Below are 57,671 nucleotides of genomic sequence, written 5' to 3'. Positions count from 1 at the left end.
CCGGCCATGACGATGCCGACGTCACGAGCTTCCCCCTCCAGGGAATCACCCAGGATGATCGGGGTGATGCCGGCCTTGCGGGCAACCGCGGCCGCTGCCAGCAGCGATTGCTGCGGCGAGGCGATCAGATGGATCTCGCCGCGGGCGAGGCGCCGATCGCCGGGCTTGAGTGTCTCCTCCTGGGCCGCTTCGAGATGAGCGATCACCGGTGCTGGCCCATCGATGCCGTAGCGGGCAAGGATGGCCCTGGCGTCGGCAAAGGTGGTGGGATCGGCCACGGTGGGGCCGGAGGCGATGGCGGCGAGATCGTCGCCCGGCACGTCCGAGATCACCAGGCTGACGACACGTGCCGGGAAGGCGGCGGCGGCCAGCCGCCCGCCCTTGATGGCGGACAGATGCTTGCGCACGCAGTTCATCTCGTCGATCGGCGCGCCCGATTTGAGCAACGCCTTGTTGATCGCCTGCTTGTCGGAAAGCAGCAATCCTTCCGCCGGCAGGCTGAGCAGGGCCGAGCCGCCGCCGGAGATCAGCGCGATCACGAGATCGTCCTCGCCAGCCCCTTCCACCAGGGCGAGCATGCGTGCCGCCGCCCTGACACCGTTGAGGTCCGGTACGGGATGGGCGGCTTCGATCACCGCGATACGCTGACACGGCACGGCATGGCCGTAGCGCGTCACTACCAGGCCCTCGAGTGGGCCGGGCCATGACTCTTCCAGCGCCTTGGCCATGGCGGCGGCGGCCTTGCCGGCCCCGACCACGATGGTCCGCCCCTGCGGCGGCCGCGGCAGGAAGGCCGGCATGCAGGCAGAAGGTGTCGCCGCAGCCACTGCTGCCTCGAACATCGATGTCAACAATGCCCGTTCAGGCATGGCGAACCTTTCTGTGCCAAAGCGTTTTGTGATCAGACGGAAGCGTCTGGAATCGCAAAGATACGTCGAAACGAGGAGCTGGAGCACCGGAACCGGCGGTCTTCCCCACCCATGAGCGGGAAAGACCGATGGCTGGCGTCAGCCCTTGACCGGTGCGCCGATCTCGTGATTGGCCATGATCTCCAGCGCCCGGACCAGGCCGGAATGATCCCAGGCCGCGCCGCCATGCGAGACGCAAGCATTGAACAATTCCTGGGCGGTGGCGGTGTTGGGCAGGGAGAGGCCGAGCTGGCGGGCCGTGGTCAAGGCGAGATTGAGGTCCTTCTGGTGCAGGGCGATGCGGAAGCCCGGATCGAAGGTGCGCTTGACCATGCGCTCGCCATGCACTTCCAGGATACGCGAGGCGGCAAAGCCGCCCATCAGGGCCTGGCGCACCTTGGCCGGGTCGGCACCGGCGCGCGAAGCGAACAGCAGGGCCTCGCCGACGGCCTCGATATTGAGGGCGACGATGATCTGGTTGGCGACCTTGGTGGTCTGGCCATCGCCATTGCCACCGACCAAAGTGATGTTCTTGCCCATCTTCTCGAACAGCGGCATGGCGCGCTCGAAGGCGGCTTCCGGGCCACCGACCATGATGGTGAGGGAGGCGGCCTTGGCGCCGACCTCGCCGCCCGAGACCGGCGCGTCGAGATAGTCGACGCCGAGCTCGTTGATGCGCTTGGCGAACTTCTTGGTCTCGACCGGGGAGATCGAGCTCATGTCGATGACGAGCTTGCCGGCGGAGAGGCCCTCGGCGACGCCGCCCTTGCCGAACAGCACGGTCTCCACGTCCGGGGTGTCGGGCACCATGGTGATGATGATGTCGGCCTTGCGGGCGACATCGGCGGCGCTCGCCTCGGCCTTGCCGCCGGCCTTGATCAGGTCCTCGGGCACATTGCCGAGCGTGTTGAGGAAGAGGGTGTGGCCGGCCGCAATCAGGTGTCCCGCCATCGGGGCACCCATGATGCCAAGTCCGACAAAGCCGATATTCATGATGAAGATCCTTGTTCCTTAGGCGCAAGCGCCAGCCAGTCGCCTTCTCCCCTTGCGGGAGAAGGTGCCCCGATAGGGGCGGATAAGGGGTGAACCACCGCACCGGCATGGGATCGCAAGACCCCTCATCCCCCTGCCGGGTCCTTCTCCCGCGAGGGGAGAAGGGGATTTATGGGACGGGCTCAGCGAGCCTGCTTGAACCAGCCCAGGCCCGCTTCAGTCTCGCCCTTGGGCTTGTATTCGCAGCCGATCCAGCCGGCGTAGCCGAGCTGGTCGAGCCATTGGTAGAGGAAGGGGTAGTTGATCTCGCCGGTGCCCGGTTCGTTGCGGCCGGGATTGTCGGCCAGCTGCACGTGCCAGATCTCAGGCAGGTGCTTTTCGATGGTGCGGGCCAGATCCCCTTCCATGATCTGCATGTGGTAGATGTCGTATTGCAGACCGACATTGTCCGAGCCCACCTCGGCAATGATCTCGGCCGCCTGGCGGGTGTTGGTCAGGTAGAAGCCGGGAATGTCGCGCGTGTTGATCGCCTCGATCACCAGGCGGATGCCGGCCTTCTTTAACTCGCTTGCGGCGTAGCCGATGTTTTCGACGAAGGTGGCCCTTGCCTGCCCCGCATCGACGGAGGCAGGCGCGATGCCGGCCAGGCAGTTGACCAGCTTGCAGTCCAGCGCCTTGGCATAGGTGATGGCCTCTGCAACGCCTTCACGGAACTCCGCCTTGCGATCGGGCAGCACGGCGATGCCGCGCTCCCCGCCCGCCCAGTCGCCGGCCGGCAGATTGTGCAGGACCTGGGTGAGCTTGTGCTCCTTCAGGGCGGCAGCCAGATCGGACGCCGGGAAGGGATAGGGGAACAGATATTCCACGCCCGCAAAGCCGTTGCGGGCGGCTGCCGCGAAGCGCTCCATGAACGGCACTTCATTGAACAGCATGGTCAGATTGGCGGCAAATTTAGGCATGGCGGTTCCCGGTGACTTACCCTCCCCTCGAGGGGGAGGGTCGACGCGTAGCGTCGGGGTGGGGTGATGGCTCGACCGTCGGAGAACGAGCTCTCATTCAATCACATTGGCCAGGGGCAGCGGTTCTCACCCCACCCCGGCCTATTGGCCGACCCTCCCCCTCCAGGGGAGGGTAAAAACTCAGTCCAGCAGCGCGATCGCGGTGGGCGCGTCGGAGGCGTCGAGGGCGAGATCCTCGAACTCCGTGACCTTGTCGAGATCGGTGCCCATGGCGACGTTGGTGACGCGCTCCAGCATCACCTCGACCACCACCGGCACGCGCAGTTCGGCGGCCAGGCGCTTGGCCTCCTGGAAGGCGTCATAGAGCTTCTCGGGATCGGTGACGCGGATGGCGCGGCAACCCAGGCCCTCGACCACCTTGAGATGGTCCACACCATAGACGCCCAGTTCCGGCGTGTTGATGTTCTCGAAGGAGAGCTGGACCTGGAAGTCCATGTTGAAGCCGCGCTGGGACTGGCGGATCAGGCCGAGATAGGCGTTGTTCACCAGGACATGCACGTAAGGCAGGTTGAACTGGGCGCCGACGGCCAGCTCCTCGATCAGGAACTGGAAATCGTAGTCGCCCGAGATCGCCACCACCGAAGCGCTGCGATCGGCAGCGCAGACGCCGAGCGCCGCCGGCAGCGTCCAGCCGAGCGGACCGGCCTGGCCGCAATTGATCCAGCCCCTGGGCTTGTAGACATGCAGGAACTGGGCGGCCGCGATCTGCGACAGGCCGATGGTCGAGACATAGGTGGTGTCGCGGCCGAAAGCCTTGTTCATCTCCTCATAGACGCGTTGCGGCTTGATCGGCGTCTCACTGAAATGGGTGCGGCGGAGCAGGGTTTTCTTGCGCTCGCGGCATTCCTCCAGCCACGTGGAGCGATCCCTGAGCTTGCCCTGCGCCTTCAGTTCCCGGGCGGCTTCGATGAAGACATCGAGGGCCAGGCCCGCATCCGAGGCGATGCCGTAATCGGGCGCGAAGACCCGGCCGATCTGGGTCGGCTCGATGTCGACATGCACGAATTTGCGGTCCTTGGTGTAGACCTCCATTGTGCCGGTGTGCCGGTTGGCCCAGCGATTGCCGATGCCGAGCACGAAGTCGGAAGCGAGCAGCGTGGCATTGCCGTAGCGGTGGCTGGTCTGCAGGCCGGCCATGCCCACCATCAAGGGGTGGTCGTCGGGGATGGTGCCCCAGCCCATCAGGGTCGGGATCACAGGCACGCCGGTCAGTTCGGCGAAGGCGACGAGCTTGTCGGAAGCATCGGCATTGATGATGCCGCCGCCGGCCACGATCAGCGGGCGCTCGGCCGCCTGGAGGAGGGCGATGGCCTTGTCGATCTGGGCGCGGGTGGCCTTGGGCTTGTAGACGGGCAGCGGCTCATAGGTTTCCGGATCGAACTCAATCTCGGCCGTCTGCACGTCGAAGGGCAGGTCGATCAGCACGGGGCCGGGGCGGCCCGAGCGCATCAGATGGAAGGCCTGCTGGAAGGTGCCGGGCACCTGGGCGGGCTCCATCACGGTGACGGCCATCTTGGTGACGGACTTGGCGATCGCGGCGATGTCGACGGCCTGGAAGTCCTCCTTGTGCAGACGGGCGCGCGGCGCCTGGCCGGTGATGCACAGAATTGGAATGGAATCGGCCGCCGCCGAGTAGAGACCCGTGATCATGTCGGTGCCGGCCGGGCCGGAGGTGCCGATGCAAATGCCGATATTGCCGGCCTTGGCACGCGTATAGCCTTCGGCCATGTGGGACGCCGCCTCGACATGGCGGGCCAGGACATGCTTGATCTGGTTACGCGGGCGCAGCGCGGCATAGAGCGGGTTGATTGCAGCACCGGGGACGCCGAAAGCACACTGGGCGCCTTCCTTCTCCATGATGTGCACAGCAGCTTCCGCCGCGGTCATGCGGGCCATGAGCGTTTCTCCTCAAGCATTCTTCGATCCGCGGATCGGAATTTGCGTCGGTTTCATAGCGCTTTCCGATCCGACTGGATCGGAAAGACGCGTCTATCTTTTTGAAATCATGAACGATATTCGATTCAACGGGATTGAATATCGTTCTTGAAAATCGCGCCTCGCATGCGACCGACGGGATCGAATCCAAGGCGGTATGAATTGTTCGACGGAGCGGTCTTTCCCGCTCATTGCTGCCTGAAGATTGCAGGGGAACGACTATTAGTCCAATATATGGTTCGGTATAATCAATAGCTAAAAGATATGGATCGGTGGCTGCCATGGAACTGCGCCATCTGCGCTACTTCATCGCCCTGGCGGAGGAACTCAGCTTCACGGCCGCCGCGCAGCGCCTGCACATCTCGCAGCCCCCGCTGAGCCAGCAAATCCGCGACCTCGAGCATGAGCTCGGCGCCGTGCTGTTCCTGCGTACCAGCCGCAAGGTGATGCTCACCGAAGCCGGCACGGCCTTTCTCGCCCATGCGCGCAGCATCATCGCCAGCGCCGAACTTGCCGCGACGCAGGTCAAGGCGATCGGCCAGGGCATGACGGGCGCACTCAACGTGGCGGCAACCGGCTCCATGCTGCTCGGCCCGCTCGCCGCCCTGATGGCGGACTACCGGCGCCGCTTTCCGGGCGTGGTGATCGGCCTGCACGAAATGGCCCCCGAAGCCCAGCTCAATGCGCTCTCGACCCGGGCCGTCGACGTCAGCTTCCTGCGCATGCCGCCCGAGGATGCCGAACTCGTCCGCGAGACCGCCTGGCGCGAGCCTGTCGGCGTCTTCCTGCCATCAGGCCATCGCCTCGCCGAGCGCGGCTCCATCGCTCTCGCCGAACTCCACGAGGACGAGCATGTCTTCCTGCGCCTGCGTGATTCCAGCTTTGCGGTCTATCTGCGCCAATGCTGCGTAGAGGCCGGCTTCATTCCCCGCATCAGCCAACAGGTGATCGAATCCTATTCACTCACCAGCCTGGTCGCGGCGGGCTTCGGCATCGCCCTTGCCCCGCGCAGCGTCAGCGCCCTGTCGCGGCCCGAAGTTATTTACCGCGACCTCGTGCCACCGACCCCCACTGCCGACGTCAGCATGGTCTATCAGCGCGAGCCCAGCCCGGTGCTGGCACGCTTCCTGGGCTTCGCGCGCCGCTTCCTGGCCGATTGGCGGGCCCGGCCGGGCCGCCAATAAACGTTTCCGCCGCTCAGGAGACCGGGACGGCAGCCAGTTCCCGGCGCAGGACCTTCAGGGCCGTCGACATCCAGATCCAGACCCGGGCCGACTCGGCCTGCTCCTGGGCCAAGGTCACCTTTGTCCTGCCGAAATGCTTGTAGGCGTCATAGGCCTCCAGGGCGCCATAGGCTCCCGGTGCCATATATTTCAGGATTTCGCGGGTCGTCCGGTCGCCGGCCAGCCGCTCCGCCGCCGAAACGGACGGACGCCGCGCCCCGCCGGCGCCGGGCGGCAGATAATCGTTGGATTCGTTGATAATGCCGTCCGGGTCGGCGACGCCCCAGGGTGTGCCACCCATGCCGCCATGGGTACGGAAGAAATATTGCTGCTTGTAAATGGTGGGCGCGCCCGGCATGCGCCGTGTCGCATAGCTGCCGAACAGCGACCGTGAACCCGTCTTCGGATCCCGGCGGGCATGGAAGCACACCCGGACATTGGGTGGAATGAAGAGCGGCGCATTGAAGGGCTGCCTGTCGACCGCATCGAACAGGAATAGGCCGTCGACGGCAATCCCCTCCAGCGCGAGCAGCGAAGCGGTATAGACCACTGCCGCACCGCCACGACTATAGCCGGCTAAGAAGATACGTTTGGGTCCGGACGCTTTGTGCCGATAGCGCTCCCGCACAGAGCGATAGGCGCCGATCCCCAGGGCCGGCGTCGAGACGCCGTCGAGGCTCGGGCCGCGCCGGTAATATCGCGCTTCGTTGCCCCAGCTCCGATGCAGGCGCTGTACGAAACTATCGCCGAACTCCGCCTCATAGGCCCGGTCGGAATAGGGGCCGGTGCCGTCGATGCCGGCATAGATATCGAGCGCGGCATTGGCCGCTGCGATCTCGGCACCGCGCCTTTGCCGCTCCTCGTGCCGCGCGACCTCCATGGTGTAAAGCGCCGACATGTCGTGACTGTCGAAAGGAAAGGCGCCGTTCCAATTCATTGCCCACCCCGAATGAACTGCGAAGTATATAACACAGTCTATACAGGCACCTCCATATCTCTCAAGAAGTATTATTTGACAATTATGTAAAGCGTCGGACGGTAGATACCTACCGCTTGAGAAAAATTCGACACATTGTGCGTCCCACGAGAGATTTATTATGAGAATGAGGAACTGTTCTCCGGCTTTGAATGAAAAAAACCTGCGGCATGTCCCCGGCCATCTCGTTCGCATTCGCCTCAAGATTTCAACACGCAGGGTGGAGGCTTCGTGCTCGGCACACTGGATAGCGCGGACTGAGAAGGTTGCCGCCGCCTTTCGTTTGAAGACTTCTGCGGCGGCTTGACGAATTGCCACCGTATCGACATCTTCAATGTTGGCGTGACCGACGCCCAACCTCCCAAGGCCTTCCCCAGCATGGCCTTAAACGGAGGCAAAGGGACTTCTGTCTCGGGTCGTTGTCGTGGTCCGATCGTTTCGGGCGTGGTTGCTGGGGAACTTGCGTCCGGGGCGTGAAAGGCCTGACAATGACGCAGAATGGCAATCTCAAGCGCCGTGTCCGTGCGCGCGCAGCCAAAACGGGCGAGTCCTATACCGCCGCTCTCAGACATATTCGCCAGACATCGGGACATGATCCGTCGCCGAGCCATACCGACACGCAATCGCTACGGCTGGCGGTCGCGCAAACCTCGCTCTTCAACGATCCCCGCGATAGTTCCGGGTTCCGCGCCACTGGCGAGGAAATGCGGCGCTTGATGCGTGAGGCTCATAAGGAAGGCGCGCGGCTCATCCATTTCCCGGAGGGCGCAACCTGCTCCCCCAACAAGCGCATCATGTCGCAGAACGGCCCTGGGGATATCGGCCCTTCCGACTGGACTCGATTCGACTGGGCGGTTCTGCGCGAGCAACTGGACATGATCAGCACGCTCGCGCGGGAACTCGGGCTCTGGACAGTGTTCGGGTCGGTCCATCGCCTCACGCCGCCGCACCGGCCGCACAACAGCCTCTATGTCGTGTCCGATCGCGGCGACCTCGTCACCCGCTATGACGAGCGCCTGCTCTCGAACACCAAGATCTCCTTCATGTATTCGCCGGGGAAAAGCCCGGTGACCTTCGAGGTCGACGATCTCCGTTTCGGTTGTGCGCTCGGTATGGAGGCGCACTATCCGGAGATATTCACCGAGTATGAGAGTCTGGATGTCGATTGCGTTCTGTTCTCGACGACGGGAGAGACCCCATCGGCCGCGCCGCCTTTCGCGGCGGAGGCATTGGGACATGCCGCCAGCAATGCCTATTGGGTCAGTTACGCCGCCCATGCGCCGCAAAGCGTGACGATCCCCGCTGGAATAGCCGCGCCGGACGGCCGATGGAAAGCCCAATGCCCGTCAGACGGCACGCCGGCCCTCCTCGTCTCCGACATCTCGGCCGATCGCGAGCATCCCGCGCGGCCATGGCGACGAACCGCCCGCTCCGATCTTTACGAGGCGCATAAGATAGACGGCGATCCCAGAAGCGACGCCTGCACTTCGTTCTGATCGGCAAAAGAGACCCAAAGGCCAATGCCGTTCACTTAAGCGTCTTCGAGTTTGCACGACCTTTGTCATTGCCGGGCTTGACCCGGCAATGACAAATCGGAGCGTTTCCTCCTTATGTGAACTGCATTGCCCCCGGGCCCCTTTGGTCACTGTCGCCGCATCATTGCTGCGCAAAAGGGGTGTCCACCTTTCGGCACGAAGGCCACGGCAAACACCAGCTGGCATGCTCCTTGCTTGAATTTCCTGAGCGAGCCTGACGCGCGCCGTCGGCGACGCGGGGGTGGGCTCGTCGTCACCCCAGGCGCAGGACGTGCCGGCCGGTTGCGGGGCAACCACCGACCGCTGCCCCTTCGGACAGGACTATTCCGATGACCATGGATGCCATCACGGCCCCGGCCGGCCGAAAACCACTCATCAATTCCCTCTTCCTCCAGGTTCTCGTCGCCCTCGCGCTCGGCGTCGTGCTCGGCATGACCGCGCCGGGCTTCTCCGTTCAGTTGAAGGTCCTGAGCGACGGTTTCCTCAAGCTGATCTCGATGATCGTGGCGCCGATCGTCTTCTGCGTGGTGGTGCACGGCATCGCCGGCGCCGGGGACCTGCGCAAGGTGGGGCGCGTCGGCGTCAAGGCGCTGATCTATTTCGAAGTGGTGACCACGGTGGCCCTCGCCCTCGGCCTGCTGCTGGCCCTCGTCGCCGGCCCCGGCCACGGCATGAATGTCGATGCCACCAAGCTCGATGCCGGCGCTATGGGCAGCTATGCCGACAATGCGCACAAGATGCAGGGCGCCGGCGTCGGCAGTTTCATCCTCAACATCATCCCGACCACCTCGATCGATGCCCTCGCGCGCAATGACGTGCTGCAAGTCCTGTTCTTCGCCATCGTTTTCGGTATCAGCCTCGCGCTCGTGGGCGGCGAGAAGGCGGAAAGGATCTCCTCCTTCGTGGATGCCGTGGCGACGATCCTGTTCAAGGCCATGTCGCTCATCGTGCGCCTCGCGCCCCTGGGCGTCCTCGGCGCCGTGGCCTACACGGTCGGCAAATACGGCGTCGGATCGCTGCAGCAACTCGTCTCGCTGGTCGGCCTGTACTATGTCGCCGTCGCCGCCTTCGTCATCGTGGTGCTGGGCAGCATCATGTGGATGACCGGCCTGAACATCTTCCGGTTCCTGGCCTATCTGCGCGCGGAACTCGCCATCGTCCTGGCGACCGCCTCTTCAGACGCCGTCCTGCCGCAGGTGATGCGCAAGCTGGAGCATCTGGGCGTGCGCAAATCGGTGGTCGGCCTCGTCATTCCCACCGGCTATTCCTTCAATCTCGATGCCTTCTCGATCTATCTCACGCTGGCTGTCGTCTTCATCGCCCAGGCCACCAACACGCCGCTGTCGCTCGGGGATCTGCTTCTGGTGCTGGGGGTCTCGCTGCTGACCTCGAAGGGGGCCCACGGCGTACCGGGCTCGGCCATCGTGATCCTGGCGGCCACGCTCAACACGATCCCCTCCATCCCTGCAATCGGCCTCGTGCTCGTCCTCTCGGTCGACTGGTTCATCGGCATGGCCCGCGCCGTCGGCAACCTCGTCGGAAACTGCGTCGCCACCGTGGTCATCGCCGCCTGGGAAGGGGACCTCGACCGGGCAAGAGCCGCCAAGGTGCTCGGAGAGAATGGCGACATGGCGGACTGACAAAGAAGGCCACTCTCCCCACTTGGAGTCGGGGATGGGAACATCGCCCCAGCTTCGTACGGAACGAGGGAGCAGCGGCGGCGCATCTCCCTCGCCCGAGTACCTTTTACGCGTTTGCCCCCGACACCTTCACGCCCGGCGCCAGCGAACGCAGCACATAGTAGATGACGCCCGCGATGGCGACGCCGAAGAACCAGCCATAGATGCCCCACCAGGCCGGCAGCCAATTGGTCAGGTTGGGCAGGATGGAGGAGAACAGCGCGCCGATGCCGGCTGCGATCAGCGCCTTGACATGCCAGCCGCCCTGGAAGCGGAACTCGCCATCCTCGCGATAGAGCGCCTCGACATCGATCTCGCCCTTGCGGATGAGATAATAATCGACCAGCATCACCCCGAGGATCGGCCCCATGGTGGAGCCGATGACGCCGACGAAGCTGGCGGCGCTGCCTTCCCAGGGTGCGAAGGGATAGAGCACCAAGGCGATCAGCGCTGCAATATAGCCACCCTTCTTGAAGTCGATGCGGCGCGGGAAGACATTGGCGAAGTCGAAGGCCGGCGAGACGAAGTTCGCCACGACATTGATGCCCAGCGTCGCCACCGCGAAGGTCAGCGCGGCGAGGAGAGCCAGGAACCAGCTGTCGAATTTCGCCGAGATCTGGTCGGGATGCAGCAGCACCTCGCCATAGACGTCATAGGCCGCGATGGTGGTGACGCCAGCCACCATGGAGAACAGTACCAGATTGACCGGCAGACCCCAGAGATTGCCCGTGCGCACCGCGGCCTTGTCGGGCGCGTAACGGCTGAAATCGCAGAAATTCAGATAGAGCGCTGAGAAATAGGTCACCCAGATCGCCGCGACCGCAAACAGCGAGGTCCAGGAGCCGGGCGTGCCGGGCACGCCGGCATCCTTGGTCTTCTCCAGGAGAACCTCGAGGGGAATATCGCTGGAAAAGGCGAAGCTGCCGGATTTGACGCAGAGATAGATCGCCAGGATCAGCATCATCACCCACACCGCCGGGCCGGCCCAATCCTGGAAGCGACGCACCGTCTCCATGCCCTTCTGGATGATCAGGAGCTGAAGGGCCCAGATCACCACGAAGCAGATTACTTCGAGCCCGGAATGGCCGAGGAAATGCACGTCGCGATGAAACTGGGCCAAGCTCTCCGAGCGGATCAGCAGCGCGACGATGGCCCCCGAGGCGGCCGATGTCTGGGCGCCATACCAGAAGCAGGCAACCACGGCCCGCACCAGAGCCGGCAGGTTCGCGCCCCAGATGCCGAAGGAGGCCCGGGCGAGCACCGGATAGGGCACGCCGGTCTTCACGCCGGCATAACCCACCAGGTTCATCAGCGCGTAGATGACCAGCGAGCCGATGCCGATGGCCACGATGAAATTGACGAAGCCACCGCAGAACAGGAACAGGCTGGCCGCAAGATAATAACCCCACAGGCTGTGCACGTCCGATGTCCAGACGTTGAAGATGCTGAACGGCCCCCAATTGCGGACTTTTGCCGGTGCCAGATCCTCGTTGTAGAGGTCGGGCGATGCCCCCTTGATCTCCATTTATCGACTCTCCTGCCCTGCCCGCCGGAGATCATGGCATGACGTCTGGTAATGTCCGGCGGCAATTCCATTCGTCATGGCTGAGCCGAATCTTGGCCCTGCATGTCGCAGTCAGAGCCCTCTCAAGAGACAAGTCAATCAACATCAAAACAATAAGAACCGATATTTTATCTGTACTGACCTCTCTCGATCGCCAGCTCAGCCAATACTACTCGAATGAGAAGCAACCTGCACAGCCGCAAACCATGGGCGCGCGCAAAGTCGCAGCAGGCCGGCAATAAAAAGTCCACCGTCGCCAATCCGCGACGGTGGGCGAACTCAGGCCAGATACTCCGTCTCAGCTGCGCTTGCGCGGCTTCTTCGGCTCGCCCATGACATAGGTCTCCTCCACCGCGCGGTCATCACCGAGCGTGATCAGCACGAAGAGCTCCTCGGCCAGGGTGGTCACCGTCTCCATGCGATGTGCCATGGCCGGCGTCGCCTTGGCGTCGAGCACGACGGCATCACATTCATGGCCCGGTTCGAAACTGCCGATCAGATCTTCGAGGCCGATGGCAATGGCATTGCCGCGCGTCATGGCATGGAACAGCGCCAGCGAATCCAGGCGCTGGCCCTGCAATTGCAGCACCTTGTAGGCCTCGTTCATGGTCTGGAGCATGGAATAGGAGGTACCGCCGCCGATATCGGTGGCGACGCCGATGCGCACCGGCCTGGCAGGATCGCGCATCGCCTTCCAGTCGAACAGGCCCGAACCGAGGAAGAGGTTGGAGGTCGGACAGAACACCGCCACCGCATCGGCATCCGCATAACGCTGGCGCTCGCTCTCGGACAGATGGATCGAGTGCCCCATCAGCGACTTCGGGCCGAGCAGCCCGTATTTCTCGTAGATCGCGGTATAGTCGGCGCAGTCGGGATAGAGCCGCTTGGCGGTGGCGACTTCTTCCAGATTTTCGGAGATATGGGTCTCGACCAGGCAGTCCGGATGTTCGCGCGACAACGTGGCGGCAGCTTCGAGCTGCTCGGGCGTGGAGGTGATGGCAAAGCGTGGCGCGATGGCATAGAGCTGCCGGCCTCGGCCGTGCCAGCGTCCGATCAGGGCCTTGCTCTCGTCATAGCCGGACTTGGCGGTGTCGGTGAGAGCATCGGGCGCATAGCGGTCCATCATCACCTTGCCGGCGGCCATACGGGTGTTGCGCCGCTCGGATTCGGCGAAGAAGGCTTCCGCCGAAGTGGAATGTACCGAGCAGAAGGCGACCGCCGTGGTGGTGCCGTTGGAAAGCAGTTCGTCGAAGAAGAAGGCGGCGCCGCGGGCCGCATGGGCCGGATCGCCATATTTCTGCTCCTCGACGAAAGTGTAGGTATTGAGCCAGTCAAGCAGCTGGGCTGCCCAGGACGCCACCACCTGCGTCTGCGGCAAATGGATATGCGGATCGATGAAGCCGGGCGTGATCAGCTTGCCCGAATGATCGTGAACAACCGCGCCGGCGGGAAGCTGGGGACGCAGAACGGACGTCTCGCCGACCGCCAGGATCTTGCCGCCGGCCAGGACCAGCAGACCGTCCTCGATATAACGCACGGCGCTCGCGCCGTGCTCCTCCGGGCGCTCTACGAACCACAACAGGCGGCCGCGCAGGGCCGTATCCGCCCGCGAGATATCCTTCGTCGTCACAACGTCACTTCCTTCTGGCTGGCGCACAGGGCGCGCGACTAGAGCGCTTTTCTCCGGTGAAGACGCCGTGCCTTCAATGCGGGCACCAGCGTGGGACCTGCGACTGCGTCAGGATCCCATGGCATGGCTCACCGATCATGCCAGTCATCATAACCATATCCCTTTCAGGCGATTGTCACATTTTATTGGGAAGTCCTTCATGCGAGGCCTGTCTACCGCTGCGACGCCCCACGAGAAATTATAAGTGCTACAAAGAGGCCAGGAACGAGCCCGGTTGAAATCTTGGGAGGAGGCGCCGGCGCAGGGAGGCCGGATCGACACCCCCAAACATAGTCCGATCCCGTTGTGGATCGGCCGGGCTCCAGCCCTCCGGCATGTTCGTCGCCGCGCACCCACTCTCGGGTCGCCAGTCGCCGGGCATGCATTGGTATGTTCGGGGCCGGGCATTTTCGCCTGGCTCGCTTCAGTGCCTTCATCGACTATGCTGCAGGGTTGGCTACACCGGGAAACTGGTCAACAGTCCTCGCCAAAACCACATGGATGATCATGCGCCGGACCGTACGATTCCTACTGAACGATCGCCAGTTCTCGCTCGAGGGCTTCGACCCCACGCTGACGCTGCTGGACTGGCTGCGCAACGAGCGCCGGCTCATCGGCACCAAGGAAGGCTGCGCCGAGGGCGATTGCGGCGCCTGCACCGTGCTGGTCGGACGGCTGCGCCAAGAGGGCGGCGGCAAGACCGAACTGCGCTATGAGGCGATCAATGCCTGCATCCGCTTCCTGGCGACTCTCGACGGTTGCCACATCGTCACCGTCGAGCATCTGAAGAAGGCTGGTGGAGGCCTGCACCCCGTCCAGCAGGCGATGGTGGAGCTGCACGGCTCGCAATGCGGCTTCTGCACGCCGGGCATCGTGATGTCGCTGACCGCCCTGTGGCTGGGCGCCGCCGAAGCGCCCTCGCGCGAGCGCATCGAGGAGGCTCTTGCCGGCAATCTGTGCCGCTGCACCGGTTATGGCCCGATCGTATCGGCGCTCGACCGGGCCTATGAGATCGAGGCCTCCAGCACCGACTCGCTGAATGTCGGCCGCGCCGAGATCGCCCGCAAGCTGGCCGGTCTTGCCGACCGGGAGGTCATCGAGATTTCCGAAGGCGGGCGCAGGCTGTTCGCTCCCGCCACCTCGGACCAGCTCGCCGAACTCACGGCCGCCCATCCCGATGCCACCCTGGTGGCCGGTGCCACCGATGTCGGCCTGTGGATCACCAAGATGCTGTTGCGCCCGGCCACAGTGATCACGCTCGGCCGCGTCGGTGAACTCGACCGCATCGAAGACAAGGGCGACCACCTCGTCATCGGCGCCCTGGTCTCGGTCAGCGACGCGCGCGCCGCGCTGGGCGCACTCGACCCGCAGATCGACGAACTCATCCGCCGCTTCGGCTCGGAGCAGGTGCGCAATGCCGGCACCATCGGCGGCAATGTCGCCAACGGCTCGCCTATCGGCGATTCCCCCCCGCTCCTGATCGCCCTCGGCGCCAGCGTGACGCTGCGGCGCGGCGGTGAGCGGCGCACCGTGCCGCTCGAGCAGTTCTTCATCGCCTACAAGAAGCAGGACCGTCAGCCTGGCGATTTCGTCGAGGCCCTGATCGTGCCCAAGCCCAGGCCGGGCACGCTGTTCCACGTCTCCAAGATCTCCAAGCGTTTCGACGAGGACATTTCGGCCGTGTGTGCCGCCTTCCGCCTCGAGCTGGATGGGGCGGGCCTGACCACCAATGCCGTACTGGCCTTCGGCGGCATGGCCGCCACGCCCAAGCGCGCAGCCGCGGCCGAGGCGGCTCTCGCCGGCCGGGCCTTCAATGCCGAGGCCGCCGAAGCTGCGGCCCTCGCCTTGGCCAGTGATTTCAAGCCTCTCGACGACTGGCGCGCCAGCGCACGCTACCGCTCGACGGTAGCCGCCAATCTGATCCGCCGTTTCCAGGCCGAGACCACCACCGGTTCCGTCCACCGGGTTGCCGGCATCCTCCGGAGTGACGCCCATGCATAAGCCCGTCTTCGCTGCAAATCGCGATCAGGTCACCGGCGGCGTCTATCAATCCACCCGTCACGATTCCGGTCACAAGCACGTGGCCGGCGAGGCGCTCTACATCGACGACATGCCCGAACCGGCAGGCCTGCTGCATGCCGCTCTCGGCCTGTCACACTGTGCCCATGGCCTGATCAAGGAGATCGACCTCTCGGCGGTGAAGGACAGTCCCGGCGTCGAACTGGTGCTTACGGCGGCCGATGTTCCCGGCGTCAACGATGTCAGCCCCTCCAACCATCACGACGACCCGGTCTTCGCCGAGGGCAAGGTGATGTTCTACGGCCAGCCGATCTTCGCCGTGATCGCCCGCACCCGCAACGAGGCGCGCCTGGCTGTGGCCAAGGCCAAGATCACCTATGAGGAATTGCCTGCGGTTCTCGACATCGCCGCCGCCCGTAAGGACGGCCAGAAATCCGGTAGCTTGGACCTCGTCGCCGAACCGATGAGCCTCAACCGCGGCGATCTCGATGCGGCGATGGCTGCCGCCCCCCGGCGCATCAAGCGCTCGATGAATCTCGGCGGCCAGGAGCATTTCTATCTGGAAAGCCACATCGCCCTCGCCGTGCCGGGCGAGGACGGCGACGTCACCCTCTATTCCTCCACCCAGCATCCCAGCGAGATCCAGCATGCGGTGGCGCATGTACTGGATGTGCCGAGCAACGCCATCACCTGCGAGATCCGCCGCATGGGCGGCGGCTTCGGCGGCAAGGAGACCCAGGGCAACATCTTCGCCGCCATCGCTGCCCTGGCGGCAAGGCGCACCGGCCAGGCGGTCAAGCTCAGGCCCGATCGCGACGACGACATGGTCGCCACCGGCAAGCGCCACGATTTCGTGATCGACTACGAAGTCGGCTTCGACGATGAAGGCCATATCCTGGCTGTCGATATCCTGTTCGCCGCCCGCTGCGGCTTCTCGGCCGACCTGTCCGGCCCGGTGACCGACCGCGCACTCTTCCATGCGGACAACGCCTATTTCTATCCGGCCGTGCGCCTCAACGCCCAGCCCTTGCGGACCCATACCGTCTCCAACACCGCCTTCCGCGGTTTCGGTGGGCCGCAGGGTGCAATCGGCGCCGAGCGCCTGATCGAGGAAGTGGCCTATGCCACCGGCAAGGATCCGCTCGAAATCCGTAAGCTCAACTTCTATGGCGGGCCGGGCCGCGACCTCACCCCCTATCACCAGACGGTGGAGGCAGACCTCTCGGCCGAGATCATCGCCAAGCTCGAGGCATCGAGCGACTATCAGGCCCGACGCGCCGAAATCCGCGCCGAAAACGCCAGGCAGAATGCCCAGGGTGGCGTCTTCCGGCGCGGCATCGCGCTGACGCCGGTGAAGTTCGGCATCTCCTTCACCAATAGCTGGCAGAATCAGGCCGGCGCGCTGGTGAACGTCTATACCGATGGTTCGGTGAGCGTGAACCATGGCGGCACCGAGATGGGCCAGGGCCTCTACATCAAGGTCGCCCAGGTGGTGGCGCAGGCCTTTCAAATCGATCTCGACATGGTCAAGATCACGCCGACCACCACCGCCAAGGTACCCAACACCTCGCCGACAGCGGCCTCCTCCGGCACCGATCTCAACGGTATGGCGGCGCTGAACGCCTGCAACAACATCAAGGAGCGCATGGTCGCCTACGCCGTGGAGAAGCACGGTATTCCCGCCGACCAGGTCGAATTCCTGCCCGGCCGCGTGCGCGTCGGCAATCGCGAGATCGAATGGCCGGATTTCGTCAAGGAGGTCTATAGCAACCGCATCCAGCTCTCCTCCTCCGGCTTCTATCGCACCCCGGACATCTATTGGGACCGCAAGGCCGGCCGCGGGCGCGCCTTTTACTACTATTCTTACGGCGCCGCCGCCTCGGAAGTCACGATCGACACGCTCACCGGCGAATACCGGGTCGAGCGGGTCGACATCCTGCACGACGTCGGCGCTTCGCTGAATCCGGCCATCGACATCGGCCAGATCGAAGGTGGCTTCGTGCAGGGCATGGGCTGGCTGACCACCGAGGAATTGTGGTGGGACAATAAGGGGCGCCTGCGCACCCACGCGCCCTCCACCTACAAGATCCCGGTGGCTTCGGACCGTCCGCGCATCTTCAACATCGACCTCTTGAACAAGCCCAACCACATGCCTTCGATCCACCGCTCCAAGGCCGTGGGCGAGCCGCCGCTGGTGTTGCCGGTCTCCGTCCTGCACGCCTTGTCGGATGCGGTGGCCAGCATCGGCGACCACAAGATCTTCCCCGATCTCGATGCGCCCGCCACGCCCGAGCGCGTCCTCTTCGCCGTCGAGGCGATGCGCGCGAAGGTGCGGGAGAGGAGCGGGGGCCATGGTTGATCTCGAGATCGGCAAGCTCCTCGCCACGATCGAAGCCGATGGCCGCCAGGCCATTCTGGTCGAGATCGCGGCGGCGCTGGGCTCGACGCCGCGCGGCGTCGACGCGCTGATGCTGGTGACATCCCATGCGGTTGCCGGCACCATCGGCGGCGGCCATCTCGAATTCCATGCCATCGACGTGGCGCGGTCCATGATCGCCGAAGGCAAGGAAGGGCGCGGCCCCAAGGCACAGAGCATGGACCTGCCGCTTGGCCCGATGATGGGCCAGTGCTGCGGCGGCCATGTCACCCTGCGCTTCGAGCCGGTGACCACCAAGGTGGCCGCCTGGCTGGGCGACCATGAGGCCAAGCTCATGGATGCGCGGCCGCCGGTGCTGGTATTCGGGCTCGGCCATACCGGCCGGGCGCTCGCAGCCATGCTCTGCCTGCTGCCTTTCGCGGTGACGCTGGTGGACGATCGCGCCGAGATGCTCGCCGGCCTGCCCGAAAACTGCCGCGTGCGCCATCTGGAGGATCCGGCCGATGCCATCGCGGACGCCCCGGCCGGCGCCGCCTATATCATCCTCACCCACAGCCATGCGCTCGACTACCGGCTGACCGAGGCGGCCCTGGAACGCCGCGATGCCGCCTATGTCGGCATGATCGGCTCCAAGACCAAGCGCAAGCGGTTCGAAAGCCAGTTCCTGCGCAACAGCGGCACCCTGACCATGCTCGGTGAACTGACCTGCCCGATCGGCGGCGCCGATGTCGACGACAAGCGCCCCGAGATCATTGCCAGCCTGACGGCGGCCGAGCTGGTGCGATGCTTCGCCCAGCGCGCCGCCAGGCTGCAACGCCCCGCCTGGGCTCCGGCCAAGACGGGCATCGCAGCCTCGACCGGCTGATCGCCGGTCTCGTACCGGCCAGACTCCGGCCAGAACCTGACCTGAAGTACCGGCGCCCTTCTCCCGCTCGCGGCGAGGATCGCCTCTGCACGCCCATGCCACAGCAATAAGAATGCCGTCGACACCCTGCTGAGTCCGGTGCGATGGCCGCCAAACTCAGGAGGGAAGACGCCCGATGACAACGCTAACCCAGATCAGCGAGGCGTCCGGCACCGCCTCGGAGCGAACGGCGCGGGTGCACCCCGTCGATGAGGTCCTGCCTTTCGCCAAGCTGGCGACCTATGGCTTCCAGCACGTACTCGCCTTCTATGCGGGTGCGGTGCTGGTGCCGATCATCGTGGCGAGCGCGCTCAAGCTCAGCCCCGAGCAGTTGATCCACCTGATCAATGCCGACCTCTTCACCTGCGGCATCGCCTCGATCATCCAGGCGGTCGGCATCGGCAATATCGGCGTCCGGCTGCCGCTGCTCCAGGGCGTGACCTTCACCGCGGTGAGCCCGATGATCGCCATCGGCCTCGCCGTCGGCGGCGGCACCGAAGGCCTGCTTTCCATCTATGGCTCCGTGCTGGTGGCCGGCCTGTTCACCTTCGCCGTGGCCTCCTATTTCGCCAGGCTGACCCGCTTCTTCCCGCCGGTGGTGACGGGGTCGGTGATCCTGATCATCGGCGTGGCGCTGCTGCCCGTGGCCGCCAACGACATCGTGGTGGGCAAGGGGCCAAACGCGATGCAGGACCCGGTCTTGCTCAAGAACCTCGCCTACGCCTTCGGCACGCTGGCTCTGATCGTCGGCATCCAGCGCGTGTTCACCGGCTTCATGCAGACCGTCGCGGTGCTGATCGGCCTGGTCGCCGGCACGCTGGTAGCCTGGGCCCTGGGCGATGCCCATTTCAGCGAAGTCGCCAATGCCGGCTGGGTCGGCTATACCTCACCCTTCTATTTCGGCTGGCCGACCTTCTCGATCACCGCCATCCTGTCGATGATGGTGGTGATGATCATCACCATGGTCGAGACCACCGGCGACGTCTTCGCCACCGGCGAGATCGTCAAGAAGCGCATCGCTCCCGAGGACATCGGCCGCGCCATCCGGGCCGACGGCGTCGCCACCTTCATCGGCGGCGTGCTCAACTCCTTTCCCTATACCTGCTTTGCCGAGAATGTCGGCCTGGTCCGGCTTACCCAGGTCAAGAGCCGCTGGGTGATCGTTGCCGCCGGCGTGATCATGATCATCCTGGGCTCGCTGCCCAAGGCGGCTGCCATCGTGGCCGGCATCCCGCATCCCGTGCTCGGCGGCGCCGCGCTCGCCATGTTCGCGGCGGTGGCCGTGGTCGGTATCCAGACGCTCAGCAAGGTCGATTTCAACAATCACAACAACATCGTGATCGTCTCGACCAGCGTGGGCCTGGGCATGCTGGTGACGTCGCAACCCTTCGTGGCCAACGCCTTTCCGCAATGGGCCCAGATCATCTTCGGCTCGGGCATCACGCTGGGCGCCATTTCGGCCATTGCGCTCAACATCATCTTCAACCATGTCGGCAAGGTGCACAGCCCCGCCGTGGCCGGCCGCCCCGGCCATACGCTGGTCACCCTCGCCGACGTCAACAAGATGAGCAGCGCCGAATTCGCCAGGACCTTCGGCGGCCTGGTCGAGAATACGCCCTGGGTGCTGGAACGGGCCTATGCCTTGCGGCCCTTCGCCGACACCATCGCACTGCGCTCGGCCTTCCATGACGCCTTGCTCACCGGCTCGGCCGCGGAACAGCTGCAATTGCTGAACTCCTTCGCCGATCTCGGCAGCGAAGGCGACGCAGGCAGTACCTATCTGCTGGATCACGCCGATGCAGGCATCGACAATGAAGATCTGGCCGAGGTGAACAGGCTGGCCGTGGCCTATCGCAAGCATTTCGGCTTCCCGCTGATCATCTGCGCGCATGAAGTCGAGCGCTATGAGCGGGTGCTGGCGACCGGTTGGTCGCGCATGGCCAACTCGCCGACGGTCGAGCGTTCCACGGGCCTGATCGAAATCGCCAAGATCGCCAACCATCGCTTCGACAAGCTCGTCGCCAATGCCAATCCGATCGCCACCTCCCATCTGGTGCAATTGCAGGAGCGGTTCGTGTGAAGCGCCCGGGCGCTTGACGCCAGACGGATCGCGAAGAAAGCCCCCCGCATCGCCTGCCGGGGGCTTTCGGCGTTTGTAATCCTTGCCTCGCGCCGGTGCCGCCCGGGCAGGGTTGTTTGTGACACCCCGATGACGCATGGTCTGCCCGATTCACAATCGAAGGACCGACACGTGGGCGACACCAAGAAGAAAATTTATGAATATCTGATTGAAGGAGCGACGTCGGGTCTGATCGACGAAGAGCTCCATGCGTATATTGTAGGCCGAGTCTCCAAGGCGAACAGCAAACGTATCGCCCGGGCAGGTTTCCTCGCCCTCAGCGATCCGGAATTGACTGATCGGAACGTCCTGAACACGATCTATGCTTTGGCCATCAAGCATAGGCTCGCCGGTAGTGGCGCTGAGGAAGCCGAAGAAGCGTCGGAGGAAAGTTCCGGGAAGGCCAATGCCTCCGACTCCAAGGCGGCGAGCCTGCCCCTGCCGGAGAAGAAGCCCAAGAAATCCTGAGGGTTGGCACCGAGAGCCTACAGCCCTCGAACGTGCCGGGAACGGCAGGTTTGCTTGCTGGGTTCGCCCGATTCTGGGCTCGTGCTATCGTTCGTCGAGTTTCAGAGCCTGGCGCAGCGCCACCAGGCTCTGGGCGGCTCCCTTATCCTCATCCCAATAGCGGGTATGGGTGAAGATCCGCCCGATCAGGGGCACCCGCCCGCTTATTCTGACAGCGACATCCCTGACGCCTGTGCCGAAATTGCCGCGAACCGGCCCCGAGATGATATCGCCGAACAGGGCCAGCTTGCCCGGGTCGTAGATATTGGTCCAACGCACCAGCGAGAAGGGGGCCGCGTGGTGCAGCCGCATCGCTGCCGCCGTCGGATCGGGCACAGGATAGGCATAATCGCCCGAGGCTTCCGTGGCCGGCGGGGCACTCGGCAGCCGGCGTGCCTCGACATCCTGCTTCAGGGCCTTGAGATCGCGCGCAATCAGAAATTCAGCATGGGTGAGCGGGCAGCCGAGGGTGACGAGGTCGGAAATCAGCCAGCGTTTCCTCGGGTCTGAATGCGCCTCCCGGAGGCCTGCGAACAGCCCCTTTTGCGCGATTTGATAGGCATCGAGGAGACCGGCGTCGGAGGGTTTTGCATTGAGGTCCTCGCCCGCCTTTCTCACCGCCGCCAAGGCATCCGCCACCCTACCCGCCGGCGCGAATGTCCGTGCCGCATATTCTTCCGCCCACAGGAGCCGGACCAGGTCATAGGCGATGACGCTGCCCAGGCTGTGGCCGACCAGGATGATGCGGTCATACTCGCCGCTCCTCGAGAGTGTCTGCAAGAGTTCGAGGCCGCGTTTCCGAATCTCGCGGCGCGCCTGGATATTGGCAGGCTTGGCCCGAATGTAATGCGCTACATCGCCGAAATAGGCGACGGCGAAGCCGATGAAGATGGCGCTCAGGGCCGTGAAGACCCAGAGCAGCCCCTTCACCCAGCTATCCAGCTTCCAATCGAGGATTTGTGCCAGGCCCTGCAGAGAAAGGAGGCCGATCACCCCGATCGTGGCGATCCAGAGCGCCAGCCAGATGCCACGGACATCGCTGGGAACCCGGCCCGGCCGACGCAGGAGCAGCGACATGAACCAATCGCGCAACTGGGCCGTGGTGGTGCTCGTGGTGAGATCGGCCCAGTAGAATTCGAAGAAATCGACTCGCGGCGCGTCGCTTCCCTCGTGATGACCGCCTGACCGGGTGGTGATGCGATAAAGTTCGTAGGAGGCATTGCGTGTGTCCGGTTTCCACCAGACCGGGTTTCCACCCTTCGGCGGATCGTCCCGCCGGCGCCCGTCAATGTCAGGATTGTGAACCCAGACGGCTTCGGCGAAGCCCCGTAGGGTCGCCATGGGCATCTGCTCGCCCATGCCATGCGTGAGAATGACGGCACTCTTGCGACCCGGCATCGCATGTCCCCACAATCAAGGCCTGGCAGTGGAGCCAAGCCTTGCCCGGGGAACAGCAAACGACCGAAGTCGTGACGCCTTCGTGAACGGACCGGGTTTCAGGCCTGGTGGGTGATCCTGCCGTCGCAGATCGTCGCGACCGGACGCAGCGCCGCCAGTTCGGCCGCAGGCGTGGCCTCGATATCGCCGGAGAGGATCACGATATCGGCAAGGTAGCCGGGCTTGAGCCGGCCCTTGCGGTCTTCCATGAACTCGACCCAGGCTCCCTCGCTGGTATAGGCGGCAAGCGTTTCCGTCAGGCTCAGGCGTTGGTCGGGCATGCCGTCCTTCCAGGACTGACGGGTCATCGCATCCTGGATGCAGCTCAGCGGCGACAATGGCGAGACCGGCCAGTCTGTTGCAAAGACGATACGCGCGCCGGCATCCTTCAGGGTCCGCCAGGCGAAGGCGAGCGGCCAGCGCGCCTCGCCGATGCGGGTGAGATAGGGCTCCAGGGGCAGGCCTGCCGAGCCGGGCGGATGCGTGGGCTGCATGGACGCCACCGTGCCGAGCTCGGCGAAGCGCTTGACGTCGTCAGGATGGACGACCTCGACATGCTCGATGCGATGCCGGCTGTCGCGTGGCCCGTTGGCCTTGCGCGCGGCCTCATAACCGTCGAGCACGATGCGCACGGCGCCATCGCCGATGGCATGCACGGCCACCTGCAGGCCGAGCCTGTCGGCCTCGACCGCGACGCGCGCAAAATGCTCGCGCGTGAACAGTGGATCGCCCTTCCAGCCCGGTTCGTCGGCATAATCGTCCACCATCACGGCGGTGCCGGATTCGGTGACGCCATCGACGAAGACCTTGACGAAATCGCAGCGCAGCCTGTCGTTGTCGAAGCGCCGGCGCCAGTCTGCCGCCTTCGCCTCGATCATGCTCAGATCCATGAAGTTCTTCATGTGGAAGGGCATGCGCACGCGCACTGGCAAGCCATGCTCGCGCTCGATCTGCTCCAGGATTTCGAGCTGGTAGAGATTGCCGTCCATCGCCTGCACGCTGGTGAGGCCGAGTTCGGCGCAATAGGCGAGGCCCCGGCGGATCAGCGCCAGATCGGAAGCCCGCTCCTCGGGCGTGACATGATCGGGATCCCCGCCCGTGCCGATACCGAGATGGTCGCGCCCGGCGGTAACGCCCATCTCCGCTACCGGATCGATCGCATTGGTTTCCTTGAGCTCGCCGGTGGCCAGTCCATCCTCGCCCATCACGATCTCGTTGCCCACCCCGACGTCACGCCCCTCGAGGATGCCGGCCGCCTTCAGCGCAGCCGTGTTGGCCCATGCAGTGTGGCGGTCGGGCGCCAGCATCATGAAGGGCCGGTCCGGCAGGATGGCATCGAGATGGTGGCGGCTGACCTTCTCGGTGTCAGACAGGATGGTGTAGTCGGCCGACAGGCCGACGAGCAGGCGAAGATCGGGATTGGCGGCCGCATAGGCGGTGACGGCCTGCCTGAGGGCCTCGAACCCCTTCACGCCGAACAGGGAAAGCTGGGTGAGAGACACCGAGCCGCCGAAGATGTGCATATGGGCTTCGTTGAGGCCGGGCAGCACGGTGCCACCCCTGGCATCGATGCGCCTTGTGCCTTCCCCCGCCAGAGCCAGGATCTCGCTGTCGCTGCCCACGGCGAGCAGTCGGTTGCCGGCGACCGCCAGGGCCTGGGCGCGCGGGCGCTCCTCATCCATGGTGAGAATGCGGGCATTGTGGATGATGAGATCGGCCTGCGGCATGTGCCCCCCGGAAATCCTGCCGTTGCAATAAGGCGCGCAACAGAGCCTATTCCGGCAGGCCGGGCAAGCTATTGAGGCACCGCGGGCCTGCCGCGTTTTGGCGCATGCCTCCCCTGCATGCATCGGGACGCAGGATGGTTGAGCGCCATGGCCGATGTCTCTATTGCTAGGACTATTCGCGCCGCTTTCCCGCACCGGCTGCCCGTTGTTTTCCTCCATTTCGAAACGAACATTGTTTGACCGACAGATCCTTTGAGAAGCCGTTGCGGCCTTCCGCCGATCCTGAGGCACTGCATCCCCCACCGGGAGAGCCGCTGATCGATGTCGAGGAAGGGCCGGAACCCGGTGGAGCGAGCCTGACGGCGCGCGTCCTGCTCGGCGTCAGCCTGGTGCTGATCGCCGCCAATCTCAGGGCGGTGTTCTCGAGCCTGTCGACTGTCTTGCCGGAAATCGTGCGTGACACCGGCCTCAATTCCTTGTGGTCGAGCGTGTTGACCACGCTGCCGGTGGTCTGCCTCGGCATCTTTTCTTTCCCCGCCCCGAGCCTTGCCCGGCGTTTTTCGGCAGAACGCGTCATCCTCGCCTCCATGCTGACCATCGCGCTCGGCACGGGTTTGCGCGGCCTCGGCCAGGCCCCATTCCTCTTCGTCGGGTCCTTCCTGGCCGGCGCCGGCATCGCCATGATCAATGTGCTGCTGCCCGGGCTGGTCAAGCGCGACTTCCCCAAGCAGATCGCCCTGATGACGGGGCTCTACACCATGGCGCTGTGCGGCAGCGCGGCCGCTGCCGCGGCCTTTACCGTGCCGCTCGAAAAGGCACTGTCCGGCAGTTGGCCCGCCGCGCTGGCTTTGTGGGGGGTGCCGGCACTCGCCGCCGCCATGATCTGGGCACCCCAGGCTTTCAAGACGGGCCATGACCACGCTGCCGCCAAGCCGGCCGTCAAGGGGCTGTTCCGTGACAGGCTCGCCTGGAAAGTCACGCTGTTCATGGGCCTGCAATCGGCCATGGCCTATATCGTCTTCGGCTGGATGGCACCGATGCTGCGCGATCGCGGCATGGAAGGCACCAGTGCGGGGCTCCTGGTGTCGGGCTCCGTTGTCGTGCAGATGCTGGCCTGCCTGGCCACGCCGCCTTTGGCCATGCGCGGGCGCGACCAGCGCCTCGTCTGCCTTGTCCTGCTCGCCTGCGGCGCGGTCGGATTTGCCGGCTGCTACTGGCTGCCCCTGTCGCTCACCTGGATCGGCGCCATCTTCTGCGGCATCGGCCAGGGTGGCCTGATCGCGGTGGCGATGACGCTGATCATCCTGCGCTCGCCCGATGCACATGTCGCCGCCCGCCTGTCCGGCATGGCGCAGGGCTTCGGCTATATCATTGCCGGTTTCGGCCCGCTGCTTGCGGGGCTGCTGCGCGGCATCACCGGCAGCTTTGCGGCACCGACGCTGCTGTTCATTGCCTTCGCCCTCATCGCCGCCTGGAGTGCCCTGGAAGCGGGGCAGGACAAGATGGTGCAGGTGAAGGCTGAGTGAGGCGTAACGAGCCTTCTCCACGAAGTGAGGAAGGCTCGTCGCGGCCGGTTCTGGTCCGCCTCAAGTCCCTGTGTCCGCGATCAAGCCTGACAGTGGCCGGTTCTGGCGTTCCACCTGGGCCTTCAGCGCTTCCAGGGGCATGGCCTCGTCCTTGGCGAATTCGATGAACATCAGGTTGAGATTGTTGAAGAACATCTCGCCGGCTGCGGCCGCGTCTACATCCGCACGGACGGCGCCGCGCCTCTGCAAGGTCTGGACCAGGCTCGAGACCTGCCCACAGAGCCGCCGGTCGAGCTCGGTGTAGCGCCGGCTGAACGGGCTGTCGGGCTGCTGGATCGACAGCGCCATGGCAACCCGCCACATCTCCTTGGACAGATAGACCAGGGAATGGTCGTAATATTGCTCGATCAGTGCCTGCAGGGCCGCCGCGACGGTCGCAGGCGGATTGGCCACGATGCGGCGGCCCGCATCCAGCACCTCCTCTACCTCCATGGTGACGGCGGCGAGCAGGATGTCGCCCTTGTTCTGGTAGTAGTTGTAGAGCGTGCCGACCGATACTTCCGCGCGTTGGGCGATGTCCTCGATCCTGGCGCTATCATAGCCCACGTCCCGAAAGAGCCACGTGGCCGCCTCGAGGATGCGCCGGTTCCTGTCCGCCTTCTGCTTTGCGCGTAGCCCCGCCATATCACCTCCCTTGGCCGCGTCCTCTGAATGTGTTCTAAAATTGATATTGACTTAAAAAATGAACTCACTCAATTTCTTTATTAGAGCACCGTCAATGCGTGCCGCCAGCCAGAGGTTTGACATGACATTCGCAAGCCGCGCCCCTGCGCGCCGTCTCCTCCTCGCCACCATCCTCGCCAGCACGGCCGGCCTTTCGAGCATGGCAACCGCCCGTGCCGCCGACGAGCTCAATGCCCTGGTCTGGTGCGACCATACCGACCCGGCCCTGATCGAGCCCTTCGAGAAGGCCAACAACGTCAAGGTCAACCTCAAGACCTATGAAGGCACCGGCGCGGGCCTCTCCATCATCGCCCAGTCCCGGCCGGGCGATTGGGACGTGCTGGTGATCGACGCCATCGACGTCAAGCGCGCCGTCGACCAGAATCTGCTGGCCGAAATGCCCGCCGATGCCCTGCCGTTGGCCGACACGTTCCCGGAAGTGCGCATGGAGGCCCAGAACAGCAAGGACGGTAAGATCTACGCCGCCACCGAAAAGTTCGGCTACAACACAATTTCCTACGACAAGACCAAGGTCGACCCGAAGGACATGAAGGACCTGTCGGTGATGTGGTCCGACAAATACAAGGGCCGCATCGCCATCTATGACTATTACATGCCGGTGATGGGCCTGGTTCAGGTCGGCCTCGGCAAGAAGACGGCCGAGCTCTCGGACGCCGACCTGCCGGCCATCCAGGAAAAACTTGCCGCGATGAAGAAGGTCTCCAAGCAGGTCAGCGAGGTCACCGCCTCGCAGACCGCCCTGGCCACGGGCGAAGTCGACATCCTGGTCGGTGGCGGCGAATGGATCACCGCTGCGCTCTCGGCCGAAAAGCCCAATCTCGACTGGACCGTGCCGGATCAGGGCGCCGTGCGCTGGGCGCAGTCGATCGGGGTGATGAAGGATGCCGCCCACAAGGAGCTGGCCCTGAAATTCGTGCAATACATCCTCAGCCCGGAAGGCCAGGCGCGCCTCGCCACCTCCTCCTGCTATTGGGCGATGCCCGCCAACAGACGCGCCGGCGACAACCTGACCGATGCCCAGAAGACGGCCCTGCGCTGGAACGACCAGGCCGGCTATCTCGCCAAGGCTCAGCTCTATCCCGCGCCCAATGCCGATCTCGACAAGAAGATGCAGGACGCCTGGACCGACATGATGCAGCAGTGAGGTTGGAGCGCGGACTTCCAGTCCGCTCTTGAAAACGCGTCGCTTGCAGGATGGGAAGAGCGGACTGGAAGTCCGCGCTCCAAGGAGCCCTCATGACCGCATCCAGTCTCGAAGCAGCCGAGCACCGCAGGGCCTGGGGCTTCGTCCTGCCGGCGCTTGGCTGGACGCTGGCCTTCTTCATCGTGCCCTTCGGCTTCATGGCGGCGATGAGCCTGTGGTCGCTGCAGGGCGGGCAGATCGTCCAGAGCTGGAATCTGAACAACTACCTGGCTTTCATCCAGAAGGAGTCCCTTCTCAAGGGCCTCGTCAATTCGCTGGAAATCACGGCGATGGTGACGGTGCTTTCGGTGCTGCTCGCCTATCCCCTCGCCTGGATCATCGCCGAACGCGTGCCCAAGCGCTATCAGCGCCTCGCCCTCATCCTGGCCGTACTGCCGTTCTGGACCTCCTATGTGGTGCGTTCCTATGCCTGGCTGCTGGTGCTCTCCAAGGCCGGCGTGATCAACCAGGCCCTGCTGGCGCTCGGGGTGATCGGCGAGCCACTCGACCTCGCCTCGACACGCACCGCCACCGTGATCGGCTTCGTGCATTTCTTCGTGATGCTGCTAACGCTGACCATCTATGCCAATCTGATCCAGCTCTCGCCGAACTACCGGCGGGCCGCGGCCGATCTCGGCGCCAACGGCCTGCAGACCTTCTGGCATGTGGTGCTCCCCCTGACCCTGCCGGGCATCATGACGGGAGCGTTCCTCACCTTCGTGCTCTGCATCGGCGACTACGTCACCCCGCAGATCCTCGGCGGCAACAACGAGCTGGTTCTGCCGCAGATCATCATGCTCCAGCTCGGGCGCCGGGCCGACCTGCCCATGGCCGCCACCCTGTCGATCATCCTGATGGTAGTGGTGACGCTGGCCTATGTCGCCTGCGCGCGCTGGCTGAAGATCGAGAGGGCCTGAGCATGACGCGCAAGACCTTGCTCAACGCCCTCAGCGGTCTTTATGCCGTGGCGATCTTCGGCTTCATCTTCCTGCCGGTGGCGGTGCTGGTGCTGTTCTCCTTCCAGGACGGCCGCCTGCCGGTGCCGCCGTTCAACGGGGCCTCGCTGCAATGGTACCGGGCGGTGTTCGCCGACGGCAAGCTGATGGCGGCCATGCTCAATTCCCTCATGGTGGGCATCGGCTCTTCTGTCGTCGCCTGCCTGCTCGGCTTCCTCGCCGCTTATGCCCTGGCGCGCTACAAGCTGCCCGGCTCGGCGCTGCAACGCGGCCTTTTGATCGCGCCGATGACGGTGAGCTACCTCATCATCGCCCTCGGCCTGCTGACGGTGCTGAACGCCCTGCACCTGCCGCTCTCGCTGTGGACGGTGAGCATCGGCCATGTGGTGATCAACCTGCCGCTGTGCTTTGCCATCATCTATTCCTCGATGGGCGACCACCACATCAACATCGAGCGAGCCGCCCGCGATCTCGGCGCCAGCGACCTCAAGGTGATGGCGCTGGTCACCGCCCCGATGCTCACGCCCTCGATCCTCGCCGCCTTCTTCCTGTCCGTCACCTTCAGCTGGGACGAATTCATCATCGCCTTCCTGCTGTCCCGCTTCGACGTCACCCTGCCCGTCGAGATCTGGAATCTCCTGCGCTCGGGCCTCAACCCCAAGACCAACGCCATCGGCTCGCTGGTCTTCCTCATCTCCATCCTGGTGCTGGTCATCGTCGAACTCACCGTCTTCGGAAGGGCCAAGAAATCATGAGAGAACCGAAATCATGACCGCCTCGGTTTCCGTCCGCAATGCCAGCAAGACCTTCGGGGCCTTCACCGCCCTGGACGATGTCTCGCTCGAGATCGCGGCCGGCGAGTTCATCGTGCTGCTCGGCCCTTCCGGCTGCGGCAAGACCACCCTGCTCTCGATCCTGGGCGGCTTCCTGACGCCGAGCGCCGGGCAGGTGCTGATCGGCGGCAAGGACATGACGGACGTGCCGCCGGCGCGGCGGCCCACCACCACCATGTTCCAGGACTATGCCCTCTTCCCGCATATGCGCCTGATCGACAATGTCGGCTTCGGCCTGCGCATGCGCGGCATGGGGCGGACCGAGCGCGACGAGAAGGCGCTGAGCTACCTCGCACTGGTCGGCCTCGACAAGGCGGCCGCCAAGAAGCCGCATGAATTGTCGGGAGGCCAGCGCCAGCGCGTCGCCCTTGCCCGCGCTTTGGCTGTCGATCCCGACGTGCTGCTGCTCGACGAGCCGCTCGGCGCGCTCGACCTCAAGCTGCGTCGCCAGATGCAGGACGAGCTGAAGGCGATCCAGAAGCGGGTCGGCACCACCTTCGTGCATGTCACCCACGACCAGGAGGAGGCGATGGCCATCGCCGATCGCATCGTGGTGATGAATGCAGGCCATATCGAGGATTTCGGGCCGCCGTCCCAGGTCTATATGCGGCCGCGCTCGCTGTTCTCCGCCGGCTTCATGGGCGAGGCCAATTTCATTGCCGGTGAGGTCGCCGATCTCTCGGGCGATCAGACCCGCATCGATACCGCCCTGGGCAGTGTCGTGCTGCCCTGCGCCGGCTTCACCACGGGCGAGCCTCGCAGGAACGAGGCGGTGACGCTCTGCATCCGGCCCGAGCATTTCCGCCCGACGGCGGGCGAGGAAGGGCCGATGGTTTCACTGGGCGAGGCCATAGTCACGGGCGGGGCTTTCTTCGGCACGCATTACCGCTGCCATCTCCAACCCGCCGCCGGGCCGGCCCTGGTCGCGCATCTGCCGCAATCGGCCAGCCTCAGGGAGGGGCAGTCTCTGGCGCTTGCGGTCAAGCCCGATGATGTGGTGATCTTGTCCTGACGCGTCCGGACGACAACAGGAAAACGCCCGATGCAGCGGATAAGCCCCGATAAATGGTACGAGGTAAGGCGTCTTGCCGACGACATCACCGCCATCGGCGAGCCCTATATCCAGGAATTCTATCGCTGCAACATCTGGCATGTCCGCGGGCGCGACCGCGACATGCTGGTTGATAGCGGCATGGGCGTGGTGTCCCTGCGCGAATGGGTGCCCATGGTCACCGAGCAGGACCTGATCGCGGTGGCGAGCCACACCCATTTCGACCATATCGGCTGCCATCACGAGTTCGAATGCCGCGCCGTCCATAGTGCCGAAGCGGATCTTCTCGCCAACCCGACGCGGCAGAATACCCTGGCCGATCCCTATGTTACCGACGAGATTTTCGACGCCCTGCCGCCGGAGCCCTATTGCTCGACCTGCTATGCCGTAAAGCGGGCACCGGCCACACGCCTCCTGGAAGATGGCGATATCATCGACCTCGGTGACCGCGTCTTCGAGGTGATCCACACGCCCGGCCATTCACCGGGCGGCATCGCGCTGTGGGAAAAACGCACAGCGACGCTGTTTTCCGGCGACATCCTCTATGACGGGCCGCTGATCGAGGACACCTACCACGCCAACGCACAGGACTACGTCGCCTCGATGGAGCGGCTGCTGCGCCTGCCCGTCCGCATTGTGCATGGCGGGCATTTTCCCAGCTTCAGCGGCGAGCGCTACCGTCAGTTGATCCGCACCTGGCTCGAAGGCAAGGGCAGGAGTGTGCCGCCGGCGTGACGCTTCAGGCCACCCGCAGGATGCGGCCCGGGAAGTCGGTGAAGACGCCGGCAACGCCGAGGGAGAACAGCTCCAGCGCCCGCTCGGCGGTGTTGACGGTATAGGACAGCAGCGGACGTCCAGTCGCCTTGTAGGCGGCGATGCTCTCGGGCGTCTCGCGCTCCTGGTCGAAATTGATAGAGGCCGCTGCCACCCTGTCGGCAATGTCGGCCCAATCGGCCGGGCGATCCCAGATCAGATAGCCACGCGGCAGATCGGGGGCGAGGTCTCTCGCCGCTTCCAGGCTTTCGACCGAGAAGGAGGAGAGAATCAGCGGCGCCCCGGTCGGGCCAAAGGCGCGGATCGTCTTCAGGGCGACCTCTGCGGTGCGAACATCGGTGCCAGGCGAGGGCTTGATCTCGACATTGAGGCCAAGCTTCAGCTCCTTGCACAGTGCAAGCACCGAAGGCAGGTCTGGAATGCGCTCGCCGGCGAATGGACGGCCGAAGCGCATACCCGCATCGAGAGCCTGGAGCTCCTGCCAGGTAAGGTCGATGACCGGTCCCCGCCCCGTGGTGGTTCGCTCCAGCGTATCGTCATGAATGACGACGGGCACCCCGTCCTTGCTGAGCTGCACGTCGATCTCGACCATCGCAACGCCAAAGGCTGCTGCGCAGCGGATCGATTCGAGCGTGTTCTCCGGCGCGTGCGCGGCAGCGCCGCGATGCCCAATGACACGGGGAAGGGTGAGGGGCATCGTCGGTCTCCAGAAGCGGATCAAGAGGATCACACGCTCCATGGCCCGAAGCGCCGCCAATGGCAAGATCACGAACCCAGCTGCCCCCACTTCTTCGCACGACGGCAGGCCGATCCAGACGCACCGTCCCCGCACCCGGATAGGGATGCGGAGACGCAATTTTGATTTTTTCAGATTTTTCGTGAGGACCGGTTCCTGGACCGACCTCGGATCGGCTGGGTTCACCCCCCGGGAACGCCAACCTCAAATCTTAGGTCATGAGACGATTGAACGAACTGTGGCGGTGCCGGTTTTCGGTTTGGACCAGGTCCGCTTGAGTGAACCACCTCGCAAAGCCCACGCTTTGCACCAGGGCGTCAGGCCCTTGAGGCAGTTCAGAAGGGAAGGCTCAGCCGGTTATTCGCTCGGCAAGCCGAGGGCGGCCGCGACGCGGCGCAGATGCGCGGGGCTGACATCGTTGCCCAGTTCGAGGTCTTCTATCTCATCGACCGTGAGACCGCAGGTGACCGCGAGATCTTCCCTGCTGTATCCCTTGGCTTCGCGGACCTGCCTGAAGAGGTCCGTACCGACGGGCACCGAGGAAGTGCAGGTCTGGGCAAGGGTATGATCGCTTCCGGTATGGGACATATAAATCCTCCTTGTTGAGAACCGGGGAAATGGATTTGTTGTGTGTCTCCCGTCCTGGATGGTGAAGGCGGCACAACATGCCTTCCAATTAACGATTTGCCAAGTATCCGTCTGCGCGGCTTGTGCATTGCGAGCACAACACTGCACGAGGGACTACTTAAGCTACTGTTTCAGCTTTGCAATATCGATCAAACACGGGAAAAGGCCTAGGGAGATCGGCCCTTTCCTTAGGTATTGCCTTTAATCTGTCTTGGTTGGAACAGGAGCGAATCAGGCTTTTTGACCACCGGCAAGGATCGCACTCCACCTGCCATGGTCGCCACGCACGGATACTGACAGCTCGCGCCCGGGAGATCAAGCCGTCCTTTGCAGGGTCGCCCACATCCGGGCCATTTCGCGATCTGGCGACATCCGAGGAGGTCAAAAAAGAACGTTAAAACAAAGAATTACAACAAAAATAATTCAGGCATGAACACGCTTTGCCCTGGCACTCAGATAGTGGCGAATGGGAACATCATAGCAATAATGCGCCAGCAAACCGCCGATGATCGCGGCGACCACGACGATGGGAGCTTCGACATAGAAATTCTGCGCACCGAAGAACGAGCGGTAGAGGCCGTTGACCCAGCAGAAGATCGGAAAATGCAGGCAATAAAGCGGGTAGGATACGGTACCCGCGGTCGAGCAAAACGATGCAAGCCTGCCCGAACAATGAGCCCTGGCACCCGCCACCACCAAAGCGGGCGAAACCAGAGCCACCCAGGTGAGCTGCACCGCCCGCGGCAGTTCCGTCGGCCAGAAGAACAAGATGGCCATCACGCCGACCAGCAGCCCGAATACAACCGTCCATCCCTCCCACGCCGGCATCCTGTCCCGCATCTGATAGAGCACGACCCCGATGAAGAACGAGGCGCCGACGCGCGGGAAGCCGGCAAGGAAGGTATTGGGGGTATCCCCGCCCAAGCCGGTGATCATCAGGACGCACAGGCAGGCCAGGGCGATGGCGGCGGCGACCTTCTCCAGATTGGTGTGACGCAGGCGCCACCACAGCAGATTCGCGGTGATCTCGAGCAGGATGGTGTATTGCGGTACATTCAGCGGGAAAAAGCTGGGCCCTCCGATTTCGGCAGGAGCGCTGAAATTCGGCAGGCTGAAGGTGGAGAGCATCAGCGCATTCAGCAACTCGGCATAGGGAACCGGCGCGTGCTCGATGGCGCCGCGGACAACGAGATAGGCGGCACTGATGGCGAGGGCGAGGACTGTCAGCGGCAAGAGGCGCAGCAGACGTACGCGCAGAAATTTGAAACTATCCATCGAGCGGGTCTGCCCCATATAGGCATAGGACAGCACATAGCCGCTGAGGCAGAAGAACAAATCGACCGCCAGATAGCTGTTCCTGGCGACCCAGGGTACCGCCAGCCAGCTGCCGAGATGGATCAGCATCACGCAAAATGCGGCAAAGCCACGCAAACCGTCGAGCAACAGGAAATGCGGTTTGGCGGCCCCATTGCCGGGGATCGCGAAATGACGCTGCATCCTTACCTCGCCTTGTCTTGAGCAAGGGCGTTCATGCCTGAACGCCTCATTGCTCTAACGCCTTGTTTCCACGCGTCTTCGCGATATGCAGTGCCTTCCTCGGAGCGTAAGGCGCTTGAGGGTCATCGGCCTATTGCCGGTGACTGCGAAGCCGCATGATGAAGCCGGCACGACCGCATCGCCGCCGACTGCGCCCACCCAAACAGCCGACCTTCATTGCCAGCGCAGGATTTTTCCTAGCCGTAACTCCATAGTGACGCACGGGAATGTTTGCACAAAAATCGAATAATTGCAACACTCTTAACCATGATAAAACAAAAATATTATATATTCTTACAATTCATGCTATATATATAAAAACTAATTCGCGTTAATTGAAAATAATATTGAATACATACTGCAATGATTTGGTTTTCTTTGCAGAAATTCATTCAAGATTCAATGAATGCAACGTAAATGCTTCCCAAGATAAGCTGGCCTGGTGAAGTCAATCTTCGTCGCACCTCAGGCACAATCGCCAAGCAGTAATGTTCGAGCTATGCAACATAGGCGACCATAGAACTTGGCCGCGCCCTTTTTCGAGGGCGCGGCCAAGCCTGACAGGATGGAAAGGGCCGGTTTGCCCGATTCCTCAAAAGTAACGGGCGAGGTTGCGGCGGATGCGCTCCAGAGGCTTGTCTGCACCGTGCGGGCTTTCGAAGACTTGTCCGGTTATCGTCTCATAGGCCTGAATATAGATATTCGAGGTTTCGGCGATGAGTTCGGCGGGAATGGCAGGGATCGCTTCTTTATAAGGGTCACATCGCGCCGCCACCCAGTTGCGCACGAAATCCTTGTCGAAGCTTTCGGGCTTATCGCCGCCAGCAAAGCGCGTCGGATAGCTGGCGGCAAACCAGTATCGGCTGGAATCGGGCGTATGAATTTCGTCCGCCAGGACGATGCGCCCCTCGCCGTCGGTGCCGAATTCATATTTGGTATCGGCCAGGATCAACCCCTTCTCACGGGCCAAGGCCTGGCCGCGAGCGAAAAGCGCCAGCGCATAGCCGGACACTTCATCCCACTGACGCTGGCTCAGCAGACCTTTGGCGATGATCTCGTCGGCCGAAAGCGGCTCGTCATGGCCCCCATCGAAAGCCTTGCTCGTCGGCGTGATAATGGCCTGCGGCAAGGCCTCGTTGTCGCGCAGGCCGTCGGGAAAACGCGTGCCATACATCTCGCGCTGGCCCTGCTTGTAGAGGGTCAGGATGGAAGTACCCGTCGTACCGGCGAGATAGCCGCGCACCACGATCTCCACCGGCAGGATCGTCAATCTCTGCCCGACCACGACATTGGGGTCGGGATAATCAAGCACATGATTGGGGCAGATATCGCCGGTATGCTCGAACCAATAGCGCGCCGTCTGCGTCAACACCTGCCCTTTGCCGGGGATGCTGGCGATCGCCCGGTCGAAGGCGCTCAGGCGGTCCGTGGCGATGATGATGCGGCGCCCATCGGCAAGATCATAGTTCTCCCTCACCTTGCCGCGATAGTAATTCGGCAGTTCCGGGATGAAGGCATCTTGCAGGGCGGCAATATCGGGCATGGGAAGACCGTGTTGAGGCAAGGGGATGCGGCGCTTATGGCACGGCCCGTCCGCCATGTCACACCCGCCGCACCGTTCCCGATGTCGGATCATTGCCGTGCCGGACCCATGTACGCCCGCAAATCCGGTGGGCAGGAGGATCCACAAATGTTTGATGTCTTGCCGATTTCTCGTGATCATAGCCATGGCCCGATCATGAGGAACCGGCTTGGGGGCAAGCACCGGCAATTCCAGGGTTCAACTCACCCCGGACTTCTGCTATCATAGGTATTAACGGATCGCGGGGAACCGGTTCCGTTTCGATGACTGAGCCCATAGACTCAGCCAAGGACTGGGCAACCGGTCCAAGAGGCCTCAGGCCTATCGAACGCCGGATGACTAGGCGCGACTTTGGCGGCTTCAGAGCAAACCGCCCCTTATCTCCCCTCACTTCGATCGAACCGTTCGGCGGGTCATTTTGCTTGGCTTGATTGATAGTCCACCACCCATTGCGGCGGCTCGACTTCTCTCTTGCCGTCGACGGCAATGCCACGATCGCGTGCCCAGCGATAAGCCCACATCGGGCCGAAATGCGTGACGAAACGGACGGGTTGACCATAGGCCGGATCGGCCTGTGCTTCGGCCAATGTGACGAAGCGATAGCCCTTGCGCTCGAACAGCATCAGGATCTCTTCCAGCGCGGCGGCATTGAGGCGGTTGAGATGGAGGAGCAGCACCTGTGGCGGCTCATGGCCGAGCACCTGTCGGCTCAGCCCGGCATAATAATCGATCTGCCGATCGGTATGGTCGAGATAGGCCGCACGGATCTTCCCGGCGTCTCCCACGGCGCCTGCCGCCAAGGCGCGGCCATAGGCTTGTTCGAATATATAGTCGGAACTGTCGATGGTCGAGGCTGCCGGCTCGTAGCCGCGCTCAGCCAGCAAGGCAGCGATGCCATCGCGCTTCTCCGGCGTATCGCCGGTGTGATTCATGGCAAAGCGCATGAAGCGCAGCGGCTGGCCGGCTTTGGCCATCAGGGGCCGGATCGTTGTCTCGCCCTGCTCGATCTCGGCCCTGATGCCGGCAAGATCGAGGCTGTTGGTGTCGATATGGGCATAGCCATGATTGCCGAGCGACAGGCCCTCGCGGGTCCAGGCCTCGAGAATGCCCGTCGCCGGCCTCCCGACGCCCTGTACGGCCGTCTCGACCACGAAACCGATGGCAGGCGCCCGATGGCGGCGCAACGTCGCCAGGACTTCACTGTTGCGTGCGGCGACCTCGACCGGCGAGATATTGCCCAGTCTCGCCCCCACCGCGCCAGCAAAGGGCAGGTCATCAAAGGTGATGGCGACGCTTTTCATCGGCTCGGCCCGCGCCAGACCGATACCGGCTAATATCACGAGGACGCCCGCCAGAGCATCGCGCCGAAAAGCGGCAATCAGTTCTCGGCAAAATCCATACGACGTCGGCAGCCTACGGCACCGGACCCGATCGCAAAATCGGATCCGCGCCTGCAGCCACCGGCGCATGCCACGCCTCAGGCGTCGACTTGGGCGGTCAGCGCATTGTCCTGGATGAACTCGCGGCGCGGCTCGACGATGTCACCCATCAGCTTAGTGAAGATGTCCTCGGCCTCGACCACCTCCTTCACCTGCACCTTGAGCAGGGAGCGGGCATTGCGGTCGAGCGTGGTCTCCCACAATTGGTCGGGATTCATTTCGCCCAAGCCCTTGTAGCGCTGCAGGGACAGGCCCTTGCGGGCAGCATTGGTCAGCATCTCGAACAAGGCCACGGGACCGTGCACCTCGACCTCCTCGCCACGACGCGTGAGGGTCGCCGGCTTGCCATAGACTTCGCGCAGCGCCTGAGAGCGCTCGTCGAGCAGGCGGGCATCCACGGTGGCGAGCAATTGGGCGTCGAGCGTGTGGGTTTCCTTGACGCCGCGCACCATGCGCTCGAAGACATAGCCGCCCCTGTCGAGATGGCCGGTCCAGCCACGCTCGAATTCCTCGGCGATTTCATCGAGGCGGCGGGCGGTCTCCTCGGCCGCTTGCTGAGCCAGTGCGGGATCTGCCACCACCCCGATGTTCAGTGCGCCGGCGATGGCAGCCTGTTCCACCACGGTGCGGTTATAGCGGCTGTGGAGTTGCCCGAGCAGGGTGCGGATGGTGCGCGAATCCGTGATGACGCCGCGCAGATCCTGGCCAGCGCGTTCCTCGCCGCTACCGAGCCGCAGTACCGCCCCTTCGACGCCGGTGTCGATGAGATAGTCCTCGAGCGCGCGCTCGTCCTTGAGATATTGCTCGGACTTGCCGCGCGAGACCTTATAGAGCGGCGGCTGGGCGATATAGATATGGCCGCGGTCGATGATCTCGCGCATCTGGCGGAAGAAGAAGGTCAACAGCAGCGTGCGGATATGGCTGCCGTCGACGTCGGCGTCCGTCATGATGATGATCTTGTGGTAGCGCAGCTTGTCCGGGTTGAATTCCTCCGAGCCGATGCCGGTGCCGAGAGCGGTGATCAGCGTACCGATCTGCTCGGAGGACAGCATCTTATCGAAGCGCGCCCGCTCCACATTCAAAATCTTGCCGCGCAGCGGCAGCACGGCCTGGAACTCGCGGGAACGGCCCTGCTTGGCGGAACCGCCGGCCGAGTCACCCTCGACGATGAAGAGTTCGGACTTGGCGGGGTCGCGCTCCTGGCAATCGGCGAGCTTGCCGGGCAGGGAGGCAATGTCGAGCACGCCCTTGCGGCGCGTGAGTTCGCGGGCACGACGGGCGGCCTCACGCGCGGCGGCGGCTTCCGCCACCTTGCCGACGATGACCTTGGCCTCGGCCGGATGCTCCTCGAACCAGGTCGACAGCGCCTCGTTCATGGCGCTTTCCACCACCGGACGCACCTCGGAGGAAACCAGCTTGTCCTTGGTCTGGGACGAGAATTTGGGATCGGGCACCTTGACCGAGAGCACGCAGGTCAAGCCTTCGCGACAATCGTCGCCCGTCATTTCCACCTTCTCCTTCTTGGAGATACCGGAGGACTGGGCATAGCCGGTGACCTGGCGCGTCAGGGCGCCGCGCAGGCCGGCCAGGTGGGTGCCGCCGTCGCGCTGGGGAATGTTGTTGGTGAAGCACAGCACCGTCTCGTGATAGCTGTCGTTCCACCACATCGCCGCTTCCACGCCGATGCCGTCGCGTTCGACCTTCACATAGATGGGCGCGGGCACCAGTGCGGTCTTGGAGCGGTCGAGATAGCGCACGAAGGCGTCGAGGCCGCCTTCATACATCAGCTCCTCGCTCTTCTCGCCGCCATGGCGGCGATCGGTAAGCACGATGCGCACCCCGGAATTCAGGAAGGCGAGCTCGCGCAGGCGCCGCTCCAGGGTTGCGTAGTCGAATTCGACCTTGGTGAAGGTGCCGGTCGAGGGCAGGAAGGTCACCTCGGTACCACGCTTATCGCCGGCCGGCCCCACCATTCTGAGCGGCGCGTCGGCATCGCCATGGCTGAAGCTCATCGTGTGCTCGCCGCCGTCGCGCCAGATACGCAAAGTGAGCTTGGAGGAGAGAGCATTGACCACGGAAACGCCGACGCCATGCAGGCCGCCCGAGACCTTGTAGGAGTTCTGGTCGAACTTTCCACCGGCATGCAGCTGCGTCATGATCACTTCGGCCGCCGACACGCCCTCTTCGGCATGAATAGCGGTGGGGATGCCGCGGCCATTGTCGGTGACGGTGACCGAGCCGTCGGGGTTGAGCGTCACCGTGACGATATCGGCATGGCCAGCCAGCGCCTCGTCGATCGCATTGTCGACGACCTCGTAGACCATGTGATGCAGGCCCGAGCCGTCATCCGTGTCGCCGATATACATGCCGGGGCGCTTGCGCACCGCGTCCAGGCCCTTGAGGACCTTGATGCTGTCGGCGCCATAGTCATTTTCGGGCGTGTCGGACAAAGCGGGTTCAGCCATTGAGCAACTCATTCCTTGATTCGGAAAGGAATATAGGGATTCCCGACCCGAATTTCATGCCAAAACGGCACATTTTTGTGATTTATCAGATATTTATCAGTGGATGACTGGCATCTTTCACCGCGTAGCGATCGTCACCGCCGTGCCGGCGATGATGGTGCCGCAGCTTCGCGCCAGCAGCCGCATCGCCCGTGGGCTGGTGAGCAGGGACCGGGCCCGCCCGGCCAGGGCGATATAGAAGGCGAACACGGCCGCAAGCACCGCTTCGGTGACGATGGCGAGCTCGACGAAACTCGCCGGCGAAAGATGGCCGAGATCGATCAGGTTGGGCAAAAGCGCGGTGTAGAACACCATCACCTTGGGATTGCCGAGGGTGATCGACAAACCGCCGAGGAAGCTGCGCCAGCCGCTTTCGCTGCGAGTGTCGCTATCGACGGCCTGGGCGAGGTTCGCCGTCGTCCACAACTTCCAGGCAAGATAGAGCAGATAGGCAACGCCCGCATATTTGATCACCAGGAAAACGCCAGCGAAGCTCTGCGCCAGCACGGCCAGGCCGGCCGCGGCAAATCCGAGCCAGACGAGATCGCCGAGCGCAATGCCGACAACAAAGCCCAGGCTCTCGCGTACGCCCTTGCCGAGCACGCGCGCCACCAACGCCGCGATGCCCGGCCCCGGCAGGGCCGCGGCCACGAACAGCGCGCCGGCATAGACGGCGAGGGCGGCGGGATCGAGCATGAGGAGGCTCCGGTGGGAACCCCTTATAGCCGGTCGTAGCCGGGGTGGGAAGCTTCCTGGGACCGCCGATCACTCCAGCGCCGACTGCGCGATCTTCGCTTCGGCCGCGCCGACGGCCTCGGGTGTGCCGACATGCAGCCAAACGCCGTCGAGACGCCGCCCGAACAGGCGGCCCTTGGTCTCGGCTGCATCGAACAGCCGGTTCAGGGAGAAGATCTCACGCGTGCCCTCGAACAGTTCGGGCTTGATCAGCAGCACCCCGGCATAGGCGAAGGGGGCGGTCTCGTTCTCCCGCCGGCGCGAGAGCAGGCCCCGGCTGTCGAGATGATAGTCGCCCCGCCCGTCGAAGCCGATGCTGGTTGCCGTCGCCGCCACCAGCATCAGGATGTCCATGCGTTCGGGATCCCAAGCCGCCATGAGCGCCTCGAGATTGTTCTGCGGCCCTTCGATCCAGAAGCTGTCGCAATTGCAGACGATGAAGGGGGCCTTGCCGAGCAAGGGCAGGGCCTTGCGCACGCCACCGCCGGAATCGAGCAGGCCGGCGCGTTCGTCGGAGATCAGGATCTTCGGCTGATGCCGGCCGGCGAGATGGGCCTCCATCTGCTCGGCGAGATAGTGAACGTTCACCACCGCTGTTTCGACGTCCGATGCGGCGAGACGATCGAGCACATGATCGATCAGCGGCTTGCCGGCGATCTCGATCAGCGGCTTGGGCCTGATATCGGTCAGGGGGCGCATGCGCTTACCGAGGCCGGCCGCCAGCAGCATGGCGGTCGAGAAGGGGCGGGTCATGTGATACCGGTCCTCATATCAAGCTTAAAAAATGCTGGCGCATTCCCAGCTTGAACACCTGACGATTTTCGAAATCAAATCAAAGATTTGACGAAAACCGTCAGAAGGAACCAAGAGTCATTGAAAATGACTCTTGGTATTATGACATCTTCGCTTCTATCGCGAAGACGAAGGTCTCAAACCATTCCCTCAGGTCGGCCAAGGTGGGATGGGCCAAAGCGCGGTCGAGATAGGCTCGGATGCGTGGAATATGCTTGAGATAAGCGGGCTTGCCGTCGCGCTTGTCGAGACGGGCGAACAGGCCGAGCAGCTTGGTATTGCGCTGGGCCGCCATCACCGCATAGGCGCGCGCAAAGCCGGCGGGATCGAAAGCCGCATCGGCGCCGCGGCGCGCCTTGACATAGCGCGTCAGGAGCTGGAGTTCGAGCTCCTGGTCCACGCTCACCCGAGCATCGAGACAAAGCGAAGCCACGTCATAGGCGGGCGGGCCGATCATGGCGTCCTGGAAGTCGAGCAGGCCGATGCGCTTGATGCCCTCGCGCTGGGGCAGCCACATCAGGTTCGGCGAATGCACGTCACGCAGCAGCCAGCTCTGCTCGCCCTTGACGACGGGCGCGAGGGCCGAGCGCCAGAGCGCCGTGAAATGATCGCGATTGCGTTGCGACAACTGGGGCGCGCCAATCATCGGCATGTACCATTCGATCAGAAGCTCGACCTCGATATCCAGAGCGCCGTGATCGAAGGGCGGGATCTTGTGGTTGATGGCCGATGCGACGGGCAGCGTATCCGGCAGCTCCATGCCATGCAGGCGGGCGAGCAGGTCGATGGCCACGCCATAGCGCTCGGCAACCGGCTTGTTGTCCTCGGCAATGAAGTCCGTGCCGAAATCCTCCAGCAGGAGCAGGCCATGCAGCAGATCCTCCTTGAGGATCTGCGGCGCCGAGAAGCCGCGCTCCGTCAACCCCTTCGCCATCGCCACGAAGGGTTTCACATCCTGGGAGATATGGGCGATCTGGCTGTAGGTCTTGCCGTAGCGCACCGGCGTGCGGTCGGTACGGGCCGGCGAATTCATCAGGATTATCGTGGAGTCCCCGCGCCTGAGGCGGGCATAGGAACGGGTCGAGGCATCGCCCTGGACATGTTCACGTGACGCATCCTGCCAGCCGGCATGGCGCAGGAAATCGCCGGTCTGCGAGAAGCGGCGCAGCCGGGACGACCACTCGCCCGTGCCCGTCAGCGTCGCGCGCCGAGCGGTCTCGCTGCGGCCGGCATGCACGAAGCGGATGTCGAGTCGGTCGGCGGGAAGCGTCTCGCCGGCCTTTTCAGGCCATTCGACCAGCACCAGCGCACCGTCGGGCGCCTCGTCCCAGCCCAGTTCGTCCAGCTCGCTGGCATGGCCGATGCGGTAGAGATCGGCATGCACAACCGGGAAAACCGGCGTGTCGTAGAGCTGGATCAACGTGAAGGTGGGGCTGGAAACTTCCAGCTCCGGATCCTCGGCAATCTCACGGATCAGGGCGCGGGCAAAGGCGGTCTTGCCGGCGCCGAGATCGCCCGAGAGGGTGACGAGATCGCCGGCCCGCAGCGTCGCCGCCAGGTCGCGGGCAAGCAGCTCGGTCGCCGCCTCGCTCGGGAGGTCGACGGTCCATTGGTGGGTCAGGAGATCGGTCAATGGGCTGGGCCTTCAGATCGTCGGAGCATAGTCGTTGAGGTATGGAGCGCGATCCACGCGGATAGGCAGGCTTTTCATCATTCGGCAGCCTCCCTGTGGGCGGAAGCATCGACCGGAAAGCGGCAGGTCACGATGGTGCCGCGGCCTTCCTCGGAGACCAGTTCGACCGTGCCGCCATGCAGCTCCACGAAGGAGCGCACGATGGACAGGCCGAGGCCGACGCCACGATGGCCGCTCGAGCCGCCATGGGATTCGAAGCGGTCGAAGACGCGATCGATCACGGCCTGGGAAATGCCGCGGCCGCGATCCTCGACGCGGAAGACGATCTCCTGGCCCTTGCGCAGGGCCGAGAGCGTCACGGTGCCGCCTGCCTGCGAGAAACCGATGGCGTTGGAGAGCAGGTTGAACAACACTTGGCGCACGCGCTGGCCGTCGGCCTCGAAATTGCCGATGGCCTGGCTCGCCTTCATCTCCAGCCGGACACCGGTCTCGGCCAGGCGCGGCTGCACTGCCTCGGCCACGCCCTGCATGGCTTCGCGGATATCGACCTTGCCGAGGTCGAGCGTCATGGCGCCGGCATCGATGGTGGCGAGGTCGAGGATGTTGTTGATGATGGCATAGAGCGCGTCGGAGGAGGTCTTGATATAGCCGGCATATTGGCGCTGCTTCTCGTTCAGCGGCCCGGCGGCGCCATCGGCCATCAGCTGCACGAAACCGATGATGTTGGTCAGCGGCGAGCGCAATTCGTAGGAAACATGGTGGACGAAGTCGTTCTTCAAGCGGGCGGCTTCCTCCAGCGCCTCGTTCTTCTCGACCAGGGCGTTCTCGAAATTCACCGAATCGGTGACGTCGGTGAAGGTGGCCAGCGTGCCGCCATCCGGTAGCGGCACAGTGGCGACGTCGATGACCGTGCCATCGACCCGCATCATGCGCTGGTCGGTGGAATGGCGGGCATCGCCGAAGGAGGTGATCACCCCCTTGAGCGCCTGCCAGACCGCCTCGTCGCGGAACAGGACCGAGCAGCGCGACACCACGTCGTCGATATGAGGACGCTGCTCCAGCATCTCCTGCGGCAACCGCCAGATCGCGGCGAAAGCCGGATTGGACAGGCGCAGCCTGCCGTCGGACCCGAAGGCGGCGACGCCTTCCTTCAGATTTTCCAGCGTCTCGCCCTGGACGCGCGACAGCGCCTTGTAGCGGGCCTCCAGATCGATGCGCTCGGTGACGTCCTCGAACAGATAGGTGACGCCACCAGCCGGATTGGGCGTGGTAACCACGCGCGAGGTGCGGCCATCAGGCAAATGCCACCAATGCTCGGCCGGTTCGAAGGCGCGATAGGCTTCATGCAGCTTCGATTTCCAGGCCCTGAAGTCGGCCTGCTCGGGCAGGCGGCGCTGGGCGCGCAGGCGGTCGAGGATCTCGCTGTCGGTCGGCTTGCCGTCCAGGAAAGCCGCGTCGAGCTGCCAGAGCGCCGCAAAGGATGCATTGTAGAAAGTGAGGTGCTGATCGGCATCGAAGATCGCCACGGCGGTGGCGAGCTGGTCGAGGGTGCGCACATGCGCCTCGATCTGGCGGCCGATATCGGCCCGCATCGTCTCGACTTCCGAGACGTCGATCGCCATGCCGGCCGAGCCGCGGGAAGAGGGAATGTCGATCACGTCGAGCGTGCGCCTGGCACCGCCGACCACAGCAGGCACGCGCTTGAGGAAGGATTTGCCATCATGCCGCGCAGCATTGGCCTCCTCGCGCGCCGGCCGGTCGAGCAGCTCGATATCACCGCTGAGGACGTCGTTCTCGTCCTGGGCATCCACAGCCCTGGCATAGGCCTTGTTGACCCAGACCAGCTTGTCGTTGGCGTTGCGCAGCCAGAGCGGCACCGGCGCCTCGTCGAGCAGAGAACGGATCGCCTCGATCTCCTCGCTGGCGCGGCGATGCCGGTCGGCGAGGCGGGCAAGTTCCAGGCGGTCGCCGGTAACGTCGCGCAGCCTGAGCACGGCACGACCGCCAATGGCGCGGCCATCCGCTTCGACATAACCGCCATGGCGCGAGCGCGCCACCATGTGGAAGCTCTCGCCGCGTCCGCGCAGCGCCGCGATGTGCTCCTCCAATGTGCGGGTATCGTGATAATCGAGCCAGCCCGTACCGATCAGGCCGCGGCGGGAGGGAGAGATGGCGACGCCCGGCAGTTCACCCGACAGCAGCGGCAGGTCCTCAGTGCCGGACCAGACCGCGATCAGCTGCGGCTCGGACATCAGCAGGGCTTCGGCACGCTCGGCGCGGGCGGCCAGCACCTGCGCTTCAGCCTTGGCGGCACGGTCACGCTTGAGCCAGGCATTGCGGGCGCGCAGATAGAATACGGCGAGGCCCGTTGCCAGGATCAGCAGGCCGGCGAACAGAGCCAGCATGGCAAGGATGCGGCGATCGGCACTGGAGAGATTGCCGAACAGGCCCGATGTCGCCGGCACGGCATCGGCGGCCAATGCGGCTGATACGGGCAGCATGGCCGTCAAGGAAATGCCAGCGGCCAAGCAGAATTTCCTGGCAAGGTCCGCGGATGGGCCTCGCCAGGAAATTCTGCTTGTGTTTGATATCTTGCAGATTCCTGCTGATCGGGTCCGTGGCCCGATCAGCAGGAATCTGCTTGGGAGTCCGCCTGGGAATCTCCACCCTTTGTGCCTGGCTTGCCGTCTGTCCTGTCGCATCTTGCTTCGACGAATCCCTTCGGTACCGGACAGGCGCCGGCGAATGACGTTCCGCTCACCCTGAAACGCAACGCGACGTTGGCAGGACCGCGACAGCCTCGCCCGTCCTTCGACGGGCGGAAACCGCCAGGCTGCTGCGACCCCGTCTGCCAAGGGCGCAGGCACCGACGCGCCCTGCCCTCGCACATTTGCGGGCCCCGCGGACCGAATGGAGATCGGCCCCGCCCACAAAGGGAACCGGCTGTCATTGCGCATGACGTCCGGCCTTGCGCGGAGGCGCGGCCTCCCGGTCTGCACGACCGTGAACCCGTCCCCCGAATCAGTTCACTTTACCCTCCCCTTGACTCCCGCCGGAAGAGGTCATTCGGCGGCTATGCAAGGAAATTTGCAGGTGAAGGCTCCCAATGAGGGAACCAGACATGACGAAGCGACCCGCCATCTTGGCACCGATTATGGTTACTACCGGCTTAACAAGCCTTGATCGCCGGCGGAAATCTCCGAGGAACATGCAATCGGCAGCACAACAAAAACGCCGCCCCGGCAAGCGGGGCGGCGCGCAATATCACTTCACTATGATCTGATGGAAAAGAACGCCTTTCTACGCCTAGGTGATGAAACGTCCGGCGTGGCGGTTCAGTAGGCTTGGCTGTCAGGAAGCCGGTGGGCACCGTGCTGGACGGCATGGACCTTGCGGGGCCGGACGGCATTGTCGCTGGTGCCGAAGCGCTGATCACTGTCACCCGTCTGTTGGGCCGAGGCGGGCGCACCGTATAATTCAGGCCCGGTAACCAGACGGCCATGGGCATTGGCGGCCGTAGCGGCAAGAACGATACCAAACGCTGCAATCGTAGAAATCGCAAAGATCTTCATGACCATCTCCTCGAAAACTCATATGAAAAACGAGCGTGCAATGATCCAGAAGGTACGACGTAGCGTCCACACTCGCAATTCACGAGAAAGATCTGAGGCGTGAATTATTCGTGATGACGAATTTACCGATAGGAATACATCGGAAACAATTCAGCAATACTTGCGGCAATTCTGCGATCAACGCGCTGCCATACATCCGGCAATGACGGCTTCAAAAGTCGGAAGCGATGCCTTTCACTTCCCAATCACCATAACGCACGGGTTCGGGGCCATCGCGGCCATTGATCTCGCGCGGACGCTCGACCGGCTTTTCCGCCTTGCGGCGCTCGGCCGCCTCCACGAGCGCGCGCTTGGCCGCTTCGCTCAGGACCTTGCCAGGCGCAGCATTGGGAAGCGTGTCGGATTCAGGAGCAGACATGGGTCCTCCATCGCAAATATGGTATGTTCGATCAAGTACTTCTGCGAAAGTCGGCTCGATTTCGCGGGAAGCGGCGAGCAATGCCTTGCCCGCTCGCAAAGACCATGAGACTTGACCTTTGGAAGGTGAAGCTCACCATGTCGGGATGGCAAGCCCGCTCCGCAGACTCTTCCCGTAGATGGGAGCCAGATCAAAAAAACGAAGAGCCGACTTGTCACAGCGGCAGGTGAGATTATAGTCAGGAAATAAATATTATCCGCAGTGAAGTTCGCGGAGCTTGGATTGCATGCCGGCGAGCATCTCCCACCCGGCGTCATGCAAGCAAGCCCCATCGGGCCAGCGGCGGCCAAGCAGCGCGGCGACGGCTTTGAACGAGGCCGGCGGAGCGCCAATAAGTATAGAAATCCAGACGCTCAAACCAACCGCCATAACGGCAGAGGGGAAGAATATATGACAAGAGTTGCCGTGATCGGTGCCGGTCCCTCGGGCTTGGCTCAGCTCCGCGCCTTCCAATCCGCCGCCCGAAAGGGCGCCTCCATTCCCGAAATCGTCTGCTTCGAGAAGCAGTCCGATTGGGGCGGACTGTGGAACTACACCTGGCGCACGGGCCTCGACGAATATGGCGAGCCGGTGCATGGCAGCATGTACCGCTATCTCTGGTCGAACGGCCCCAAGGAATGCCTGGAATTCGCCGACTATTCCTTCGAGGAGCATTTCGGCAAGCCGATCCCATCCTACCCGCCGCGCGCGGTCCTGTGGGACTATATCAAGGGCCGCGTCGAGAAGGCGGACGTGCGTAAATGGGTGCGCTTCAACACGCCGGTGCGCATGGTGCGCTTCGACGAAGCCACCAAGAAGTTCACGGTAACCGCGCATGAACGCACCGAAGACCGCATGTATGACGAGGAGTTCGACTATGTCGTTGTCGCCTCCGGTCACTTCTCCACGCCGAACGTGCCCTATTTCGAGGGCGTGAAGAACTTCAACGGCCGCGTGCTGCATGCGCATGACTTCCGCGACGCCCTGGAATTCAAGGGCAAGGACATCCTGCTTGTCGGGCGCAGCTATTCGGCCGAGGACATCGGCTCGCAATGCTGGAAATATGGCGCGAAGTCCGTCACCACCACCTACCGTTCCAAGCCGATGGGCTTCAAATGGCCAGCCAATTTCGAGGAGCGCCCGCTGCTGCAGCGCCTGGAAAACCGCACTGCCTATTTCGCCGACGGTTCCAGCAAGGAGGTCGACGCGCTGATCCTGTGCACGGGCTATCAGCACCACTTCCCGTTCCTGCCGGATGATCTGCGCCTGAAGACGGCCAACCGGCTGTGGGCCGACCATCTCTACAAGGGCGTGATTTTCGACGGGAACCCGCAGCTCTTCTACATCGGCATGCAAGACCAGTTCTACACCTTCAACATGTTCGACGTGCAGGCCTGGTGGGCCCGCGACGTGATGATGGGCCGCATCAAGCTGCCGCCGGAAGCCGAGCTCAAGGCCAATTTCGACGCCTGGCGTGCCCGCGAGGAAACTCTCGAGAATGCCGAGCAGATGATCTGGTACCAGGGCGACTATGTGAAGGAACTGTTGGCCGAGACCGACTATCCCCAGTTCGACATCGAAGCCACCAACAAGACCTTCATGGAGTGGGAGCACCACAAGATGGAGGACATCATGGGCTTCCGCGACCATGGCTACCGCTCTCTGATGACCGGCACCATGGCGCCCAAGCACCATACAAGCTGGGTGGAGGCGCTCGACGACAGCATGGAAACCTATCTGCGCACGGAGCCGGAGGCAGCCACCAAGGTGGCGTAAGGCAGCCGCGATCGGAATTCAGGACGCCGGCCCCGACTCACGCGGGGCCGGTGTTTGCGTTTCCTGGGACCGCCAGGGGATCAACGCTCCTCCCGCCCGATCTTTTCAGCCAGGAAATCCACGAAAGCGCGGATGCGGGCGGCTAGGTGGTCATGGCCGACGAAGACGGCATGGATCAGCTCGACGTCGAGGGCGTTGTAGTCCTCCAGCACCGGCACCAACAGCCCGGCATCGATATCCGGCTGAACGTGGAAACGGCCGAGGCGCACCAGCCCGAGGCCGTCCATGCAGAGCTTGCGCATGGTCGGCCCATTATTGGCCATGAGATTGCCGGTGACCTGCACACGCCGCACCATGACCGAGCCGGGGTCGCGGAACGGCCAGCTGTCGAGGCCGCGCCGGAAGTTGAACAGCAGGCAATTGTGCCCCTCGAGGTCCTCGGGCCTGTCGGGCATGCCATGACGGGCGAGATAGCCGGGCGAAGCAGTGATCACCCGCCGGCTTTCCAGGATCTTGCGCGCCTTCAGCCCCGAATCGCGAAGGGGGCCCGAACGGATCGCGATGTCGGCCCTTTCCTCGACGAGGTCGATGACCTCGTCCGTGAGGGAGAGGTCAAGCTCGACCTTGGGATAGCGCGCCAGGAAATCGGGCAGTACCGGCACCACGCAGCGCGCCCCGAATCCCACCGACGCACTGACACGCAGCCGCCCTGATGGCACGACCTCGCCACCGCTCGAAATCATCCGCTCCGTCTCTGCGATGTCGGCAAGGATGGCCTGGGCGCGCGCGAGATAGGTCTCCCCCTCGGGCGTGAGCTGCAGGGTCCGCGTGGTCCGCACCAGCAGGCGGGCGCCGAGCCTGTCCTCGATCCTGGTAACGAGCTTGCTCACCGCCGAGGGGGACAGATGCAGCTTGCGCCCGGCGGCCGAGAAACTGTGCAACTCGGCTGCGGTGACGAACACCTCCATTTCGCCGGCCCGATTGTCCATGACAGCCTCTTATGAATTCAATTCAAAGCTATTCACCCATTATGCCGGATTATCGTGGCAATGCGTAGCGATCATATTGGTCCCGACACTCATTCACCCTTATCGGGACCATTCTCATGCCCCTCGCCCTCCTTGCCCTCACGATCGCGGCCTATGCGATCGGCACCACGGAGTTCGTAATCGTCGGCCTGCTGCCGACGGTCGCCGCCGATCTCGGTATCACCCTGCCGCTCGCCGGCCTGATCGTCAGCGTCTACGCCCTCGGCGTCACCTTCGGCGCACCCATCCTCACCGCCCTTACCGGACGTCTTGGCCGCAAGGGCCTGCTGCTCGGCCTGATGGCGCTGTTCGTCGTTGGCAACAGCGCGGCCGCGCTCAGCCCCAGCTATGAATTGCTGCTGGTCGCCCGCGTACTCTCTGCCTTCGCCCATGGCGTGTTCTTCTCGGTGGGTGCCACCATCGCAGCCGATCTTGTCGCACCCGATCGTCGTGCCTCGGCCATTGCCATGATGTTCATGGGGCTGACGGTGGCGATCGTTACCGGCGTGCCGCTTGGCACCTTCATCGGCCAGAGCTTCGGCTGGCGCGCCACCTTCTGGGGCGTCGCGGGCCTCGGCCTGATCGCCTTCATTGCCATCGCCGTGCTGCTGCCCGCCACGCTGCGCAAGGCGCCGCCGGCCAGGCTGATCGATCAGGTCCGGGTTCTCGGCAGCGGCCGCCTGCTGCTCGTCTTCGCCATGACGGCGCTCGGCTATGGCGGCACCTTCGTCGCCTTCACCTATCTTGCCTCGATCCTGGAGAAGATCACCGGCTTTGCCGCCGGTAGCGTCAGCCTGATCCTGGTGCTCTATGGCGCGGCGATCGCCGTGGGCAATCTCGTCGGCGGCCGCATCGCTGACCGCAATCCCGCCAAGGCCCTGATCGTCCTATTCGCCCTGCAGGCTGCCGTGCTGGCCGTCTTCGCCTTCACCGCGACCTCGCCCATGCTGACCCTGGTGACGCTGGCAGCCCTCGGCTTCCTGTCCTTCGCCAATGTGCCGGGCTTGCAGCTTTATGTGGTGCAGCTTGCCAAGGCCCATCGCCCGGCCGCCGTCGACGTCGCCTCTGCCCTCAATATCGCCGCCTTCAATCTCGGCATCGCACTGGGTGCCTGGATCGGTGGCCTGGTGGTGGCTTCACCGCTCGGCTTGGGTATGACGCCCCTGATCGGTGCTGCCTTGGTCGCCGCCGCCCTCGTGCTGACGCTGTGGAGTGCCGCGCTCGACCGCCATCCCGAGGCCATCGGCCAGTCGGCCTGATCTAGTTCCGTTTCTCGAAAGGACATCATCATGGACTATCGTCGTCTCGGCGCATCCGGCCTGAAAGTGCCGGTCCTCAGTTTCGGCGCCGGCACTTTCGGCGGCAGCGGCCCGCTATTCGGCGCCTGGGGTACCACGGATGAGAAGGAGGCGCGCCGCCTTCTCGACATCTGCCTGGAGGCCGGCGTGACCCTGTTCGACACCGCCGACGTCTATTCCAATGGGGCATCCGAGGAGGTTCTCGGCGCCGCCATCAAGGGCCGGCGCAGCGAAGTGCTGATCTCGACCAAGACCGCCTTGCCGATGGGCGACGGGCCCGGCGATTACGGCACCTCGCGCGAGCGCCTCATCCGCTCCGTCGAGGCTGCACTGCGCCGCCTGGGCACCGACCATATCGACCTCCTGCAGTTGCATGCCTTCGATGCGGGCACGCCGATCGAGGAGGTGCTCTCGACGCTGGACGGCCTCGTCCAGGCAGGCAAGGTCCGCTATCTCGGCGTCTCCAACTTCTCCGGCTGGCAGATCATGAAGTCGCTAGCCATCGCCGACCGGCATGGCTGGACACGCTATGTCGCAAACCAGGCCTATTACTCCCTGATCGGCCGCGACTATGAATGGGAACTGATGCCTCTCGGCCTCGACCAGGGCGTCGGCGCCCTGGTCTGGAGCCCGCTCGGCTGGGGTCGCCTCACCGGCAAGCTCCAGCGCGGCCAGGCGCTGCCGGCCGGCAGCCGTCTGCACCAGACCGCCGATTTCGGCCCGCCGGTCGAGGACGAACGCCTCTACCGCGTCATCGACGCCCTGAACGAGGTCGCCGCAGAAACCGGCAAGAGCGTGCCGCAGATCGCCATCAACTGGCTGACGAGCCGCCCCACCGTCTCCTCGGTGATCATCGGCGCCCGCAATGAGGAACAGCTCAGGCAGAATCTCGGCGCCATCGGCTGGAGCCTGACGCCGGAACAGCGCCAAAAGCTCGACGCGGCCAGCAGCGTGGAAGCGGCCTATCCCCACTTCCCCTATCGCCGCCAGGAAGGCTTTGCCCGCCTGAACCCGCCGGCAGTGTGAGGGGGGTCAGAGAGCCTCAGGCCATTCCTGCGACGTGTGTAAAATCGTGAGTATTTCGATATCGGCGTCCGCAACACGATAGGCAACGATATAGAGAATATCGCCCAGAACAAGTTCACGCGTACCGCCGATCCGTCCCGCTCGACCCAGGGCCGGATTGGCTTTCAAATGCTCGGCTGCCGACACAATTCGCGCAACCACTCGCTTGGCCGCTGCTGAGTTATCACGAGCAATATGATCGCCTATGGAATCGAGACGACCAAGCGCCCGCCTGGTCCAACGCAGGACTGCCACGCCCGTCAGGACCGCAGATATTTGGCCAGAACGGTTTCGACCTCGGCGTCCGTGGCGAAGTCTCCCCGATTGGCATCGGCAAGGCCCGCTTCGATCTCCGCAAGCTGCCAAGACTCTCGGGCGACAAAGTCTTCAATCGCCCGAGCAGCGACGTAAGATCGCGAGCGATCAAGCTTGGCGGCCAGGCGGTCGAGCCTGTCCGTCGTTTCGTCTGCGAGTCGAACTGTGAAAGCACTCATGCCGCACCTATGTGGTTCTTTTTGAATATAATCGAACCACATAGGTTCACAAGATATGCCCTCACCCCTTCACCCGCTCCATCTTCGGATCGTAAAGCGGTTCGAGGAACACCTGCGCCTTCACCCGTTCGGTGGCGACTTCGAGCTCGTAGCTGCCGGAAAGCACATAGTCGGCATCGACGCCGGCGGGATCGCGCACATAGCCGTAGCCGATATTCTTGCCCACCGTGTAGCCGAAGCCGGCCGAGGCCAGCCAGCCGCAGCGCTTGCCATTGCGATAGATGGTTTCGCGGCCGAGCAGGATGACCTCGGGATCGGCGACGGTGAAGCCCGCGAGCAGGCGCGGCAGCGGCTTGGCGGCCTGGTCGAGCAGCGCCTCGCGGCCGAGGAAGGGGATGTCCTTCTTCAGCTTCGCCGCCCAGCCGAGCCCAGCCATCAAAGGCGAATGGTCCGGCCCGATTTCGCCGCCCCAGGCCCGGTAGCCCTTTTCCAGGCGCAGCGATTCGATGGCGCGATAACCGGCATTGACCAGGCCGAGCGGAGCACCCGCTGCCATCAGCGCGTCATAGACCGTCAGCGCAAACTCCATCGGCACATGCAGTTCCCAGCCGAGCTCGCCGACATAGGTCACGCGTAGCGCCAGGACGCGTGCCCCGGCGATGTGCAACGGCCTGGCACTCCCGAAGGGCGCCGCGGCATTTGAGAGATCCTCAGCCGTAAGCCCGCCGAGAATCTCGCGCGCCTTGGGGCCCATCAGCACCAGCACGGCAAATTGCGAAGTGACGTCCTCGACCTGGACATCGAGCCCATCGGGGACGTTGCGCCGGATCCAGTCGAAGTCATGGCTGGCAAAGCCGGTGCCGGTGACGAGGTAGTAGCTGCCATCCCCGAGCCTGGCCACGGTGAGGTCGGTCTCGATGCCGCCCTTGCGATTGAGCATCTGGGTGTAGCTGAGGCTGCCCGGCTTCTTGACCACGTCGTTGGCGCAGAGCCAGGACAGCGCCTTGTCGGCATCGCGCCCCTTCACGGTGAACTTGGCAAAGGAGGTCTGGTCGAACACCACGGCCACCTCGCGGCAGGCCTTATGCTCGCGGCCGACGGCAGCGAACCAGTTCTGGCGGTCATAGCTATAGACGTCCCTGGCGTCCTCGCCAGCGGCAGCGAACCAATTGGGCCTCTCCCAGCCGAGCTTCTCGCCGAACACGGCGCCCTGCGCCCTCAGCCGGTCATAGAGCGGCGAGCGGCGCAAGGGACGGCCGGACTGGTACTCCTCGAAGGGCCAGGCCATGGTGTAGTGCTTGGCATAGGCCTCCATGGTCCGCTGGCGCACCCAGCCGGTATCGAGCGTGTTCTTGCCGAAGCGGCGGATGTCGACGGCCCACAGATCATAGGGAGGCTCGCCCTTGGCCACCCATTCGGCCAGGGCCATGCCGGCGCCACCGCCCGAGGCGATGCCGAAGGCGTTGAAGCCGCAGCCGACATAGATACCTTGGGTTTCCGGCGCCGCGCCGAGGATGAAATTGCCGTCCGGCGTGAAGCTTTCGGGCCCGTTGATGAACTGCTTGATGCCGGCATTTTCCATGGCGGGCACACGACCGATGGCAAGCTCCATCAGTGGTTCGAAATGGTCGAGATCGTTCTCCAGGAGCTGGAACTCGAATGGCGAGGTGGCCGAGGTATTGGCCCAGGGCTTCGGATTGGGCTCATAGCCGCCCATCACCAGGCCGCCGACCTCCTCCTTCCAATAGGTGAGGCGATCGGGATCGCGCAAGGTCGGCAGGTTGGAGGTGATGCCCTCGATCCGCTCGGTGATCAGATATTGATGCTGCATCGACACCAAGGGGATGTTGACCCCAGCCATACGGCCGATCTCGCGCGACCACTGGCCGGCACAGATCACGATCTTTTCGGCCTGAATGCGGCCTCGATCGGTAAGCACGGCCTTGGCGACGCCGCCCTCGACCTCGATGCCGGTGATGGTCACGCCCTCGCGGAAGCTGACGCCGCCCATGCGCGCGCCCCTGGCGAGCGACTGGGTGATGTCGGACGGCGAGGCCTGACCGTCGGTCGGCAGGAAGGCGGCGCCGACCACGTCGTCCACCTGCATCAACGGCCACAGGTCCTGAGCCTCCTTCGGGCTGAGCAACTGCATTTCCAGGCCGAAGGAGGTCGCCGTGGTGGCCTGCCGCTTCACCTCGGTCCAGCGTTCCTGGTTGCAGGCGAGCCTGAGGCCGCCATTGCGCTTCCAGCCGGTGGCGAGGCCCGTTTCCTGCTCCAGCCGGTCATAAAGGGCGACGGAATAGCCGAGGAGCTGGGTGATGTTGGCATTGGTCCTGAGCTGGCCCACCAGGCCGGCGGCATGCCAGGTCGAACCCGAGGTGAGCTTGCCGCGCTCGAGCACCAGCACGTCCGTGAGCCCCATCTTGGCGAGGTGATAGGCGGTGGAACAGCCGATGATGCCGCCACCGATGATGACGATCTTGGCGGAAGTGGGCAGGTCGGACATGGAGATCTCCTGGGAGCGCGGGCGTCCTCGCCCGCTCTTGGAAACACGACGCATGGAGGAAACAGCGGGCGAGGACGCCCGCGCTCCCAGGGACTACTCGTCCCGCCACGCCTGATAGGCAGCCTCGTAGCGCCGCAGATTCTCGGCGGTATAGCCGGCATAGTCGAAATCGAGGCTGGAATGGATCTCGGACACCATGCTCCACAGCGTCTCGCGCAGCAGCGAGGCCGCAGTCATGGCGGCAAGGCGCCGGCGCAACCCGTCATCGATGGGCCGTTCGAAATAGGCCGCCGCCAGGGTTTCGCGCGCCGCGGCATCGAGCTCGGAATTGGAGGCGAGACCGCCAAGGTCGAACAAAGGCGAGTTGAAGCCGGCATAGTCCCAATCCACAAGCCAAAGCCTCTTGCCGTCGTCGAGGAAATTGGCGGCGAGCAGGTCGTTGTGGCCGAAGACGATATCGACAGGACCGACGCCTTCTTCCAGGCGTTCGCTCTCGGTCAGCAGGCGCGGCAGCAATTGCAGATGCCGGCTCGCTCCCTCCCTCAGTGTATGGCCGTAATCACGCACGACCTGGAACACCCAGAAGATCGCCGCGGGGCCCCGAAAGAAGCGCGGCATCTCACGATGGCAGCGCCGGATGAGGTCGATCATGGCCTGATGGTTGCGGGGGTCGCGCACGTCCTCGGGCGTGAAGGTGCGCCCCTCGATGAAGCGCAGCACCAGGGCACCCGGCTCGTGGTGCACCACTTCCGGCGAGATGCCGGCCGCGAAGGCGGCCTTGCTGGCGGCCAACTCGTTGGTGCGACTGATCTGGTGCAGGGGAATGTCATCCCCGATGCGCACGACATAGCGGCCGCTGCCGTCATCGACGGTGAAATTGGTGTTGGTGATGCCGCCGCCGAGCGGCTGCGGATCGACCCTGCCGTGCCAGCACATCAGGGTCGCCGCCCTCTCGCGGGGGCTATGAAGCGGCACCTTGGGCATGGCGGCTCCGGATGGTTTATTCAATGTTGAGGGAGCCTAACCCGATCGGTACCAAATCGTCCAGATATCCCGTCTCACAATACCAGGCTGCGCAGCGCTTCGGTGCCCGCGATGCCGACGCCTTAATAATTCTTATGCCGTCTAAGCCTTGGCTTTTCGCGTCGCATGCGACAAAAGGGATCCGGAAAAGGCTGATGGCGGCAATGCAGTCGTCCGCTTGCGAACGTTTAGGAAAGAGCCGTTCGATATTAAGACATCGGATTTACGATCGGCTCGAAGAGAGACTTCAGGGGAGATTCATCGTCTCCATTGGCAAAATGACGTTGCGGCAGGGCCGGAGTTCTTTTGTGATTCGAGTGCAACGGTGACATGGTAGCCGGCCGGACAGATCGGGTGATCACCCCGACGACGCGAAGCTCCACCCAGATCATGGAGTGCCACGATTGCGGGCTGCTGCATGACGTGCCGCCGCTCAAGGACGGCATGCGCGCGCGCTGCTCGCGCTGCGGCGCCACGATGGAGCATTATCGCGCCATCTCGCTGAGTCACGCCTACGCCTATAGCTGGGCCGGTGCCATCTGCTTCGCCATGGCCAATTTCCTGCCCTTCATCAAGCTCGAAATATCCGGACGCGCGCAGGTGGCCAGCCTCGTCACCGGCATCAAGGCGCTCTACGACCAGGGATTGTGGGAACTGGGAATCGTCGTCGCCTTCACCATGCTGGTGGCGCCGGGCCTGCAGATTCTCGCCCGCCTCACGGTCCTGACCGGGCTGAGGATGCGGCGCCCGCCGCGCTGGCTGCCGCTCGTCCATCGCGGCGCCAGTTTCGTCGGCCGCTGGGCGATGATCGAAGTCTATATGCTCGGCCTTCTCGTCGCCTATGTGAAGCTGATCGATCTCGCGCGCGTCGATCTCGGCCCCGCCGTGTTCGCCGTGGTGGCGCTGATGCTGGTGACGGTGGCGACCGGCTCCCTCCTGGACGACGAAACCATCTGGCGCAGCTTTGCGCGCAAGGGCGTGGCTCCCCATCCTCCCCGGGTGGATCCGAGCCGCCCGACCGCCCTGTGCGAATCCTGCTGGCTCGTGTCGAACCTGCCCGCTTCAGGCCATGACGCGGACTGCCCACGCTGTTCGGCGCCCCTGCATCAACGCAAGCCCAACAGCCTCACCAGAACCTGGGCCCTGCTGATCACCGCCGCCATCCTCTACATACCGGCCAATCTCTTCCCGATCATGACGGTGATCTCGC

45 protein-coding genes (1 of these 45 running past the window's edge) are annotated in these 57,671 nt (G+C 63.8%); 18 read left to right on the top strand and 27 right to left on the bottom strand.

The features are described 5' to 3' along the window. The 4 genes from ACZYTC_RS19955 to gcl form a co-directional block, all read right to left on the bottom strand. Positions 1-869: the 5' portion of a glycerate kinase type-2 family protein gene (locus tag ACZYTC_RS19955; RefSeq protein ID WP_488990382.1), read on the bottom strand. It extends 406 nt beyond the left edge of the window; 869 of the gene's 1,275 nt are visible here — the first part of the coding sequence; the start codon lies at positions 867-869; the stop codon falls past the left edge of the window. A 138-nt stretch (positions 870-1,007) separates the two neighbouring features. Next, complete coding sequence (gene glxR / locus ACZYTC_RS19950; RefSeq protein WP_488990645.1) at positions 1,008-1,904, bottom strand: 2-hydroxy-3-oxopropionate reductase; 897 nt, start codon at positions 1,902-1,904, stop codon at positions 1,008-1,010. A gap of 179 nt (positions 1,905-2,083) precedes the next feature. Then, entirely contained in the window at positions 2,084-2,860 is a 777-nt protein-coding gene (gene hyi / locus ACZYTC_RS19945) for a hydroxypyruvate isomerase (RefSeq protein WP_488990381.1), read from the bottom strand. 180 nt (positions 2,861-3,040) lie between these two features. Further along, positions 3,041-4,816, bottom strand: a complete 1,776-nt coding sequence (gcl, locus tag ACZYTC_RS19940) for a glyoxylate carboligase (RefSeq protein WP_488990380.1) — start codon at positions 4,814-4,816, stop codon at positions 3,041-3,043. Between the two features lie 320 nt (positions 4,817-5,136). On the opposite strand from gcl, the gene ACZYTC_RS19935 reads away from it, so the two are divergent. Beyond that, positions 5,137-6,039: a LysR family transcriptional regulator gene (locus ACZYTC_RS19935; protein ID WP_434958771.1), complete on the top strand. Its 903-nt coding sequence runs from the start codon at positions 5,137-5,139 to the stop codon at positions 6,037-6,039. Between the two features lie 13 nt (positions 6,040-6,052). Here ACZYTC_RS19935 and ACZYTC_RS19930 read toward each other — a convergent pair whose 3' ends face one another. Beyond that, on the bottom strand, positions 6,053-7,015 hold the full coding sequence (locus ACZYTC_RS19930; protein ID WP_488990379.1) for a hypothetical protein: 963 nt from the start codon (positions 7,013-7,015) through the stop codon (positions 6,053-6,055). A gap of 527 nt (positions 7,016-7,542) precedes the next feature. Here ACZYTC_RS19930 and ACZYTC_RS19925 point away from each other — a divergent pair. Beyond that, positions 7,543-8,550, top strand: a complete 1,008-nt coding sequence (locus ACZYTC_RS19925) for a carbon-nitrogen hydrolase family protein (RefSeq protein WP_488990644.1) — start codon at positions 7,543-7,545, stop codon at positions 8,548-8,550. Between the two features lie 374 nt (positions 8,551-8,924). Further along, positions 8,925-10,229, top strand: coding sequence for a C4-dicarboxylate transporter DctA (gene dctA / locus ACZYTC_RS19920; protein WP_488990643.1), 1,305 nt, complete (start codon positions 8,925-8,927; stop codon positions 10,227-10,229). 106 nt (positions 10,230-10,335) lie between these two features. On the opposite strand, the gene ACZYTC_RS19915 is transcribed toward dctA, so the two are convergent. Continuing rightward, positions 10,336-11,793 (bottom strand): NCS1 family nucleobase:cation symporter-1, encoded by a 1,458-nt coding sequence (locus tag ACZYTC_RS19915; protein WP_488990378.1) that lies wholly within the window; start codon positions 11,791-11,793, stop codon positions 10,336-10,338. Positions 11,794-12,130: 337 nt separating this feature from the next. After that, positions 12,131-13,462: a guanine deaminase gene (gene guaD, locus ACZYTC_RS19910; RefSeq protein ID WP_434958774.1), complete on the bottom strand. Its 1,332-nt coding sequence runs from the start codon at positions 13,460-13,462 to the stop codon at positions 12,131-12,133. Between the two features lie 540 nt (positions 13,463-14,002). Here guaD and xdhA point away from each other — a divergent pair. The 5 genes from xdhA (at position 14,003) to ACZYTC_RS19885 (ending at position 21,388) form a co-directional block, all read left to right on the top strand. Further along, positions 14,003-15,502 carry a xanthine dehydrogenase small subunit gene (xdhA, locus tag ACZYTC_RS19905; RefSeq protein ID WP_488990642.1) on the top strand — a complete coding sequence of 500 codons (1,500 nt, stop codon included), beginning with the start codon at positions 14,003-14,005 and terminating at the stop codon, positions 15,500-15,502. Next, a complete protein-coding gene (xdhB, locus tag ACZYTC_RS19900; RefSeq protein WP_441770851.1) occupies positions 15,495-17,879 on the top strand; it encodes a xanthine dehydrogenase molybdopterin binding subunit in 2,385 nt (794 codons plus the stop codon). Before xdhA ends, xdhB begins: the two co-directional genes overlap by 8 nt. Continuing rightward, positions 17,872-18,762 (top strand): xanthine dehydrogenase accessory protein XdhC, encoded by an 891-nt coding sequence (xdhC, locus tag ACZYTC_RS19895; RefSeq protein ID WP_488990377.1) that lies wholly within the window; start codon positions 17,872-17,874, stop codon positions 18,760-18,762. Before xdhB ends, xdhC begins: the two co-directional genes overlap by 8 nt. A 175-nt stretch (positions 18,763-18,937) precedes the next feature. Beyond that, a complete protein-coding gene (locus ACZYTC_RS19890) occupies positions 18,938-20,881 on the top strand; it encodes a solute carrier family 23 protein (RefSeq protein ID WP_441770849.1) in 1,944 nt (647 codons plus the stop codon). 171 nt (positions 20,882-21,052) lie between these two features. Next, on the top strand, positions 21,053-21,388 hold the full coding sequence (locus ACZYTC_RS19885; protein WP_488990376.1) for a hypothetical protein: 336 nt from the start codon (positions 21,053-21,055) through the stop codon (positions 21,386-21,388). Between the two features lie 84 nt (positions 21,389-21,472). On the opposite strand, the gene ACZYTC_RS19880 is transcribed toward ACZYTC_RS19885, so the two are convergent. Continuing rightward, the gene (locus ACZYTC_RS19880; protein ID WP_488990375.1) at positions 21,473-22,825 is read right to left on the bottom strand and encodes an alpha/beta hydrolase family protein; all 1,353 of its coding nucleotides are present in this window, start codon (positions 22,823-22,825) and stop codon (positions 21,473-21,475) included. A gap of 98 nt (positions 22,826-22,923) precedes the next feature. Then, positions 22,924-24,591, bottom strand: coding sequence for an amidohydrolase (locus tag ACZYTC_RS19875; protein ID WP_434958780.1), 1,668 nt, complete (start codon positions 24,589-24,591; stop codon positions 22,924-22,926). 236 nt (positions 24,592-24,827) lie between these two features. Here ACZYTC_RS19875 and ACZYTC_RS19870 point away from each other — a divergent pair, with 236 nt between their 5' ends. Then, a complete protein-coding gene (locus ACZYTC_RS19870) occupies positions 24,828-26,117 on the top strand; it encodes a CynX/NimT family MFS transporter (protein WP_434958781.1) in 1,290 nt (429 codons plus the stop codon). 60 nt (positions 26,118-26,177) lie between these two features. Here the strand turns inward: ACZYTC_RS19870 and ACZYTC_RS19865 are convergent, their stop codons facing one another. Next, positions 26,178-26,801 (bottom strand): TetR/AcrR family transcriptional regulator, encoded by a 624-nt coding sequence (locus ACZYTC_RS19865; RefSeq protein ID WP_488990374.1) that lies wholly within the window; start codon positions 26,799-26,801, stop codon positions 26,178-26,180. A 121-nt stretch (positions 26,802-26,922) separates the two neighbouring features. On the opposite strand from ACZYTC_RS19865, the gene ACZYTC_RS19860 reads away from it, so the two are divergent. The 5 genes from ACZYTC_RS19860 to ACZYTC_RS19840 all read left to right on the top strand — a co-directional run bounded on the left by ACZYTC_RS19860 (position 26,923) and on the right by ACZYTC_RS19840 (position 31,619). After that, positions 26,923-28,005 carry a polyamine ABC transporter substrate-binding protein gene (locus tag ACZYTC_RS19860; RefSeq protein ID WP_434958783.1) on the top strand — a complete coding sequence of 361 codons (1,083 nt, stop codon included), beginning with the start codon at positions 26,923-26,925 and terminating at the stop codon, positions 28,003-28,005. Between the two features lie 92 nt (positions 28,006-28,097). Next, the gene (locus tag ACZYTC_RS19855; RefSeq protein ID WP_434958784.1) at positions 28,098-28,961 is read left to right on the top strand and encodes an ABC transporter permease; all 864 of its coding nucleotides are present in this window, start codon (positions 28,098-28,100) and stop codon (positions 28,959-28,961) included. Positions 28,962-28,963: 2 nt separating this feature from the next. After that, positions 28,964-29,755: an ABC transporter permease gene (locus tag ACZYTC_RS19850; RefSeq protein ID WP_488990373.1), complete on the top strand. Its 792-nt coding sequence runs from the start codon at positions 28,964-28,966 to the stop codon at positions 29,753-29,755. Positions 29,756-29,768: 13 nt separating this feature from the next. Continuing rightward, complete coding sequence (locus tag ACZYTC_RS19845; RefSeq protein ID WP_488990372.1) at positions 29,769-30,845, top strand: ABC transporter ATP-binding protein; 1,077 nt, start codon at positions 29,769-29,771, stop codon at positions 30,843-30,845. A gap of 30 nt (positions 30,846-30,875) precedes the next feature. Further along, positions 30,876-31,619 carry an MBL fold metallo-hydrolase gene (locus tag ACZYTC_RS19840; RefSeq protein WP_488990371.1) on the top strand — a complete coding sequence of 248 codons (744 nt, stop codon included), beginning with the start codon at positions 30,876-30,878 and terminating at the stop codon, positions 31,617-31,619. A gap of 4 nt (positions 31,620-31,623) precedes the next feature. On the opposite strand, the gene ACZYTC_RS19835 is transcribed toward ACZYTC_RS19840, so the two are convergent. From ACZYTC_RS19835 to ACZYTC_RS19780, 12 genes are all read right to left on the bottom strand, one after another. Beyond that, positions 31,624-32,355 (bottom strand): glycerophosphoryl diester phosphodiesterase, encoded by a 732-nt coding sequence (locus ACZYTC_RS19835; RefSeq protein WP_488990370.1) that lies wholly within the window; start codon positions 32,353-32,355, stop codon positions 31,624-31,626. A gap of 396 nt (positions 32,356-32,751) precedes the next feature. Further along, the gene (locus ACZYTC_RS19830) at positions 32,752-32,982 is read right to left on the bottom strand and encodes a helix-turn-helix domain-containing protein (protein ID WP_434958789.1); all 231 of its coding nucleotides are present in this window, start codon (positions 32,980-32,982) and stop codon (positions 32,752-32,754) included. Positions 32,983-33,444: 462 nt separating this feature from the next. Then, positions 33,445-34,518 (bottom strand): acyltransferase family protein, encoded by a 1,074-nt coding sequence (locus ACZYTC_RS19825; protein ID WP_434958790.1) that lies wholly within the window; start codon positions 34,516-34,518, stop codon positions 33,445-33,447. Positions 34,519-35,149: 631 nt separating this feature from the next. Then, positions 35,150-36,100 carry a phosphoribosylaminoimidazolesuccinocarboxamide synthase gene (locus tag ACZYTC_RS19820; RefSeq protein ID WP_434958791.1) on the bottom strand — a complete coding sequence of 317 codons (951 nt, stop codon included), beginning with the start codon at positions 36,098-36,100 and terminating at the stop codon, positions 35,150-35,152. Between the two features lie 452 nt (positions 36,101-36,552). Continuing rightward, positions 36,553-37,479 carry a polysaccharide deacetylase family protein gene (locus ACZYTC_RS19815; RefSeq protein ID WP_441770843.1) on the bottom strand — a complete coding sequence of 309 codons (927 nt, stop codon included), beginning with the start codon at positions 37,477-37,479 and terminating at the stop codon, positions 36,553-36,555. Positions 37,480-37,616: 137 nt separating this feature from the next. Beyond that, the gene (gene gyrB, locus ACZYTC_RS19810) at positions 37,617-40,043 is read right to left on the bottom strand and encodes a DNA topoisomerase (ATP-hydrolyzing) subunit B (RefSeq protein ID WP_434958793.1); all 2,427 of its coding nucleotides are present in this window, start codon (positions 40,041-40,043) and stop codon (positions 37,617-37,619) included. A gap of 117 nt (positions 40,044-40,160) precedes the next feature. Then, positions 40,161-40,778, bottom strand: coding sequence for a LysE family translocator (locus ACZYTC_RS19805; protein WP_441770842.1), 618 nt, complete (start codon positions 40,776-40,778; stop codon positions 40,161-40,163). Between the two features lie 69 nt (positions 40,779-40,847). Then, positions 40,848-41,570, bottom strand: a complete 723-nt coding sequence (locus ACZYTC_RS19800; RefSeq protein ID WP_434958795.1) for a nucleotidyltransferase family protein — start codon at positions 41,568-41,570, stop codon at positions 40,848-40,850. 139 nt (positions 41,571-41,709) lie between these two features. Next, positions 41,710-43,242, bottom strand: coding sequence for a tRNA (adenosine(37)-N6)-threonylcarbamoyltransferase complex ATPase subunit type 1 TsaE (tsaE, locus tag ACZYTC_RS19795; protein ID WP_454811440.1), 1,533 nt, complete (start codon positions 43,240-43,242; stop codon positions 41,710-41,712). Positions 43,243-43,319: 77 nt separating this feature from the next. Then, positions 43,320-45,770: a PAS domain-containing sensor histidine kinase gene (locus ACZYTC_RS19790; RefSeq protein ID WP_488990369.1), complete on the bottom strand. Its 2,451-nt coding sequence runs from the start codon at positions 45,768-45,770 to the stop codon at positions 43,320-43,322. A gap of 807 nt (positions 45,771-46,577) precedes the next feature. After that, positions 46,578-46,814 (bottom strand): hypothetical protein, encoded by a 237-nt coding sequence (locus ACZYTC_RS19785; protein ID WP_488990368.1) that lies wholly within the window; start codon positions 46,812-46,814, stop codon positions 46,578-46,580. Between the two features lie 211 nt (positions 46,815-47,025). Next, positions 47,026-47,232 (bottom strand): DUF1674 domain-containing protein, encoded by a 207-nt coding sequence (locus tag ACZYTC_RS19780; protein ID WP_488990367.1) that lies wholly within the window; start codon positions 47,230-47,232, stop codon positions 47,026-47,028. Between the two features lie 450 nt (positions 47,233-47,682). Here ACZYTC_RS19780 and ACZYTC_RS19775 point away from each other — a divergent pair, with 450 nt between their 5' ends. Next, the gene (locus ACZYTC_RS19775) at positions 47,683-49,047 is read left to right on the top strand and encodes a trimethylamine monooxygenase (protein ID WP_434958800.1); all 1,365 of its coding nucleotides are present in this window, start codon (positions 47,683-47,685) and stop codon (positions 49,045-49,047) included. 80 nt (positions 49,048-49,127) lie between these two features. On the opposite strand, the gene ACZYTC_RS19770 is transcribed toward ACZYTC_RS19775, so the two are convergent. Further along, entirely contained in the window at positions 49,128-50,036 is a 909-nt protein-coding gene (locus ACZYTC_RS19770; protein ID WP_441770838.1) for a LysR family transcriptional regulator, read from the bottom strand. Positions 50,037-50,152: 116 nt separating this feature from the next. On the opposite strand from ACZYTC_RS19770, the gene ACZYTC_RS19765 reads away from it, so the two are divergent. Next, on the top strand, positions 50,153-51,334 hold the full coding sequence (locus ACZYTC_RS19765) for an MFS transporter (protein ID WP_481273283.1): 1,182 nt from the start codon (positions 50,153-50,155) through the stop codon (positions 51,332-51,334). A 30-nt stretch (positions 51,335-51,364) separates the two neighbouring features. Further along, the gene (locus ACZYTC_RS19760; protein ID WP_441770837.1) at positions 51,365-52,399 is read left to right on the top strand and encodes an aldo/keto reductase; all 1,035 of its coding nucleotides are present in this window, start codon (positions 51,365-51,367) and stop codon (positions 52,397-52,399) included. Between the two features lie 6 nt (positions 52,400-52,405). Here the strand turns inward: ACZYTC_RS19760 and ACZYTC_RS19755 are convergent, their stop codons facing one another. The 4 genes from ACZYTC_RS19755 to ACZYTC_RS19740 all read right to left on the bottom strand — a co-directional run bounded on the left by ACZYTC_RS19755 (position 52,406) and on the right by ACZYTC_RS19740 (position 56,422). Next, on the bottom strand, positions 52,406-52,693 hold the full coding sequence (locus ACZYTC_RS19755; RefSeq protein WP_441770836.1) for a type II toxin-antitoxin system RelE/ParE family toxin: 288 nt from the start codon (positions 52,691-52,693) through the stop codon (positions 52,406-52,408). Positions 52,694-52,698: 5 nt separating this feature from the next. Continuing rightward, the gene (locus tag ACZYTC_RS19750) at positions 52,699-52,932 is read right to left on the bottom strand and encodes a CopG family ribbon-helix-helix protein (protein WP_434959733.1); all 234 of its coding nucleotides are present in this window, start codon (positions 52,930-52,932) and stop codon (positions 52,699-52,701) included. A 61-nt stretch (positions 52,933-52,993) separates the two neighbouring features. Then, complete coding sequence (locus ACZYTC_RS19745; protein WP_488990366.1) at positions 52,994-55,438, bottom strand: GcvT family protein; 2,445 nt, start codon at positions 55,436-55,438, stop codon at positions 52,994-52,996. 93 nt (positions 55,439-55,531) lie between these two features. After that, complete coding sequence (locus ACZYTC_RS19740) at positions 55,532-56,422, bottom strand: phosphotransferase (protein WP_488990365.1); 891 nt, start codon at positions 56,420-56,422, stop codon at positions 55,532-55,534. A gap of 393 nt (positions 56,423-56,815) precedes the next feature. Here ACZYTC_RS19740 and ACZYTC_RS19735 point away from each other — a divergent pair. Next, a partial coding sequence (locus ACZYTC_RS19735) for a paraquat-inducible protein A (RefSeq protein WP_488990364.1) occupies positions 56,816-57,671 on the top strand: 856 nt, incomplete at its 3' end.

Source organism: Labrys sp. F242 (assembly GCF_057813875.1).
The sequence above is the reverse complement of the archived record's forward strand: the minus strand, read 5'-3'. Positions and strand labels throughout refer to the sequence as shown.

Excerpts from the sequence above, each read along its gene's own strand:
- ACZYTC_RS19805 (WP_441770842.1), bottom strand. The coding sequence starts at position 40,778 with ATGCTCGATCCCGCCGCCCTCGCCGTCTATGCCGGCGCGCTGTTCGTG.
- ACZYTC_RS19915 (WP_488990378.1), bottom strand. The coding sequence starts at position 11,793 with ATGGAGATCAAGGGGGCATCGCCCGACCTCTACAACGAGGATCTGGCA.
- ACZYTC_RS19835 (WP_488990370.1), bottom strand. The coding sequence starts at position 32,355 with ATGCCCCTCACCCTTCCCCGTGTCATTGGGCATCGCGGCGCTGCCGCG.
- ACZYTC_RS19770 (WP_441770838.1), bottom strand. The coding sequence starts at position 50,036 with ATGGACAATCGGGCCGGCGAAATGGAGGTGTTCGTCACCGCAGCCGAG.
- ACZYTC_RS19800 (WP_434958795.1), bottom strand. The coding sequence starts at position 41,570 with ATGACCCGCCCCTTCTCGACCGCCATGCTGCTGGCGGCCGGCCTCGGT.
- ACZYTC_RS19880 (WP_488990375.1), bottom strand. The coding sequence starts at position 22,825 with ATGCCGGGTCGCAAGAGTGCCGTCATTCTCACGCATGGCATGGGCGAG.
- ACZYTC_RS19740 (WP_488990365.1), bottom strand. The coding sequence starts at position 56,422 with ATGCCCAAGGTGCCGCTTCATAGCCCCCGCGAGAGGGCGGCGACCCTG.
- ACZYTC_RS19935 (WP_434958771.1), top strand. The coding sequence starts at position 5,137 with ATGGAACTGCGCCATCTGCGCTACTTCATCGCCCTGGCGGAGGAACTC.
- ACZYTC_RS19855 (WP_434958784.1), top strand. The coding sequence starts at position 28,098 with ATGACCGCATCCAGTCTCGAAGCAGCCGAGCACCGCAGGGCCTGGGGC.
- ACZYTC_RS19875 (WP_434958780.1), bottom strand. The coding sequence starts at position 24,591 with ATGCCGCAGGCCGATCTCATCATCCACAATGCCCGCATTCTCACCATG.
- ACZYTC_RS19760 (WP_441770837.1), top strand. The coding sequence starts at position 51,365 with ATGGACTATCGTCGTCTCGGCGCATCCGGCCTGAAAGTGCCGGTCCTC.
- ACZYTC_RS19840 (WP_488990371.1), top strand. The coding sequence starts at position 30,876 with ATGCAGCGGATAAGCCCCGATAAATGGTACGAGGTAAGGCGTCTTGCC.
- ACZYTC_RS19890 (WP_441770849.1), top strand. The coding sequence starts at position 18,938 with ATGACAACGCTAACCCAGATCAGCGAGGCGTCCGGCACCGCCTCGGAG.
- ACZYTC_RS19860 (WP_434958783.1), top strand. The coding sequence starts at position 26,923 with ATGACATTCGCAAGCCGCGCCCCTGCGCGCCGTCTCCTCCTCGCCACC.
- dctA (WP_488990643.1), top strand. The coding sequence starts at position 8,925 with ATGGATGCCATCACGGCCCCGGCCGGCCGAAAACCACTCATCAATTCC.
- ACZYTC_RS19750 (WP_434959733.1), bottom strand. The coding sequence starts at position 52,932 with ATGAGTGCTTTCACAGTTCGACTCGCAGACGAAACGACGGACAGGCTC.
- gyrB (WP_434958793.1), bottom strand. The coding sequence starts at position 40,043 with ATGGCTGAACCCGCTTTGTCCGACACGCCCGAAAATGACTATGGCGCC.
- ACZYTC_RS19820 (WP_434958791.1), bottom strand. The coding sequence starts at position 36,100 with ATGCCCGATATTGCCGCCCTGCAAGATGCCTTCATCCCGGAACTGCCG.
- ACZYTC_RS19780 (WP_488990367.1), bottom strand. The coding sequence starts at position 47,232 with ATGTCTGCTCCTGAATCCGACACGCTTCCCAATGCTGCGCCTGGCAAG.
- xdhC (WP_488990377.1), top strand. The coding sequence starts at position 17,872 with ATGGTTGATCTCGAGATCGGCAAGCTCCTCGCCACGATCGAAGCCGAT.
- xdhA (WP_488990642.1), top strand. The coding sequence starts at position 14,003 with ATGATCATGCGCCGGACCGTACGATTCCTACTGAACGATCGCCAGTTC.
- ACZYTC_RS19850 (WP_488990373.1), top strand. The coding sequence starts at position 28,964 with ATGACGCGCAAGACCTTGCTCAACGCCCTCAGCGGTCTTTATGCCGTG.
- ACZYTC_RS19865 (WP_488990374.1), bottom strand. The coding sequence starts at position 26,801 with ATGGCGGGGCTACGCGCAAAGCAGAAGGCGGACAGGAACCGGCGCATC.
- hyi (WP_488990381.1), bottom strand. The coding sequence starts at position 2,860 with ATGCCTAAATTTGCCGCCAATCTGACCATGCTGTTCAATGAAGTGCCG.
- ACZYTC_RS19775 (WP_434958800.1), top strand. The coding sequence starts at position 47,683 with ATGACAAGAGTTGCCGTGATCGGTGCCGGTCCCTCGGGCTTGGCTCAG.
- gcl (WP_488990380.1), bottom strand. The coding sequence starts at position 4,816 with ATGGCCCGCATGACCGCGGCGGAAGCTGCTGTGCACATCATGGAGAAG.
- ACZYTC_RS19825 (WP_434958790.1), bottom strand. The coding sequence starts at position 34,518 with ATGCAGCGTCATTTCGCGATCCCCGGCAATGGGGCCGCCAAACCGCAT.
- ACZYTC_RS19845 (WP_488990372.1), top strand. The coding sequence starts at position 29,769 with ATGACCGCCTCGGTTTCCGTCCGCAATGCCAGCAAGACCTTCGGGGCC.
- ACZYTC_RS19745 (WP_488990366.1), bottom strand. The coding sequence starts at position 55,438 with ATGTCCGACCTGCCCACTTCCGCCAAGATCGTCATCATCGGTGGCGGC.
- ACZYTC_RS19930 (WP_488990379.1), bottom strand. The coding sequence starts at position 7,015 with ATGAATTGGAACGGCGCCTTTCCTTTCGACAGTCACGACATGTCGGCG.
- ACZYTC_RS19925 (WP_488990644.1), top strand. The coding sequence starts at position 7,543 with ATGACGCAGAATGGCAATCTCAAGCGCCGTGTCCGTGCGCGCGCAGCC.
- xdhB (WP_441770851.1), top strand. The coding sequence starts at position 15,495 with ATGCATAAGCCCGTCTTCGCTGCAAATCGCGATCAGGTCACCGGCGGC.
- ACZYTC_RS19785 (WP_488990368.1), bottom strand. The coding sequence starts at position 46,814 with ATGAAGATCTTTGCGATTTCTACGATTGCAGCGTTTGGTATCGTTCTT.
- ACZYTC_RS19765 (WP_481273283.1), top strand. The coding sequence starts at position 50,153 with ATGCCCCTCGCCCTCCTTGCCCTCACGATCGCGGCCTATGCGATCGGC.
- ACZYTC_RS19830 (WP_434958789.1), bottom strand. The coding sequence starts at position 32,982 with ATGTCCCATACCGGAAGCGATCATACCCTTGCCCAGACCTGCACTTCC.